Origin of the sequence: Acinetobacter sp. YH12041, from assembly GCF_013419975.1 — a bacterium.
In the GTDB taxonomy this organism is placed as follows: Bacteria; Pseudomonadota; Gammaproteobacteria; order Pseudomonadales; family Moraxellaceae; genus Acinetobacter.
Genome location: NZ_VOZC01000012.1, coordinates 1 through 57,671, shown reverse-complemented (window position 1 = coordinate 57,671; position 57,671 = coordinate 1). Strand labels below are relative to the sequence as shown.

Below are 57,671 nucleotides of genomic sequence, written 5' to 3'. Positions count from 1 at the left end.
GCATCGTCTTGATTTCACGGTTTCAATTGGTGCGGCCATTCTGGAAAGCAGTGAAACGGATTTAATGGCGTTAATTAAACAGGCTGATATTGCCCTGTATCAGGCTAAAGCCAATGGTCGGAACCGGGTCGAGTGCTACGATCCTGAACTCGATCAGGGCTTGCTTGGAGAGCTTCAAAATTGGCAGGTTAAACCGACTTAAATGTCATTTGAAAGATAATAAAAAAGAGCGCCGAAGCGATTTTAAAAATGATTCGAAGATTACCTTCTTTAAAAAAAATTTGTCAATTTTATAAATATAAAAGCCCTTAAACTGGAAATATTTGAATAAAATACCGTTAATAACTAATTAATGAAATTCTAGAAAATATCTATGTTAATTAAATATATGAGTGCAGAACACCTAGCCTTTTTAGATAATAGTTTGTTCCGTATTACTCAACCTCAATACTTAAATGATCCTCCAGGTGAAGCAAGATTTGCACCATTTTATAATCACTTTTCAGAGGCTGACTTTGAATACGCTCGAAAGAAGTATCAAACCTCTTGGCTAAATGATGGCAGCATTCCTGATAATAACTTCTTGCTTAATAATTTTCTTTTACCTACAGGGATGAGATATACAGTCGAATTGTTTCCTTCTTTAAAAGGCTTTACAGACTATGAAACAACAGACGAAATTGAACGATTTCAAGCAATTCAACTAATTGAAATAATAAATAATTGTTTGTTAGAGCATATGAACCAAATGATTGGGATTTTTTCATTAAGTGACTCTTTAACCAATCATGATATGTGGATTAAATATGGTCAACATGGTAAGGGTATAGCTTTAGAATTTGATAAACAGCACCAATTTTTTAAAAAATATCCTACTAGAAAAGTCATTTATTCCAATGAAAAACGAGCTTCAATTACTTATTATGAAGGTTGTATTCGTATAAATGGCATTAGATTAAAAGATAAATATGAATCAGCTTTAGATGTACAGGATCACCTTCTTAATGAAATTAATCTAAGTGATCTTATAACAAGGTTATTTTTTACTAAAAACTTAAAATGGTCGACTGAAAATGAACATCGTATTATTTTCGACTTACAACAATACGATCAAAGAAAGGAAAACATTTTTCTAAAAAAAATTCCTTTCGAAGCATTTAAAACATTAACATTCGGCTGGGATACACCTGAATCAATAATAAAAGAAATCTTCCAAAAGATTAAAAATAATCCTGCATTAAATCATCTGAGAATTCAAAAAGTACGTTATGGACAATTAGAAAATTATGACAATTTAGAAGTAGTAGATATATAAAAAGGACGCTTTCGCGTCCTTTTTATTTGAAAGGTTTAGTAAAAACTAAACTGCCTCGAACATAGTTCTTGGCATAATTTAGGCAAGAAGCGTTGCTTCTTGAAACCCCTAAATTACTCCCATTCAATTGTTGCTGGTGGCTTAGATGAAACGTCATACACCACACGAGAAACTTCAGCAATTTCGTTCATGATACGTGTAGAAATACGGTCTACCAAATCATATGGCAGATGTGCAAAACGCGCTGTCATAAAGTCGATGGTTTCAACTGCACGAAGTGCAATTACCCATGCATAACGACGGCCATCACCGACTACACCCACAGATTTCACTGGTTGGAATACGGCAAAAGCTTGAGCAGTTTTGTCGTACCAGCCGCTTGCACGAAGTTCTTGCATGAAGATGTCATCAGCAAGACGAAGAATATCTGCATATTCTTTTTTTACTTCACCTAAGATACGAACACCAAGGCCTGGACCTGGGAACGGATGACGGTAGATCATGCTGTGTGGCAAGCCTAGAGTCGTACCCAATTTACGTACTTCATCTTTAAACAGGTCACGCAATGGTTCAACCAGGTCAAATGCCAAGTCTTCTGGCAAGCCACCTACGTTGTGATGCGACTTGATGACATGTGCCTTACCTTGTTTGCTGGCAGCAGATTCAATCACATCTGGATAAATCGTACCTTGTGCAAGGAAGGTTACGCCATCGAGCTTACGCGCTTCTTCAGCAAAGACTTCGATGAATTCACGACCAATAATTTTACGTTTTTTCTCTGGATCAACTTCACCAGCCAATGCAGAAAGGAAACGGTCTTCAGCATCAGCACGGATCACGCGGATCCCCATGTTGTCTGCAAACATCTGCATTACTTGATCGCCTTCGTTCAAACGAAGCAGACCGTTGTCTACAAATACACAAGTCAACTGATCGCCAATTGCTTTGTGCAGAAGTGCCGCTACAACCGATGAATCGACACCACCTGAAAGACCTAACAATACTTTTTCATTGCCAATCTGTGCACGAAGCTGTTCTACACGCAGGTCAATAATATGTTCTGGTGTCCACAGACCACGACAACCACAAATCTGGTGTACGAAGTTAGACAGTAATTCTGCACCTTTCGAAGTATGTGTCACTTCAGGGTGGAACTGGATTCCATAGAAACGGCGAGTTTCATCAGACACCATAGCAATCGGGCAGCTTGGTGTGCTTGCAGTCACCTGGAAGCCTTCTGGAATACGTGCAACCTTGTCACCATGACTCATCCAGACATGCAGCTGGTTTTCACGGTCTTGCAGCTGACCAATCAGCTGGTCACGTACCACGATATCCACTTCTGCATAACCGAATTCATGTACACTACCTGGCTCAACTTTACCGCCAAGCTGTTCACACATGGTTTGCAAGCCATAACAGATACCCAGTACAGGTACACCTAACTCAAATACCACTTGCGGCGCACGCGGGCTGCCTTCCAGGTGAACACTTTCAGGTCCACCAGACAAGATGATACCGTTTGGATTAAATGCGCGAATGTCTTCTTCAGACATGTCATAGGCATACATTTCAGAATATACACCAGCTTCACGGACACGACGTGCGATGAGCTGACTATATTGAGAACCGAAATCCAGAATCAGGATACGATCTTCAGTAATTTGAGTATTGGTAGTCATGACAAACAACTATGAAAGGCAAACGAAAGATAAGCGCCGTATTCTAGCATTTTTATTAGGCTTAAGCACACTATTCCCATCCGCATAATAATTAAGCAGTTTATTTTTTTAAATAGAATAAAGCTTTTGATTCAGCAGGAGAGCTTTCCCTTCTCTCCACGGAATTCAGCGTATTTACGATATTACGATATTTGGATTTCAATCATTTCAAGATCGGCCAGTTAAGTTGCTATTGAAAGTTTATTTCACCTGTCTCTATCACGGTCTTCATTTGATATGGTTTAGGGTTAGATATGGGAGCCACCTTTTGATTTTTATTTTAATGACGTATTCATGCTAAGCTTGTTTTTCGCAGGAACTCACCGCTAGTTTGTAAGATAAATTTTTAATTCACCCATCAGGGATGAGCGGGCAATTATTTTCCTGTTCGGTACTGACTTTCATGCCGCAGACTGTTACGATTTGATCACCTTTTCGCTTGTTTTTTTCCCTATGGAACTGCTTGATTTTATCCTCCACGTTGATGATCACCTGCTCGAATTCATTACCAATTACGGCATCTGGATTTATGGCATTCTTTTCCTGATTATTTTTGTTGAAACGGGACTGGTGGTGATGCCGTTCCTGCCGGGAGACAGTCTGCTATTTGCATCAGGTGCGCTTGCGGCTTCAACGGGTGCTATGGATCCATGGGTACTGATTCCGCTACTGTTCACTGCGGCAGTGCTGGGCGACACCCTGAATTATCATATTGGTAAATATATTGGGCCACGTGTATTTGAGATTGAATCACGTTTTATTAATAAAAAGCATCTGCTTGCTACCCAGCAGTTCTTTGTGAAACACGGTGGTAAAACCATTATTTTTGCCCGTTTCATTCCTTTCGCACGTACCTTTGCACCTTTTGTTGCCGGTGCGGGAAGTATGAATTACAAATATTTCCTGACTTACAATATGATCGGTGGCTTTCTCTGGATCAGTTCGTTTGTGATCCTGGGTTATCTATTCGGCAATATGCCAATTGTCAAAGATAATTTCACTCATCTGATTTTTGGCATCATTATTTTAAGTGTTATGCCAGGTGTGATTGGCTTTATTCAGCAGAAACTTAAGAAAAATAAAATCGCCTGAAAGCCTAGAAGTGTTGAGTGAACATTTACTCCAGCCAATTGATCAGCAAAGGCACCAGACAAAGCAGTAAAAACAGAGCCGACCCTTTATAAATCAGGTCGGCTTTTCTTTTTGCCGACTCTCCCGCCAGAATCGCTTGTCCAAAGATCATCCAGAACAACGCAACCAGCAAGGCAATCCCAGTAAAAATGGCAAAGACCAGAACAAAGTTACTCGGACTTTCCCAAGTAGACAGCGGTAAGATTCCGGTTGCCAGAAGCGCTGCTTTGGGATTTTTCAGGGTTCCCTTAAACATCTGCCAGGGACGGATCTGAGGATGACTCTGATTATATTGTTCCAGTTGCCGAGCCTTGAATAAATGGAAGGTCATCCAGCCCACACCGATTGCACTCAGCACATGCACCAGTTCCTGAAAACTGGGCCAGATCGGTGAAAACAGATGAACCAGCAAAGCCCACCCATTGATCGCATATAAATACCCCACCAGAATGACGGGAATATACAGACTGGTTTTAGCTGTTCCCTGCTGATAGGCAGAACTGGCCACCAATGCATTGGCAGGTCCAGGGATCATCAGCACTGCTATTGTTGCAAAAACAAAGAGCCAGTTTTCAATCATGGTGGTTAAACATATCAGACAAGGTGATTACCTTAACCAATCTCGTGTTCTGATCACAAGACGAGATCTTTCAAAATTTTATGCGCATCGGTCATTTTTCTGGTGAATACTGTGAACTCTATCACTTGACCAATCATTTTTAAGATAGAAAAAATGCCGACCTAAAGTCAGCATTTTTTTGATGTTTAGAGGGCTATTTATTGGTATTTTGACGGACAATAATTGGGCAAGCTTTAAATTTTGCAGCTTGTACAATAGCTTCCTGTTCACCCAGTAGACGTGCCGTTTCAGTACGTTTGGTATTGGAAGACTGTCCCATATTCACTGATACACTCGGACCAATGCCCCATCCGCCGCGGCTGCCCCAGCCACCACCGACGCCTACCCCTACGCCGACACCTGTACGTTTAGGCGGCTCAACACCATTATCAAGATATTGCTGAATACGATTGTATTCACCCTGAAGCTGCTGACAGTTGAGGGTCTGATAATGGGTGGGTGAAACATAGGTCGGTTTGACCGTCGTTGCACAGGCACTCAGCAAGCTAAGTATGCTGATTGCCAGGCTTATTTTCACAAGTTTCATAGTTAACTCGATCTTAATGCTGCTCTATCTCATTGAACAATGATTGATAGGCCTGAGTCAATTTATGATCAGTTGCCAAGTGAATTAATGGCTGATTTTTTTGATGCGACTCTTTCATCAGCACCGAGGGCGGCAACATGCTGTTCAGCACCGGAAGACCTTCATCTATCAGTTGCTGTACCACTTCGCGTGGCAGTTTTGCCTGAGCCTGAAACTGGTTGACCACGATGCCTTCAATTTCCAGACGTTCATTATGATCATCCTGAGTTTCGATGACATTCTCAATCAAGGTTTGTAAGGCCCGTTTAGAAAACACATCACAGTCAAATGGAATCAGAACACGGTCTGCAGCAATCAGTGCTGAAAGCGTAAAGAAATTAAATGCCGGCGGAGTATCGATAAATACCCGGTCATAATGCTCAGAAAGCGGCTGCAAGGCATCGCGCAGCTTATAAATTTTGTGCTTGGATTCCAGTGCATGGGCCAAGGTGCCCAAACTCGGACTTGCCGGAATGACATCCAGATTTTTAAAAGGTGATTGATGCAGATAACTTTCCAACCCTTTGGCCCGGGTCTTGAGAATGGAGCCAATCGCATTACCAATCAAGCTTTTGCTCTGCTGATTCCCCAATACATCTTCAAAATAGTTTTCAATATTCGGCTCCAGCGCCGGCTTGTCACTCGAATAAGTTGCATCATCTCCTAGTAAATACTGGCTGGAGTTTGCCTGCGGATCAAGATCGATTAACAGGGTTTTAAGCCCTTGATGCGCACTGATTGCAGCCAGATTGACTGCAATACTTGACTTCCCCACCCCACCTTTCTGGTTAAATACCACACGAGTATGCATAAACACCCCTCTTTATTTTTCTAATGATCAGTATGTTTTAGTTCATTGACTGATGAATAATTTAGCCAAAATTCGGCTTGATCATGACCAATACCATAATCGCAATAAGTGAAACCACAGCAATAAATAAGCCAGCACGGCGTTGTACCAACAGGATTGAATCATCTTTTTTATAGGCTTTGCCCAGGGATGAAATCAGCACCAGAAATAAAATGATTTTGGCATAAAACCAAGGCTGTACATCAAAATTCTTTAAAAACAGGGCAATAATCCCAGTTAAGGCAATCACGCTAATCACCAGGTGCTGCAAAGCGACCAGAAATACACGTGCTTTCGGATTCGGCTGATTGCCCTGTGTACCCATAAACAGGGTAAGAGCACGCGCAAGAATGGCCACAATGGCCAGTCCTGCCGCAGACATATGAATAATCTTGACTAAAAGCTGGGTATCCATAAAGTCCTCTTAGTTTTTTGGTGCATGTGCACATTCCGGACTAGACGTATCCTGTCCTGTCCACTCTTCAGGCAAGAAAGCATGAATTGCCAAGGCATGAATTTTATCTTTAGACAGCAAATCACCTGCCGCAGCATAGACCTTTTGATGGCGTTGCACCGCACGTAAACCGGCAAAAGCTTCACTGACAATCACCGCCTTAAAATGCGATTCCTTACCCGGAAAATATCCACCATGACCTGAAGATTCATTCACGACTTCCAGATAGGTAGGTGACAATTGTGCCAAACGGTCTTTCAGTTGTTGTTCTAAGCTCATGGCCTGACTCCGATTCAAGATATGGGTCCAGTATACCCTGTTCTATCCGCTATTTCGGTGCAAGAAATGTCTGCAATTATTTGATTGTGCCGAGATTTCATTAAATTTTGCATAAATTTTGTCTAATTGTCTGGAAGCACAGAGAATATTGCTTTTATTTTATGCAATCGACACAAGATTTTTCATAAAGTTATTGACCCTGTTTTTGCATGCTGTATTATACACGGCATGCGGGAATAGCTCAGTTGGTAGAGCACAACCTTGCCAAGGTTGGGGTCGCGAGTTCGAGTCTCGTTTCCCGCTCCAAATTCTTTTTTGTTCATTTTTTAAAGTAAAAAATTGATCGACCCTGCGGGAATAGCTCAGTTGGTAGAGCACAACCTTGCCAAGGTTGGGGTCGCGAGTTCGAGTCTCGTTTCCCGCTCCAGATTCTAAAAGCCTCAGTTGAATGACTGGGGCTTTTTTATTGTTGTTTTATTCAATATTTTACTTCATAAGAAATTTTTATACTTAAAAAAGTAAGTTTACAAAAGTGCTCTTTCAAAACTGTGAACAAAAAACCGTGTAGATGATGCTCCAGAGTATCAATCATACAAGATAAAAAAAACTCCAAAACAAAAGATAGTATTAGCTACTACTAAGTGGCTTATGTTAAACAAGATCAGCTTGCCTAGATCCTAAATATTGATGCCGCGGAGCCTGTTAATAATTTCTGTCATTGCTTCTTAATAAAAAAGCAACTAATATGCTTCTTATACCACCAAAAAGCAATAAATATGTCTACACTAAATAAGTCTTTACTACAGCAAATCAAAAAAAGACGAACCCAATTGGGCTTAAAGCAAGTTGATATGCAATCCCGTACAGGCATTTCAAGACAGCAGTACCAAAAACTGGAAAGTCAGGGCAACCCTCGATTAGAGACCTTAGAAATTATAGCGGCAGGATTAAATGCTCAACTGATGCTCATCCCTGATGATAAGGTTCATTTGATTAGACAATTATTGAATGATGAAATTAAAGTCACTATTGAAGATCAGGATGACTTAATGACTAACCCATGGAAGGGTCTTCTCGGAGGAGAGGAACCATGAATACTGTTGCCGTCCTGAAATTAACATTACATCACGCTGTCGTTGGATACTTGGCAGGATTTCAGAGCGGAAAAAATATTCTGGTTTTTACAGATTCTTTCCGCTCTGATCAGCAACGCCCAACCTTGAGCCTGCTGACTTCCCCCTTGTATCCTCAAGTGGATAAGATTTTAGAAAAGACCTATGTTACACATCAGCGTTTACATCCCTTGCTATCAAACTTGCTACCAGAAGGTGCATTACGCGAACTGATTGCACAAAGCCTCAAAGTACATATAGACAATGAATTTCAGTTATTGGCAGCTTTAGGTCATGATTTACCTGGAGCACTCATTGCGACTCCATTAGATCCAGAAGAAATTCCAGATGAAATAAAATTCAAACTGCAGATCTCTAATCCAGATCAGATCTTAAAGCAAGAGATTCGAACAGATAATAAGTTTTCCTTGGCCGGCGTCCAAATGAAGTTTTCCATGAAAGCCAAAGATGGGCGTTTTACACTAGTCCAGGCAACGGAATCGTCTCTACTCGGGGACTGGATTATCAAAACTCCTTCTTCCAGACATGCTTTTGTTCCGCTAAATGAATATTCTATGATGAGCCTTGCCAAAATGGTCGGAATAGATGTCCCTGAGATTCGCTTGGTGGATATGGCACTCTTACAAAACCTTCCACCATTAAATTTACCCCAAGAGCAATATGCTTTTGCAATCAAAAGATTTGATAGACAGAGTACTGCTGATACTACAGAGCTTATTCACATCGAAGACTTTGCTCAGATCTTCGGTGCATATCCACAGCAGAAATACAGCACCACAAATTATGAGCAGATAGGAAAGATCATTTATCAATTTTCAGATAACAAAATTTTTGATATTCAGCAATTTGCCAGCCGTTTACTCGTCAATATTTTACTCGCCAATGGAGATGCACACTTAAAGAACTGGAGTATGATTTATCACGATAAAACAACGCCAAGATTATCCCCTGCATACGATATATTGATGACAAGTGTATATATTGAAAATGAGCGTCATTTCGCCTTAAATCTTGCCAAAAATAAAGATTGGTATTTAGCTGAGATGAAACACTTTGAACAATGGGCTGAAAAAGTCGGTGTTCCATGGCGTGTTATTGAAAAACAACTTCACGCGATCATGGACAAAGCACGGTCGGTATGGCCAGTGCTATTACTAGACTTACCTATGATTTCTGTTCATAAAGAAAAATTAAGAGAACATTGGAAAAAATTGCATCCAGACTTTCAGATACTTACAGATGATTAGGGTAATCTGAAACCAAACTAAAATTTCTCAAACAAGTTCATCACGTCATTTTCCGTCAGTTTCGCTTCGCCTTCATGATCTGTACTTAGAATAGAGTGTGCCAGTTCTGCTTTATTTTGCTGTAAGGCAAGAATTTTTTCTTCTATGCTTTTATTAGTAATCAGCTTATACACAAATACCGGCTTGTCCTGTCCAATCCGCCATGCACGATCTGAAGCTTGATCTTCAGCAGCAGGGTTCCACCATGGATCATAGTGAATGACCGTATCTGCGGCAGTTAGATTCAGACCAACCCCTCCTGCTTTCAGACTGATTAAAAATACCGGCACTTGTCCAGACTGAAATGCTGTAATGACTTCATCTCGCTTTTTGGTCTTTCCAGTCAGCTTCACATAGCCAATTTCTGCGTGATGGAGCTGTTGTTCAATCAGTTCCAACATTGAGGTAAACTGAGAGAAGATAAGAATTTTTCGCCCCTCTTCCACCATTGGAACGACCATATCCATCAACTGTTCAAGTTTGGCAGAGTTTGCCTGCCCAATTTTCACTGAATCCAGCTTTAGTAAGCTAGGATGGCAGCACACCTGACGTAGCTTCAGTAAGGCATCTAAAATTTGAATTTGACTACGTTTAAAGCCTTTTTCTGCCACAATTTTCTGAATGCTTGCCTGCATCGTGGCACGAACAGCCTCATATAACTTGGATTGCTGGTCATTCATATCAATATTGACTTCAATCGTGGTTTTTTCAGGCAATTCCTTGGCAACGTCAGTTTTCAAACGACGTAAAATAAAGGGTTTAATGCGGTTTACCAACTTTTGCCTTAACTGCTGATCACCGCGTTTTTCAATCGGATGACGGTACTTTTTATTAAAAATTTCTTGTGAATATAAAAATCCTGGCATCAGGAAATAAAATAGTGCCCACAGCTCACCCAAATGATTTTCCATAGGTGTACCAGTTAGACATAGACGATGTCGCGCTGTTAATTGCCGTACTACCTGTGCAGCTTTGGCACGCGGATTTTTGATATTCTGCGCCTCATCCAAAATGAGTTGATGATATTCATATTGCTTTAGTTGCTCTTCATCTCTCGCCAGAAGCGGATATGTGGTTAACACAATATCATAGTGCGGAATCTGCTCAAAATACTGATGGCGATCGGGCCCCTGTAGCAGCAATACCTTGAGCTCAGGGGTAAATTTCTCCGCTTCTTTGAACCAGTTATGCATCAGCGATGTGGGTGCAACAATTAAGGCGGGTCTGTCCTGCAAATGACCAGCCTGCTTTTCCATGAGTAAGTGGGCTAAAGTTTGTGCTGTTTTACCCAAACCCATATCATCCGCCAGAATCCCGCCATGCTGGGTTTCCCTTAAAAACTGTAACCAGCCTAGGCCCTGCTGCTGGTATGGACGTAATTCCCCCTGAAAACCTTGTGGTGTCGGCAGTTGTTGCTGATAGCCTTGTTTGAATTTCTGCGCAAATTGCTGCAGGCGATTACTGACCTGCCATACCATCCCCAGATGATGCTGTAATTCTAATAGTTGACTCGCATCATAGCGATCTATGCTACGCTCTTCTTGCTGTAAAATGCTCTGCAGATGCAACAATACCGGCTTAATGTCCTTTGCGGATAAAGCCAAATCTGGTTGATCCGCTGCAGTTTTCAGGGTGAAAATGTGACTGTCATTCAGATGACCAAAAATCCGTGGATCAAGTAAATCAGGCTGTTCTTTCACCAAAGCCACAAGTGCATCGAGTAAATCATAGCTATTGCCTGCACTGTCCTGAACGGTCGCCCCGATATTGAACCAGTCTTGTTGGCTTTCAGATTCAGTGATGGAAATATTTAAATTTTCAACATATTGCAGCTTAAATGGGCTGTGTTCCAGATGCTCTATCTGCCATCCAATCAATTCAATTTGATTGATGGGCATCAGCTGTTTGATCCAGTCTCCATAGAACGCAAAAACCATAGAATCAAGACGTTGTTTATCCAGTTTTAATTGCTGGTAATAATTAAGATCTTTTACCCACTTCAGTGATTCGACCAACAGCTGTAAACGCTGGATTGACTGTTGTTCCTGAACTAAGTCCCGAAGCTGTCGCACCATTTTGCCATGCTGCTCACCAATAAAACTGTCACCTGATGTACCTGCTTTTATTCGTCCGCCTACATAGGAGAATTCAATTTCGGCACAAACAGACTCTTCCCATTTCCAATCAAATTTATCTAAAACACCGAAGCGTAAAATTGGCTGGGGACTACCCTCAAGGACATCAATATGCTGAATAGACTCGGGCCGAGGCAGATTTTTCACGTCTGAATATTGATGAGTCAGTTGCTCAAACTCTGGCAAGAGCATAGATGGAAGATCAGGCATCTGTAAAAAATGGTACAGAAGATTTGCCGTATATTCACCATATAACTGGCCCACCGTGTTCTGTTGAATATTCACATAACATGGTGGATGGCTCGCGAGAATCTGAATATGTGGATTTGATTTCAAATCGAGTCGAATATCACCATTGACCAATTCAATGTTTAAATGCTCTGTCTGTTTGTTTACACCTTGTTGCCAGATCAGTTCGATGTGATAGCCTTGTTCTGACCATTGAAGTGCAGTATGGCTCTTTTTTTGCCAGTACACATCGCCACTTTGAATAAAAGATTTGAAATGCTCCAATAAAATTCTGGAGATATCAAGATTGCTTTGATAAAAGCGTTCGTCACTGTTTATTTTGGCATAATAATAAATCTGGTTAAATAATTGTCGTTTTTGTTCAGGTAAAGTCAGATGCTTTCTGGTGATATTTTCATATTGGGTATAATAACTTTCCCCCGCAATTGAGCCGTTTTTATTGCGTCTGGCCTTCTGAACATCAACTGTCAATTTCTTTAAGCTGACAGACTGATCTAGCAGGTAAATTAAATAATTGTTTGTTTTGACAGATTGCTCTGGTTCAGTCTGTTGTAAATACCGTTTAAAATCATTCAACCAGCGCTGCGCCTGATCATCCCCCCGTTGGCGTTTTGTGATTCCCTGCGGGGATTGAGAGTCAGCATAACGCTGCTGAAATTCCTGGCGATATTCCTGAAAGAATAACCGCGCTAAAGCAGCAGCATGTTTACAGTTATATCCAACCGGACAAGTGCAGTCGTCATCGATTAAACGGTCTTTTTGGGGATTATAGGTAATTGCGGTATCGTAATAATCTGTCCCTTCAATTTGGGCATACATCGTAACCCCGTCTTTGTCCTCAAAGAACTCAATCGTTTCCCTATCAATGTGTTTAGCATAGCTCAGGCTGCGCTGAAGAGTTGCAGTACTAAAGCGAGATAGAAAATTGATCAATGAGGACATAATTACCAGAAACCAAAAATGTTTATACAATTATAACGGACAAAGCTGTCATTTCAGAACAGTAGTACTCGCCAACGTATCAAAAGGAAATAAATCCATGCTCAAAAAAACTTAATGTTTACTACAATAGATGGGGTGAATATTGGCTCGATTTGTAAGGTTGCAATCCGATTCAGCAATATCGCTCATGACCTATTACCTGGACAAATTCAAGCAGAGACTCTCCAACTGATCCAAAATAGGATTGAGCATAATATTCATTTATTGCACTAAATAGCTTTCACAAAGCTTCTATGAAGGGCTTATTCTAACCGTTGTTTTATTACGGCATAAGCTACACCAGTCACCACACTTCCAATCGCAATCGCCAATAAATATTTTAATGGATAATTCATCGCATTCGGAATGATCAGTACCATTACACCGCCATGAGGAGTGACTAGTTCACATTTAAATAATGCAACCAAAGCCCCAGTTACAGCACCACCTGCGATCGCGCATGGAAGCACTCGAATCGGGTCTTTGGCAGCAAACGGAATAGCCCCTTCCGAGATGAAACATAGGCCCAGAACTACAGCAGCCTTCCCTGCATCTTGCTCAGGTTTGGCAAATTTATGCTTTGCCAGAAAAGTTGCAATTGCCATACCCAATGGCGGTACCATACCCGCAGCCATGGTAATCGCCATCGGTCCGTATGTTTGTGACGTAAGTAAGCCCACCGTAAAGGCATAAGCCGCTTTGTTTATTGGGCCCCCAACATCAATACACATCATACTCCCAAGGATAACCCCCATGATCATGGCATTGGTCGTCCCCATATTGGCAAGGAAGTGTGTGAGTAATTCAAACAATTGTGCAACAGGCTGTCCAACCACATAAATCATGATTAAACCAACAGCTAAACTGGCCAATAGTGGAATAATCAATATTGGTTTTAATGCTTCTAGGCTACTTGGGAGTTTAAGCTGTTTCGATAAAAATAACGCAATATAACCTGCAATAAAACCTGCAACTAATCCACCGAGAAAGCCTGCCTCTAATTGTGTGGCAAGTAAACCGCCAATCAAACCTGGAGTTAAACCCGGACGATCCGCAATAGAATAAGCAATGTAACCTGCCAGCATAGGTACCATAAGAGTAAATGCTGCAGCACCTATTTGCTTTAAGGATGCGGCAAAGCTTCCTTCAACAGGATTGAGGCCAAACATAAACGAGATGGCAATGATCAAACCGCCCGCCACCACCATCGGCAGCATGAAAGACACCCCTGTTAAAAGGTGTTTATAAATTCCTGTTTTTTCTTTGTTTTCATTTCCTGTCTTAGTGGCTATTTGCTTACCCGTTTCAAGCACTTTGGCCTCAGCAATTGCATTTGCAAAAGTCTTATCCGTTTGCTTAAGGGCAAATCCTGTACTGCAGCGATATACACGTTTGCCTACAAAGCGATCTGTATTGACCTCAATATCCGTTGCTAAGATCACCACATCTGCTTTGGCAATACTTTCTGCCGATAAAATATTTTTAGCCCCAACCGATCCTTGGGTTTCAACATCAATCTGATAACCGTGCTTTACTGCACCTTGTTGTAAGGCTTCGGCCGCCATAAACGTATGCGCAACACCAGTTGGACATGCTGTAATGGCGACAAACCGTGTAACCCCTACATTTCAGTAAGTTTATTTCGCTACGGTTTGGACTATGTTCAAATGGCTATTCTACGTTTGATTGGTTTTGGAAAAAAAGAAGAATTTAAGAAAGTGCTAGCAATTTTAAGAAAGAAAAAGCCTGATAGGACAAGGATCCTATGAAATTTGTCGTGTACAGAGGTAATTTTTATGAAATCTAAAATCATGAGAAAAAGATAGAAAAGCACTTAGTCAGTTTCGGAGTATTATTTAAAACGTGGAGATGTTTTTCCTATGTTGATTAGTCAATTTATTTACGAATGAGGTATAAAGTTTTATCTAATTTTTCTTTTTATCCAATTTAAAATTAGGTGCGTACACGGCCTCAACTTTCAATAAAGTATAAAAGGTGTTTGTGTAGGCAATACCCTTACTTTTGATAAGCCAAAAGAAAGCAAAAGCCTTTGTTACCCATACATAACATCCCTATTATGATGGATAACGTGTGGCATCCCTGCCACACTCGTGTATCCAAACGTTGCTTAAATTAAACTATGTAATAGTGGCGACATAAAGGTGCTCTTATCGCTATATATTAAAAACTTAGTGGAACACTGTTTCTAAAGCTTTTAAACCCACTTTGGGATCAAGTAGACCGTTGTAAATTTCAGGGATTTCACGTTCCACCCCAAAAAATTCATAAATGGCAAGCATCGCCCCACGAACTGAATATTCCACAGTAAAGACCACGTCATCTTCAATTTCCACAAACTGTCCAAGGAAAGCAAAGTTTTGTGAGCCTTGTGGAATTACCTGTGGACGATCCCCCGGTTTACGGCAGGCGAATAGGGCAGAGGCGTATGGCATCATGGCGGTAGTAACATCAGTCGTTGCCAAAACATGATCTAAAATGTCGTCAAAACCGAGCTGTTTAATCAGTTCTGTTAGGATTTCTTGCCCCGTGGCTTCGGACATTGGTTTTTTGATGTAATCGCCTATATGGTCAATTTGGAAACCGTAGCCCCATAAGGTATATAAACCTTCAGGTAAGTCGGCAAAGTGTGGCTGTGCAGGAACCACGATGGATAAATGCCAACCCGACTCATACCAAGTCATGAGTGCGCCTGTGCCTGGTTCATTGCCTGTATAGTCAATAATACGTTTAAGTAGCACGTCATCTTTCATGGTCAGAGTGAAAGACTCCCACTTATGTTCATCGACATTGCCATAAAAAGTCATTGGACGGCCAAAGTCTGGGGCTTTTTGTGCCAGCGTTTCCCAAAGCGTCCAGCCATGATCTTCTCGATGACGAATAAGGGCAGGCACGTCATGATTACCGCCATAACGTGAGTCTGCTGTAATAGAGCCTAAAGTGAAAATAGCTAAATCATTGGCTTTCAGATTAATTTGCTCTGAGCCTTCAGGCAATTGTACATATAGGCGTGAAGCGTAGCGTTCTTGAGTTTCAGCATTGGTAATGAAGTCTGCATCTGTGACATAGTGTCCAAAACGCACATCGACGCCTTGTGCGACTAACCAACGCTGTAGGGGCAGAATCATCGAGTCATATTGGTTGTACTTGGTACGTTTCACACCCGCTAAGGTATGAATGCGTGGCAATTCTTGAATAAAACGCAAGAAATAGCGTCTTAACTCTGCTGCACTGTGCCATTTTTGAAAAGCGAAAGTCGTGCGCCACATGCGCCAGAAATTGGTTTCAAAAAAGGTTTCATCAAAAAACTCATCAATGCGGCGACTGCCAATTTTTTCTTCTTTTGAAGCTAATAGGCGCAGCATCTGTGCACGATGTAGCGTATTCAGACCAAGCTTTGCTGCATCCGCAATGACATGTTCGGCATCAATCAACCGTGCATTGGCGTGGGTTTTCACTTTTTCATTAAACTCACGACATTCTTCACGCACCGAAATGTCTGGATTTTCCAAAGATGGAATACTGGAAAATAAGTCCCATAGGCACAAATAAGTTTCATCGGTCAGCATTCGCCCACCACGTGTTACCCAAGCTTGCGCGGCATGCGGTGTATGTCCACCATCCATCGAACCACCTGAAATATCGAGTTCTTCTAAAATATGGATATTTTTGGCAGGGACTTTGGCATCACGGATTGCAAATGCAGCAGCAGCCATACCTGCGATACCACCACCAATAATCCAAAGATGGGACTGTTGCGCGTCTAATGGGGTGCGCTTCTTATTTTGCATGGTTCACCTTTAATTATGATGTTAAAAATTATGAAGTAAAAAAATTGGTTTAGAAAAACCTTAAAAATAGTATGTCTTTTTATATATGAGAAATGTATGAAATGGGAAGCAATCCCCTCATTATATTTTGTAATCAAAAATAGACGTATGATGGCTATTTTTAATACACATTTGTCTTTTTATTAAAATTGAATATGATCTAAATAATTGATGTTAATGTTTATTGTTGAGTAATTGCTCTATTGTTGTTTTCACTATGCCGTATGCTAAATTTCTTTAAAAATAGGCTTTTTATTTATCATTAAAAAATATTTTTGTACACGACAAAAAAAGATAACTCATTGAAATAATGGCATAATACTTGTTTTCTGACGACGAATATGATGACACATTTCAATGAGTTACATCTCATCTTAAACAAATATCTAAAGTGGAACAAGTCACATGCAAAATGTTTTACACTGATTATGCTTGCATTAATTGTAAAACAGACATGTAATCTTTCTTCTGCATCTAAAGCCTTACCCATCAAGTGCTTACCACAATCATTTTATCGACGTATACAACAACGCTTCTTTGCAGATCAGTATTTCGATTATCGTCAAATTTCTCAGTTAATTTTCAATATATTTTCATTCGATAAAGTCCAATTAACTTTGGATAGAACTAATTGGAAATGGGGAAAACGAGATATTAATATCTTGATCTTAGCCATCGTCTATCGTGGAATAGCGATACCTATTGTTTGGACATTGCTCAATAAACGTGGAAATTCAGATACAAAAGAGCGTATTGCTTTGATTCAACGCTTTATCTCCATTTTTGGTAAAGATCGTATTGTGAATGTGTTTACAGACAGAGAATTTATCGGTGAGAAATGGTTTATATGGTTAATTGAAAATGACATTAACTTCTGTATACGTGTTAAAAAAACTTTATTGTGACCAATCACTTAGCCAAGAATCATAAAATTAGTGATTTATTTCATCATCTTCAAGTTGGTCAAACTGAATGTCGTAAACGACGTATTTGGGTTGGTCGAGTGAAACTGTATATTAGTGCGCTACAATTAGAAGATGGAGAGCTTTTACTTGTTGTTTCTCCTATGTTTAATGCTTCTGCTATTCGTGATTATGCATTACGCTGGGAAATCGAAACGTTATTTAGTTGTCTCAAAGGACGTGGATTCAATCTTGAAAATACTCGTTTAACAGACCCTAGACGAGTCAAGAAATTGATAGCAGTGCTAGCTATCGGTTTCTGTTGGTGCTATTTAACAGGTGAATGGCAACATGATCGGAAAAAAGCGATAAAAATAAAGAAGCATGGACGACTTTCAGTAAGTTTATTTCGCTACGGTTTGGACTATGTTCAAATGGCTATTCTACGTTTGATTGGTTTTGGAAAAAAAGAAGAATTTAAGAAAGTGCTAGCAATTTTAAGAAAGAAAAAGCCTGATAGGACAAGGATCCTATGAAATTTGTCGTGTACAGAGATCTGTGTTATAGCGTTTTAAAACATCAGACTGCCTATCAAAGAGATTATTTATTAGCCGAATAATCTCAAAACCTGATTGACTACCAAGACGGTATCTCAGGTCGCTGACTTCACATATATTAAAACTCATTCAGATTGGGTCTAAACCACATTTATTATTGATGTTTTTTCATGTGCAATTGTTGGCTGGAAAGTATCAACACGTAAGAATACAGATATGGTGCTTGATGCGCTGAGTTATGTATCGTCTTTTGAGCTTGAAGCAATGTACGATTATAAGATTAACCCGTTAGGTCAGGTGGCCTAACTTAAATAAAAAAGTCTCCGACAAACCCGGTACGGTTCAGTTTTTGCATAGACCCAAGTGTTAAATCATCATTACGATTCTTGCGTACCACACCATGGACACGTGAAAAAGTAGAAAGCTTATATTTGTACGTCTTACGCCAAAAGGCCAAACAGAAACCGTAGCCTCAGGCAACACCCCTCTCATCATAAAATTATACCAGTCAGTAAAACACTCTTAGATTAAGCATATGAATGTTGGTTATTATTGTTGATTATCACAATAAATTAGTGACCAAAAATCAAAGTACCCTACCCCACCTTAAATTACGTCACACAAAATTAAAACTCTATATAACTGTTATATATAGAGTTTATTAACATACCAATTATGTAATTTAGTGTATTTTATGTCGGTGACTCTTGCCAAGGTTGGGGTCGCGAGTTCGAGTCTCGTTTCCCGCTCCAGATTCAAAAAGCCTCAGTTGAATGACTGGGGCTTTTTTTATTGTCGTTCTCAATGACTAAATATTCTGCCTAACCCTGCTTTTTTCTCAAATTAAGAAAATTTTCTTTAAATCTTGAATCTCTAGAACTCTGGTTCGATTTATCTTTTTAGGGAACTCCTGCTAAAAGGATTGCACTTCATACAGGTTTAAGCATCTAATTCATCCAAGCAATTAATGATAAAAAACCATAAAAAAAGCCCATTTGAGGGGAAATGGGCTTTTGTAAACATCAATATTAACGCTCTAATATGACAATCTGGTTAAATTTCATATCTATAGATTAAAATTTTTTGAGATCTCATTAGATTCCTAATAGCTGCTTACACCACGGAATTGAAATATCCCGAGTTAAAGGGGCTAAAGGCAGGTCTGGATGATTAAGATCAACCCATTGCATTTCCGCAAGTTCAGCCTGAACCTGAGGCTGACTTTTTAATTTAACCTGATACAAATAACTGACCAGCGAATGATTCAATTCGTTCGCAGCCACGGTTTCATATTTACCAATATAAGACAGTATTTCCATCTCACAGCCTGTCTCTTCCAGAACTTCCCTAGAAAGTGCAGCTTCAGGCAATTCATTGGGTTCCAGCTTTCCGCCCACATGCATAAAGAAATCGGTATCTTTTTTACGAACCAACAAAATCTGATTCTGTTCATTCAGAATGATAGCCGCAGCAATCGTAATCACTTTATTACTCATACCGATTCTACTGCCTTTACACTTTTATTCCATTTCGGTTCTGGTGCATGATAATGCTCCACAGCATCCAATACTTCCTCAATTGAACTTGAGGAGATCAAGGCATCGGTAAAACGTGACTGGGTAAATCCAGCCTCAGTCGTTTTCATCAAGAAATTCAGCAATTCATCATAAAATCCATGGATATTTAAAAATGCACAAGGCTTCTGATGAAGGCCCAACTGCCCCCAGGTCAACTGCTCAAAAATTTCTTCTAAAGTCCCCACCCCGCCCGGCAAAGCAATAAATGCATCCGCCAGATCAGACATTTTTGTCTTACGTTCATGCATATTTTTCACCACATGCAGCTCTGTTAACAGCGGATGGGCCAATTCTGCATCGACCAGATTTTGTGGAATTACTCCAATGACTGTTCCACCAGCATGTAATGCACTATCAGCCACAACACCCATCAGTCCAGCTCGGCCGCCACCATAAACCAGCGTGATTCCCCGTTTCGCAATAGACTCACCCAAAGCTTGGGCCTGCTCTTTAAAATTTTCGCTATTCCCCATAGCTGAACCACAAAAGACTGCAATAGATTTCATTTTTTATCCCCTCATCGATCAACATATTCTAACTGCATTAAAATAAAAAAATTGTCTTAAAAACAAGCAAAATAGCCATAATCGGCTAATTTATCGAAGCGCATGATTCAGAATAAATTCTCACTTCTACAGAAAAATACGGATAATTTTCAGTCAGACTTGTACGCATTGACTTACATCGATTCCGGTTCTTTACGGCTATCCCAAATAGTGGAATTTTCCTATGATACTTACATCAGGAACAGGAAGTTCCATATAACAATGACAATAGATAAGCACAAGGATTGTAAGGTACGACAGGAGTTATACCGAGCTAACCAATACGAAAAACCCCGGCAGGATGCCGGGGTTTTTTATTAATTTTTATTTAGTTAATCAGGCTGCCAATGACCTGAAATTTTATATTTGACTATTCTCTGAATGGTACTACTGATCTCGAATGGGTAAGACAGCAGGATTTGACAAATGCAAGCCAATCCACAAGGATAAGTGAATAAAAATAATCATGAGTAGAACAATATGTCCCATCCGCTTTCCAGCCTTGAATATCAACCTGATATTCTGGGTGAAGGTTATGAACAGGCCACTTTAGAATTCCCGCCAGATACTGAAGGCACAGTAGTTGCCACACTGATCCGCAAAAAGGCAGACCAACCGACCTCTAAAGCTGTCCTCTATATTCACGGCTTTATTGATTATTTTTTCCAGACTGAAATGGCAGAGCGTTTTAATCAGCAAGGTTTTGATTTTTATGCACTGGATTTACGTAAATACGGCCGATCCTATCTGTCCCATCAGAAACTTTATAATGTCTATCATCTTTCAGAATATGATGCAGAAATCAGCCAGGCTCTTGAAATTATTGGACAGGAAGGCCATGACACGGTTTTACTCAGTGGCCATTCTACCGGCGGATTAATTACTACTTTGTATGCAGCACATCATCCAGATCATCCCTTAATTAAAGGCTTATGGCTCAATAGTCCTTTTTATGACTTTAATATGACGCCTTTTGAGAAAAAGTTTCTGGTGCCTAAATTGAGCCGTCTGGGAAAACGTTTTCCGGAAATGCTATTTCCTAGCCGCTTAAATCGTCATTATGTGCCTAGTCTGCATATTAGCTATCAGGGGGAATGGCATTTTGATCTGGAATGGAAAAAACCTAGCTATCACTGGGTGCGTCTGAGTTTTGTACATGCCATTCACGAAGCACAAAAAGAAATTCATCAGGGTGTACGTTTAAATATTCCGACTTTGCTGATGCATGCCCACAAAACCACTTATCCCCTACGTTTTAACCGTAATGCTCAAACCAGTGATGTGATTCTTCAGGTACGCGACATGATTGAACATGCGCAGAAAATCCAGGGCGATGTGCAACTCTGTTCGATTCAAAATGGGATACATGATCTGGTTCTTTCAGAAAAACCAGTCCGTGAGCAGGTCTATCAGCAGCTATTTCAATGGCTGGAAAATAAAGCCCTATAAGCCAGATGAATAAGATAGGTAGCAAGCTCTGCCTGTCTTATTTTTCAATAATTTTATTTACCTATTTTTCCTGGATATGAAATAAAAATATCAAGCTGATCAGTAATGCTTTTTACATATTAAAATCATGTCATTATAAAAATAAAATATTGAAATTTATAAAAATAATAAATTCCATTTTTATCCAAATGTTGTCTTTTGTAGCAAGCTTGTAAGTATTTATCCTGTGATTTTTTTCCCTCTCTATAGTAGAGCTGAGATGTTGAATCTGAGGGCTTTTGCAGGGCAGAAGTGGTTCGGCATTCATCAATAATAATCATATCAAGGAATAGAATTATGCGTTATGCAGATCCCAATACTGACGGTTCAAAAGTGCAATTTAAATCCCAATACGAAAACTTCATTGGCGGAAAATGGGTCCCACCCGTCAAAGGTGAATATTTTGATAATGTCTCCCCCGTAGATGGAAAAGCCTTTACCAAAGTTCCACGCTCATCAGTGGAAGATATTGAACTGGCGCTGGATGCGGCTCATGCCGCCAAACAGCAATGGAATAACAGCTCCCCTACTACCCGTTCCAATATTTTATTAAAAATTGCCGATCGTCTTGAAGAAAATCTTGAGTTACTAGCAGTTGCAGAGACTTGGGATAATGGCAAGCCGATCCGAGAAACCCTGGCAGCGGATATTCCTTTAGCCATTGATCATTTCCGTTATTTTGCCGGCTGCATTCGCGCCCAGGAAGGCGGCATCTCGGAAATTGATGAAGACACTATTGCCTACCATTTTCATGAGCCATTGGGTGTCGTGGGTCAGATTATCCCGTGGAACTTCCCGATTCTGATGGCAGCCTGGAAACTAGCCCCAGCTCTCGCAGCCGGAAACTGTATTGTGCTGAAACCCGCTGAACAGACACCGGTGAGTATTTTGGTGCTGGTTGAGTTAATCCAAGATCTGTTGCCTGAAGGCGTATTAAACATCGTGAATGGCTACGGTGTTGAAGTCGGCCGTCCACTGGCGACTAATCCGCGTATTGCCAAAATTGCCTTTACGGGTTCAACGGCAGTGGGTCAGTTGATTATGCAGTATGCGACTGAAAATATTATTCCTGTGACTTTAGAACTTGGAGGTAAATCACCAAACTTGTTCTTTGCCGACATCATGGATCAGAAAGATGATTTTCTGGAAAAAGCTCTAGAAGGCTTTACCATGTTTGCTTTAAACCAGGGTGAAATCTGTACCTGCCCTTCACGTGCGCTGGTTCAGGAAAGTATTGCCGACCAATTCCTGGAACTCGCAGTAGAGCGAGTGAAAAAGATCAAGACTGGTCATCCCCTGGATACCGAGACCATGATCGGGGCTCAGGCTTCACAGGAACAGCAGGACAAGATTCTCGGCTGTATTGCAACAGGTCGTGAAGAAGGTGCAGAAATCTTGTTAGGCGGCAATGAACGTCAGGAAGTAGGACAAGGTTTTTATATCGAGCCAACAATTTTTAAAGGTTCCAATGACATGCGAACCTTTCAGGAGGAAATTTTTGGACCGGTATTGGCAGTGACGACTTTTAAAGACTTCGATGAAGCCATCAAAATTGCCAATGATACGATTTATGGACTCGGTGCCGGTGTCTGGTCACGTTCAGCACATACCTCTTACCGCGCTGGTCGTGCGATTCAGGCCGGTCGGGTCTGGACCAACTGCTATCACATCTACCCGGCTCATGCAGCCTTTGGGGGATATAAAAAATCCGGGATTGGCCGTGAAAACCATCGCATGATGCTGGATCATTATCAGCAAACCAAAAACCTGTTAGTGAGTTATTCAACCAAACCAGCAGGTTTCTTCTAAACTGATCTGAATTCGGGTGGACTTCGGTCCGCCTGATTCATTTATTATTTCAAACAGAATTTTAAACTGATTGGTAAAAAATTTATAAAGGGAAGAATGAGGAGGTATACGTATTTTTAAGGACTATATTAAACTAATACATAAAACTGCATAAAAAATAAGAGATTATTTTTAGTTATGTTGATTTTAAATAAGTTTGTCATTTTTTATGCTTTCTGATCGTTTAAAAATCCAGCATAAAGCCTGTGCTTTCATTTAAAGTCGACTTTTCATGCTACGCAAGACTGTGTATAACAATGAACCCCTGAGGGAAAGCAATAAGCATAGGCAAAATTGCTTAAAAAGCGTTAGACTATGCAGTAATAATGTCATGATTCGGTCTGGTATAGATCAAAAAAGAAGGTGAAGGTTGATGCCGCTCAATACAGTTGAAGAGCTTGTAGCAGATATCCGTGCAGGAAAAATGGTTATCCTGATGGATGACGAAGACCGTGAGAATGAAGGCGATCTGGTGATTGCTGCGACCCACGTGCGTCCTGAAGACATCAACTTTATGATCACCCATGCGCGTGGTCTGGTTTGCCTGACTTTAAGCAAAGAACGTTGCCAGCAGTTAAATCTACCCTTGATGGTGGATGCCAACGGCGCTCAGCACGGAACCAACTTCACCCTTTCAATTGAAGCAGCCAACGGCATTACTACTGGTATTTCTGCAGCTGAACGTGCGCACACCATTCAAACAGCGGTGGCTGCACATGCCAAACCAAGTGACATCGTACAACCTGGTCATATCTTCCCATTGATGGCACAGCCAGGTGGCGTATTGCACCGTGCTGGTCATACCGAAGCCGGTTGTGACTTGTCTCGTCTTGCGGGTCTTGAGCCAGCTTCTGTGATCTGCGAGATCATTAAAGAAGACGGCACCATGGCACGTCGTCCAGATCTAGAAATCTTTGCGGAAAAGCATGGTCTGAAAATTGGTACCATTGCTGATCTGATCCATTACCGTATGACCAATGAACAAACGGTTGAGCGTATCGATCAGCAAAGTATTGATACTGAATACGGCAGCTTTGACCTGTACCGCTATCGTGAACTGGGTAATCCGGATATCCATCTGGCCTTGGTCAAAGGTGAGCCTAAAGAGGGCGTGACCACAGTGCGTGTACATGGTTTTAACCCGACCCGCGACTTGCTCAAACTGAACAAGCAGGATGGCGAACCAGCTTGGAACCTGGACCGTGCACTAAAAGAAATTTCCAAGAGTGAACGCGGTGTTCTGGTCTGGATTGGCCAGCGCCATTTACAGGACTTAGGCCCTGCCTTAGATGCACTTACAGCACCCAAAAATGTAAAATCTAATGCTGCCCTGTCTCAGCAGTATCAGACCATTGGGGTCGGCGCACAAATTTTACGTGACCTCGGCGTGGAAAAAATGAAGCTGCTCAGCTCTCCATTACGTTTCAATGCCCTGTCCGGCTTTAACTTAGAAGTGGTGGAATACATCACCGCACAACAAACATCAGAGAAATAATCGAGGTTCCTATGGCAGTTCGCCGTATTGAAGGTATGTTGCATCTCGCGAACGAAGACCGTTATGCGATTTTAGTTGGTCGTTTTAATAGCTTTGTTGTTGAACATCTGTTAGAAGGTGCCATTGATACATTGAAACGCCATGGCGTATCAGAGGATAATATCACTGTTGTTCATGCACCTGGTGCTTGGGAACTTCCTGTAGTTGCGAAAAAACTGGCAGCTTCAGATCGTTTCGATGCCATCATCGCGCTGGGCGCTGTGATTCGTGGCAGCACGCCTCACTTCGATTTTGTAGCTGGTGAATGTGCCAAAGGTCTGGGCGTAGTTGGCTTGGACACTGGCTTACCAGTGATTAATGGTGTATTGACTACGGATAGTATCGAACAGGCGATTGAACGCTCGGGTACAAAAGCAGGTAATAAAGGTAGTGAAGCTGCCTTGACTGCTATTGAAATGGTTAACTTGTTAAAGGCTATTTAACGCTATGTCGCAAACACTTCAAGCAACTTATGCAGCAAAACGTAAAGCACGTCGCTTTGCTGTACAAGGAATTTATGAATGGCAGATGAGCCACAATCCGGTGCATGAGATTGAAGCACGTACTCGTGTGGACAATGCCATGCACAAAGTGGATCTCAGCTATTATCATGAATTGTTGACTCAAGTGGTTGCCAATCATGAAGCATTGGATGCTTTGCTTATCCCTGTGCTGGATCGTGAACTTTCTGCACTTGATGGTGTAGAACTCGCTACACTTCGCCTAGGCGCCTATGAACTCAAAGAACATCTTGAGATTCCATACCGCGTGGTTCTGGATGAAGCAATTGAGTTAGCTAAACACTTTGGCGGTGCAGACAGCCATAAATACATCAATGGTGTATTGGACCGTTTAGCAACAACTTTACGTGCAGCAGAAAAACAGCAAGCCAACTAATCTAGTCGAATTGTTGTATGGCTGAGTTTTCGATTATCGATACCTATTTCAATCGTCAGAATAAAAATTCTGTCGATTTAGGCATTGGCGATGACTCAGCCTTGCTCACCCCTCCTCCACAGCAACAACTGGTCATCTGTGCCGACACCCTCGTTGCTGGACGTCATTTTCCTTTAGACACCGATCCTCATGCGATTGGCTGGAAGTCTGTCGCTGTTAATCTTTCTGATATTGCAGCCATGGGCGCGACCCCGCATAGTATTTTACTCGCCTTGAGCCTACCCCAAATTGATCATGACTGGTTAAAAGCCTTTAGTCAGGGTCTCTATGATTGTTGCGATCAATTTGGTGTGAGCTTAATCGGTGGTGATACCACCCAAAGCCCTCATTTGACCTTATCTGTGACTGCCCTAGGTTGGGTAAATACAGGTCAAGCTGTACCACGTTCAGGTGCCAAGCCGGGCGATCTGATCTGTGTCAGTGGTACGGTGGGTGATGCCGCTTTTGCTTTAAATCATCTCGGCCACCCATTACAGAAACGTTTGGATTATCCAACCCCACGCTGTCAACTCGGTATTGCTTTAAAAAGTTTGGCCAATAGCATGATTGATGTTTCAGACGGTCTGGCACAAGACTTAGGACATATTCTTAAGGCATCAGGTGTAGGTGCAAAGCTAGCGCTTGAAAAATTGCCGCTCAGCCCTGCCCTGCAGGCATTAAATGATGAACAGCGTTGGCAATACGCCCTCGCGGGTGGTGATGACTACGAGTTATGCTTTACAATAAACCCGCAAAATTATGAAAAATTATTGCAAAAACAGCTGGATGTTTCGATTAGTATAATTGGCTCCATTCAGCAGCAACACGGTTTAACTTTTGAAAAAGATGGCGTAGATCATTCACTTCAATTTAACGGATATCAACATTTTGCATAAATCTGCGATCAATTTTAAAAGCATGTCATGGACCAACCGGCTCATTGTCTTTAGTGGGGTAGGATTTGGTTCTGGTCTGGCGCCTAAAGCCCCCGGAACTTTTGGTTCAGCTTTTGCACTTTTATTTGTACCCATCTGGCTCTACTTAGGTTTTGTAAATAGTCTTTTTGCCATTGTCATCATGTCCCTGGTTGGCATATATATCTGTGGCCAAACTGCCAAAGTCATGGGTGTGCATGATGATGGACGTATTGTCTGGGATGAGTTTGCAGGACAATCCATCACCTTTTTGCCACTGATCTATTTAGGTCAGATGAACTGGTTATGGCTACTCATTGGCTTTGCCCTGTTCCGATTATTTGATGTCTGGAAACCTTGGCCGATTCGAGTCATTGACCGTCAGGTTGGGGGTGGTTTTGGCATCATGCTGGATGACATTATCGCTGGCCTCTGGGCAGCACTTTGTATTTGGATTTATTTTTACTTCACGATGGCTTAAGCCATATCTAGGATTAGAACATGTCTACGACTGTGATTATTCTTGCTGCAGGTAAAGGAACCCGTATGCGTTCCAACTTACCGAAAGTATTACAACCGCTTGCAGGACGACCTTTACTCGGCCATGTGGTCGACACAGCAAAAAAACTCAATGCAGACAATATTATTACCATTTATGGTCATGGCGGTGAGCAGGTTCAGTCCGCATTTGCAGACCAGAATATCCAGTGGGTAGAACAGGCTGAACAGCTTGGTACCGGTCATGCCGTACAAATGACACTACCTGTTTTGCCTAAAGATGGTATTTCACTAATCCTGTCGGGTGATGTCCCTTGTATTAGCCAGCAGACACTTCAGAATCTGCTTGATGCTACTCAAGAGCAAGGTATTGGCCTGGTGACATTAACGCTTGCAGATGCCAGTGGTTATGGTCGTATCGTACGTAAAGATGGTCAGATTCAAGCCATTGTTGAACATAAAGATGCTTCTGAAGAACAGCGTCAAATTAAAGAAATTAATACCGGTATTTATGCGGTCAGTAATGCCAAGTTACATGAATGGCTTCCACGTTTAAGCAATGACAATGCACAAGGTGAATATTACCTGACGGATATCGTGGCAATGGCACTGGCAGATGGTATGAGTGTTGCATCTGTAGAACCTGAGCTGGCTTTTGAAGTGGAAGGCGTCAATGACCGTGTACAACTGGCTGCTTTAGAGCGTCAGTTCCAGGCTTATCAGGCAAAACAGCTGATGCAGCAAGGTGTACATCTGATTGACCCAAGCCGTTTTGACTTACGTGGTCAACTCACTGTTGGTAAAGATGTGCGGATCGATATCAATGTCATTATCGAAGGTAATTGCGAACTCGGTGATAATGTTGAAATTGGTGCAGGCTGCGTAATTAAAAATACCAAGATTGCTGCAGGCACTAAAGTTCAGCCATATAGCATCTTTGATCATGCAATTGTGGGTGAACAAGCACAGATTGGTCCATTTGCACGCTTGCGTCCAGGGGCAAAACTGGCAGCGGAAGTTCATATTGGCAACTTTGTTGAAGTGAAAAATTCCAGTATTGGTCTAGGTTCCAAAGCGAATCACTTCACTTACTTAGGTGATGCTGAAGTCGGTAGCGGTTCCAATATTGGTGCAGGAACAATTACCTGCAACTATGACGGCGCTAACAAATTTAAGACCATCATTGGGGATCATGCTTTTATTGGTTCTAACAGCTCTCTGGTTGCACCGGTCCAGATCGGTAATGGCGCGACAGTGGGAGCGGGTTCAACGATTACCCGTGATGTGGCAGAGAACAGTTTAGCGGTAGAACGTTCCAAGCAATTTGCCAAAGAAAACTATCAGCGTCCGCAAAAAATCAAGAAATAAGAGGAAGTTAGTATGTGTGGTATCGTCGGTGGCATCGCGGAACGTAATATCAGCAATATCTTAATTGAAGGCCTAAAACGTCTTGAATACCGTGGCTATGACTCTGCGGGTCTGGCCTTAATCAATAATAGCCAGGTGCTCCGTGAACGTCGTGTGGGTAAAGTCGCGAACCTTGAACAAGCTGTGAATGAATCACAGATTAATGGTTCATTAGGCATCGCGCATACACGCTGGGCAACTCATGGTAAACCGACTGAAAACAATGCTCATCCCCATATTTCGGGTAATGTTGCTGTGGTTCATAACGGGATTATTGAAAACTACCAGGAGCTGAAAGATGATCTTGAAGCTTTAGGCTATGTATTCACTTCACAAACTGATACTGAAGTGGTTGCCCATCTGGTTAACGATGCACTGAAATCTACCCCTAGCCTGCTTGAAGCAGTACGTCAGGTCGTACCACAGCTGAAAGGTGCTTATGCGCTCGGGATCGTACATACAGATCATCCAGATGAATTGATTACTGTTCGTGAAGGTTCACCACTGGTCATCGGTGTAGGTATTGGCGAGAACTTTATCAGTTCTGACCAGTTGGCTTTATTACCAATCACGAATCGCTTTATCTATCTTGAAGAAGGTGATATTGCACGTCTGACCCGTACTACCATTGAAGTATTTGTGGATGGTCAACTGGTAGATCGCCCAGTGAAAGAACTGGATGCCACCGTGAGCAATGCCTCTAAGGGTGAATATAAGCACTATATGCTCAAAGAAATCTATGAGCAACCTGAAGCGCTAAAACAGACCATTTCACAAGCCTTGAATGGCAATACCTTGCGTGAAGATTTTCTGGTAAATGCTGAACAGGATTTTTCAACAATCCAGCAAATCCAGATTATTGCCTGTGGTACCAGTTACCATGCCGGCATGATTGCCAAATACTGGTTTGAACAGCTGATTGATCTGCCTTGTCAGGTCGAGATTGCCAGTGAATTCCGCTACCGTACGCCAGTGATTGTCAATAATACACTCTATGTGTGTATTTCTCAGTCAGGTGAAACAGCCGATACCTTAGCTGCTCTGCGTGATACCCAAAAACGTGCTACATCAAAAGGTGTAAATATTACGACGATGACGATTTGTAATGTTGCAACTTCTTCAATGGTACGTGAAACAGATTACAGCCTGCTGACTTTAGCGGGTCCTGAAATTGGTGTGGCTTCGACCAAAGCCTTTACCACCCAGCTCGCAGCTTTGATGTTACTGGTACTGAAAATCGGTACAGTGAAAAATGCCATTTCAGCTGAACAGATGACTGAGATCACGACTGGACTATGGCATATGCCTAAGGTACTGCTAGATACTTTAAGTCATGATGATGAAATTCTGCGTCTCTCTGAACTCTTTGTAGAGAAACAGCATTGTCTGTTCCTAGGCCGTGGTACACACTTCCCGATCGCACTGGAAGGTGCACTAAAGTTGAAAGAAATTTCTTATATTCATGCAGAAGGTTATGCGGCGGGTGAGCTGAAGCACGGTCCATTGGCTTTAGTAGATAATGATATGCCAGTAGTAATTCTGGCACCGCAAGATGACATGCTGGATAAACTGAAATCCAATATGGAAGAAGTTCAGGCACGTGGTGGTGAGCTCTTTGTTTTTGCTGATGAAAATAGCGGTATTAAAGCCAAAGAACGCCAGTATGTCGTGCATATTCCTGAAGTAAACGCTGTTTTAGCGCCAATTGTTTATTGTATTCCAGTACAGCTACTGTCTTACCATGTGGCAGTCCTGCGTGGTACTGATGTTGACCAGCCACGTAATCTGGCAAAATCAGTAACAGTTGAATAACTCATAAAATTAGCCTGTTATATGAGGATATTGACTACTCTCATATAACAGGTTAACTATATATTTCTTAAATTCTGAATAAATATTTTAATCTTTAATATCCATATAGAATTTGATTTAAATGAATTCTTAACTGTCCTATTTAAAGGGACTTCAATAAATTTATTTACATAGTATCCAATAAAAATACAGATCACATATAAAAATAAAGCAAAATTAAGATTCTGAAAAAAGTAATAGCTTATATATAACTTTGTTCCTATAACCAGTATGAATGGGTGACTCAGATAAATAGAATAAGACGTGTTTCCTAATCTATCTAAAATATTTATAAATTTATGATAATGGTTTTTAAAAAAGCTTTCTAAACCAATCACACCAACCACACATAAAAAGGCTGGCACTCCTCTGTCCAAAGCACGACCAAATCCGGTTTCAAACACATTAAATATATTCTGAAAGAAAATAAATGCAGTTCCCAATAGAATCAGAATAATATTCAGCATAAAGTTTAAATTGCATTCTATATAAATGAGATATGCACAAATACCCAAGGCATACTCTAAAAGAATCACATTAAAAAAGAATACTTTATCTAAATTTAATACCAATATTCCTACAGCAGGTAAAAAAGTCAATACTGCTATTAATGCAATATAATTTATCTTATTTCTAAAAAAATAGAGAGATAAAGCAAAAATAATATAGAAATAAACATCATAGCTTAGGGTCCAGCCATTTTGAACAAGGAACTTATGCTCCCCTGGAATTAATAAATAAGAAGCTATAATATTGGTATATCCACCACTCATATTAACGAGTTCAGGGTTATATAAAAAAATACAAAGAGCCACAGTGGTAAAGAACCAATACAGAGGCAATATTCTTTGCATACGGCCTTTTAAAAATTTTATAGGGGTTATATTCTTTTTAGCTGTCGTTAAACAGATAATAAACCCGGACATTACGAAGAAAATATCAACACCTTGCCCTCTAAATCGATACCATTCTAAGGACAGGATATTATACTGATGAACTTTATTTTCTATATGGCTGAGCAAGACAAAACTTGCAGCAATAAATCTCAATATATTAATTGAATATAATTTATTATTAGACATATTTTTCGTCCTTATAATTTTTCTAATACAATACTTTATTTTTCAAATGAAACATTATTTTAATATTATGTAACCAGCTGAATGGTAAAAATCTTTATTTGGGTTAGAATATATTTTTCAATTGTACTCTTAAATAATAAATTATGAAAAAACTTTCTTGTTTCAAAGCTTATGATATTCGCGGCAAGTTAGGTACCGAATTAAATGAAGATATCGCCTACCGCATTGGTCGTGCCTATGGACAGATTTATCAACCCAAAACCGTTGTAGTTGGCTGTGATGTACGCCTGACTAGTGAAGATTTAAAACAGGCGACCATTCGTGGTTTAAATGATGCAGGTGTCGACGTCCTCGATCTGGGTATGACCGGCACTGAAGAAGTTTACTTTGGTACATTTCATCTGGAGGTTCAGGGTGGCATTGAAATTACTGCCAGTCATAACCCGATGGATTATAATGGAATGAAACTGGTCCGTGAAAATGCCCGTCCAATTAGCGCAGATACCGGCCTTAAAGACATTCAGGCACTGGCTGAAAATAATGAATTCGCTGAAGTTACAAGTAAGGGTACGACAGAAAAATATAATATCCTGCCTGAATTTGTCGAGCACCTGATGAGTTATATTGATCCAGCAAAAATCCGACCAATGAAGCTGGTGGTGAATGCAGGTAATGGTGCAGCGGGTCACGTGATTGATGCAATTGAGATTAAATTTAAAGAACTCAATATTCCAGTCGAATTTATTAAGATTCATCATGAGGCGGATGGTAATTTCCCGAATGGTATTCCTAACCCGATTCTGATTGAAAATCGCGCCAGTACACGTGATGCGGTGATTCAACATTCAGCTGACATGGGTATTGCTTGGGACGGAGATTTTGACCGTTGCTTCCTGTTTGATGAAAAAGGGCAGTTTATTGAAGGCTATTATATTGTCGGTCTACTGGCACAGGCCTTCTTGCTAAAACAGGCTGGCGAAAAAATCGTGCATGATCCACGTCTGGTCTGGAATACTTTTGATGTTGTCGAACAATATCAAGGAACAGCAATTCAATCTAAATCAGGACATGCTTTTATCAAGGATGTCATGCGTGAGCACAACGCAGCCTATGGTGGTGAAATGAGTGCTCATCACTATTTCCGTGATTTTGCTTATTGTGATAGTGGCATGATTCCATGGCTGCTTGCCATCGCGGTTTTATCTGAAACCGGAAAATCACTATCTTCCCTAGTTGAAGAGATGATTGCCAAATTTCCTTGTTCGGGTGAAATCAACTTTAAAGTCGCAGATACTCAGGCGACGATCCAAAAAATCTTTGATCATTATGCCGACCAGCAACCAGAAATCGATCAGACAGATGGCGTTAGCCTGAACTTTGGGGCGTGGCGCTTTAATGTTCGTGCTTCCAATACTGAACCTTTACTACGCTTAAATATTGAAAGCCGTCGTGACCAGAACCCTCGTCCAATGCAGGCTTATGTAGATGAGCTCACCCAGTTAATTCAGGGATAATTTTAACTATTAGAAAAATCTTAAAAAGTCCCTTCAGATTAGACGAACTGTCCATTTTGAATGGGGCTTTTTATTATGAATATTGAAAATATTGTTTGAGCAGATTTATATCGATATTTGCCTTCACTTTTCTGGCAAATAACATACCTGATTGTTTCATCTTATCAAAATCAGACTCATCTAGAATTTTGGGATAATCTGGTCCTGACATCCAATCGATATATCTTAATCCCCCTTCCGATACTTGTTCCTCATCTTCCGGATGGTAAATTCTTTCCTGAAAATATGAATTCTGAATAATGGTGTGAAAATATACTTCATCGGCACACAGTGATTTTCTAAAGGCCAAATCATAGTCTTTATTATTTTTTATAAAATCCAAAATATATTGAACCGCCTGATAGCTTAATATAAACCATAAAGATCCTTTATATAGTTTTGGCAATCTTTCTATATTTTGAGTATAGAAACCAAGCCTATGTAAAAGAATAATTAGTTTGCATTTAATTTTCTCTGAAATTGATTTTTCTTTAATAAAAAAGAAATCTGGATATAAATATTTAATCCGGTTTCTTGGATCTGCTTGAAGTTCATAACCGATATATTCCTGATTACTGCTTAAAAGATATTTTTCTATACTTTCAATAGACATTAATGGAATATCATCACCGGACAATAAAGAAAAATAATTATATTCAAATTGATTGGCATAATTTAAAAGTTTTAGAGTGGCCTCAATTTGAGTATAGCCACCCCAATACACATCCACTCTTTCTACCAAAAATTCTATTTGTGAGCTGCTTGGTAACGATTTTTTTATATGATCAAGATCTGATTTTTTATCTACATGAATTAAAATTTTACTATGAGGACTTTTAATCAGCTCATTTACAAGATAAACAAGTGGATTAGTCAATTGATGACACATAATCCCATAAATAAAATTCATATTTTATTATCCATATCCATGGGGATTCTGCTTTTGCCAGTTCCAACTATCAGCTAGCATATCCTCGAGAGTATAAGCTGCCGTCCATCCAAGTTCCTCTGTCGCACGGCGGCTATCTGCATAGAAGCTGGCCAAATCACCAGCTCGCCTTGGTGCATATTCAAATGCAATATTTATTCCATTTACTTGCTCAAAGGTATTCTTGATTGCCAGTACTGAAATAGGCTTTCCTGTACCGATATTCCAGGCACGACAACCCGTTTGTTGCAAACGATTCTGAATCGCCAATACATGTGCTTTGGCCAGATCGACAACATGAATGAAATCCCGCTCACATGTCCCATCTTCAGTCGGATAATCATGACCAAAGATTGACAACTTTTCACGTCGCCCTACCGCCACCTGTGTGACAAATGGCATCAGATTATTCGGGATACCTTGTGGATCTTCTCCGATCTGGCCACTTTTATGTGCACCTACCGGATTAAAATAGCGCAATAAGGCAATCGACCACTGTGGATTGGCTTGAGCGGTCTTCTCCAATAATTGTTCAACCACCATTTTGGTGTAGCCATAGTTATTGGTGGGCATGCCTAAGGGCATATCTTCCTGATAAGGTGAAGGGTTGAGCTCCCCATAGACAGTGGCTGAAGAACTGAAGACCAGACAGAAGACTCCAGCACGCTCCATGGCCTGTACCAGGCTAATTGAACCGGAAATATTATTTTCAAAATATTTAAGAGGGATTTGCTGGCTCTCACCAACTGCTTTTAAGCCAGCAAAATGAATCACCGCATCAATGGTATTTTCCTGGAATATTCGGTCTAGGATCTGACTGTTCCGAATATCACCTTCTACAAATTTCAGGCTTTTTTGAGCCAACCGCTGGACACGATTTAAAGACTCAACCGAGCTATTAGATAAATTATCCAATACTACGACGTCATGCCCCGTATTTAATAGTTCCAAGCAGGTATGTGAACCAATATACCCTGCTCCACCCGTCACTAAAATTTTAGCCATGTCTTTCCTGTTATAATTTTAATCAAGCTGTCAGGATTTTAATCAAACCCTGGGTTGAACCATCTAAACCGCTAATATCAGTTTGCTCACCATTCAGTATAGGCAATAACTGATTGGCAATTTCCTTACCTTTTTCTACGCCCCATTGGTCAAATGGATTAATATTCCAAAGCACCGACTGCACAAAAACTTTATGCTCATACAAGGCAATCAGCATTCCCAGACTATAAGGATTTAATTCCTGTAATAAAATAGTGCTGCTCGGCTGATTACCCTCATATTGTTTATAGGCTGGCAAGCCCTGCAATTCAGTCTGATCCAAAGCATCATTACCAAATGCCAATAAACGTGATTGTGCCAAACAGTTAGATAAAGCCAGATGATGCTGTTCAATCAGAGCATCAGCATTATCGACGTAGGTATATTGTTGACTATTATAACGCTTCACTGGGGCGATAAAATCACAACTAACCGCTTGGGTGCCTTGATGTAACAACTGGTAAAAGGCATGTTGAGCGTTTGGCCCAACTTCACCCCAAATAATCGGGCAAGTGTCGAGCTGTACTTTTTCACCGTTGCGCTGGATGGATTTACCATTAGACTCCATTTCCAGTTGCTGCAAATAAGATGCAAAATATTTCAGACGTCCATCATAAGGCAAGATCGCATGGGTCTGAATATCCAGAAAATTCGTATTCCAGGCACCCAGTAAGCCCATTAATACTGGGATATTCTGTTCCAGAGGCTTGTACTGGAAATGCTGATCTACAGCATAAGCACCGGCAAGCAGTTGTTTAAAACCGTCCACTCCAATACTGAGTGCAATCGGCAAACCAATACACGACCAGAGAGAATAACGCCCACCGACCCACTCCCATAACAACAGCTGATTTTCGGGTGCAATTCCCCAGGCTGTCATTTTTTCAGGTTTAGTGGATACCCCAATAAAATGATGCTTCACGATAGAAGGATGCTGGCCTAAAGATTTTTCCAGCCATAAACGCACTGTTTGAGCATTGGATAAGGTATCAATCGTTCCAAATGACTTGGAAGAAATAATGAAAAGCGTTGTTTCCGGGCGTAGCTGGTGTAGCAGTTCAGACAGCTGACTACCATCCATCGTCGAAACAAAATGTACATTCAGTGGCTTGGCAGATTGATATTTGAAATCCGAGAGCGCATGACTAACCATTAACGGCCCTAAGTCAGATCCCCCTACCCCGATATTCACTACATCCTGAATGACTTCACCGGTAGCGCCACGGCGTTGTCCGGCATGAATCTGCTCGACCAAAGCATACATACGGTCTAGCTGAGCATGAACTTCAGCTGCCAGTTCTTCATGCTGCTGGTCCTCTTTCGGCAAACGTAAGGCCCAGTGCATGGCTGCACGTTGTTCAGTATAGTTAATCGTCTGAGTCGAAAATAAAGACCCGATCCAAGATCTTAGATTTTGTGTCTCTGCCCACTCAATCAAATGCTGCACAGCATCATGATTGACTCTATGTTTGCTATAGTCAAAAACTACCTCCTCAAATTGTACCGAGTATTGGTTAAACCGTTCAGGATCTGCTGCAAAGAGTTGGCGTAAATGGATCGATTTCAATTGTTCTTTTACAGAATTCAGCTTTTTATAAGCATTATTGGTATTCTGGTCTGATTTAAGCTGGTCTAACATCAACGTCCCACCCCAATATAGTTAAAACCGCGTGACTTGATATAAGCAGGGTCATAGAGATTACGTCCATCCAGAATCAAAGGATGCTGCATCAACTTGCTGAGATAAGCATAATCCGGGCTACCATACTGTTTCCAGGCCGTGATTAAACACAACGCATCTGCATCTTCTACAGCCTGATACTGGTCTTCACATAAAATTAAATCGCTACGTTGACCATAAATCTGTTCAATATTGGTCAAAGCCTGTGGATCGTGCAGTTTCACTGTTGCACCTTGCGCCCACAATGCTGCCAACATGGCATGTACCGGAGATTGCTGGATACTTGGGGTATTTTCTTTAAATGCAGCTCCCCAGATGGCGACTGTTTTTCCTTGCAGGTCTCCACGGAAATAATTCCATAGCTTACGGAATAACAACTCTTTCTGTTGCTCATTGATATCCCACACCTGTTCCAGTAACTGGTTTTTTACCCCAGAGTCCGCCACGGCGTGAGTCAGCGTCCGGATATCATGAGAAAAGTTTTCTCCACCAAAGCCCACACCTGGAAATAAATAAGCTGAACCAATACGATTATCTGCCGCCATACCCTGACGGACCTGTTCAATATCAATTCCCAGTTTTTCAGCGACACTTGCCAGATCATTCATATAACTGATCCGGGTAGCCAACATGCCGGAAATACTCAGCTTGGTAAATTCTGCATCCAGAATAGGCATAAACAGATATTGCTGGGCACGAGGGAACAAGGGACGTAACAACTCTCTAACCTTGAGCTGTACATCAGGTTGATCGCAACCCACAATCAGTTGAGTGGCTTGAACGAAACTGCGAATAGCATTTCCTTCCTGAATAATATCTGGAAGATAGACCCAGTCATCATTCGGTAAAAGTTGCTGGAATCGCGCTGTACCATGCAAACCAAAGGTGGATGCATTAATCATCAGTTTAGGGTGCGCAAAGCAGGCATGATGGATGGTATTTAACATCTGAAATGCCAGCTGCTCTTCTGTCGCATTAAAACTAAAGAAAAAGACATCCTGATTAAAATTCAGATGCTGAAAATCACAACAGTTTAAAAAACCGGATTCTTCCTGTTTTTGTAATAATAGTTGTAAGGATTCATCCTGAAAGTAAGTTCGAGCAGGCTCACCTGTATTGAAGCTATTACACCATACGACCTGATGGCCACATTCAGCCAATAGAGCTGAAATAACCCCTGAGAATAAGGTTTTTCCTAATACTGCGACTTTCATAATATCCCTTTTTTATTATAAGGCGAGTTCCTGAATCAATGCTTTAAACTCTGCACCGAGTTTAGGATGATCTACGCCATAATGTAATACAGCCTTAAGATAACCAAGCTTGCTACCACAATCAAAGGTTTGACCTTTCATCCGATAAGCTTCGACCACCTCTGTTTTCTGTAATAGTGCAATCGCATCAGTCAACTGGATTTCATTGCCTGCCCCTTTCGGTGTCTGCTCCAGTAAATGCATAATCTTTGCAGGAAGGATATAACGACCTACCACAGATAAATTCGACGGTGCAGTACCAATCGCCGGCTTTTCCACAATCCCTTGCATCACCGTGCTTTCACCTTCCGCAGGCGAAGCAGGCACATCCACAATCCCATATTGATCAACCAAATGATCAGGAACTGCTTCAACCATGATTTGTGATGCACGAGACTGTTCATAACGTTGAATCATGCGAGACAGGTCATTTTGAGTATCTTGATCCTTAACCAGAACATCCGGTAACAGGACAGCAAAGTCATTATCACCAATGACAGCTTTAGCACAAAGTACCGCATGACCAAGGCCTAAAGGTTGTGGCTGACGTACGCTAATCACACTAACATGTGGGGGTAAAATTTCAGTAACTTCTTTAAGCAAATCGGTTTTATTTTTTTGCTCAAGTGTAGTTTCAAGTTCAAAATTACGATCAAAGTAATTTTCAATCGATGCTTTGGAAGAATGCGTCACCAAAATAATTTGCTCAATTCCAGCCGCAATCGCCTCTTTTACCACATATTCAATGGCCGGACGATCAACTACCGTCACCATTTCTTTGGGAATGGATTTGCTGGCTGGTAAAAAACGTGTACCAAGTCCTGCAACAGGGAGAATTGCCTTTTTAATCATGTTATTCAACCTAATTATTTCCAAATTTAATTTACTTTAATTTCCTGGCCACGCTGATAACCATCGACATAATGTTCAAGCTGCATTAACGCCCAGTCCACATCACGCTGAGTCGCTGTCAGCACATGCATACGATTAAATACTTCCAGAATCTCAGCTAAAGGATAATGCTTTTCTACTGATCTTAAAATTCGCTTATGTGAAGTAATCTCTGTATTTTCCTGGTCAATTAATAACTCTTCATATAGTTTTTCGCCTGGACGTAGTCCTGTGTATTGGATTTCGATGTCACCATCAGGATTTTGGTTATCTTTCACCTTTAAGCCACTCAGTGAAATCATTTGACGAGCCAGATCCTGGATTCTTACCGGTTCACCCATATCGAGCAGGAATACATCTCCACCTGTGCCTAAAGCTCCTGCCTGGATTACTAACTGCGAAGCTTCAGGAATCGTCATAAAGAAACGTGTCACTTCAGGATCAGTGACGGTGATAGGCCCACCTTTAGCTATCTGCTGTTTAAATAATGGAACAACTGAACCCGATGAACCCAAGACATTCCCGAAACGTACAATACTAATTTGGGTTTGATTCTGTGCTTCCGCCATAGCCTGACAATAAAGCTCTGCCATACGTTTGGTCGCACCCATGACATTGGTCGGACGTACCGCTTTGTCAGTCGAAATCAGTACAAAGGTTTCGACGCCTTTTTTCACTGCAGCATTAACACTAAAGGCAGTCCCTATAGCATTATTTTTTAAGCCAGCCAATGGATTACATTCTACTAAAGGAACATGTTTATAAGCAGCAGCATGATAGACAGTTTGAACACCATATTGCTCAATGACCCGTTCCAGTTTACTTTCATCCACTACCGAACCTAGAATTGGAATAATTTCACAGTTGGCACTAAGACGTAACTCTTTATCGATGCTATATAAAGCAAACTCTGTCAGCTCATAGATAATAAGTTTTACCGGTTGATTTTTAATAATTTGACGACATAGCTCTGAGCCAATGGAGCCTCCTGCTCCTGTAACCATCACGACTTTATCTTTGATATTTTTTTCTAGTAGCTCTGCGACAGGGGGAACTGGATCACGCCCTAATAGGTCAATAATATCAACTTCCTGAATATCAGAAACTCGAATTTCACCATTGACCAGTTTAGTCAGCCCTGGAATTTCAGTAATTTTTAAATGTGCAGGTTCTAAGAATTTTACGATCTCGCTTTTGCGGATACGTCCCACTGAAGGAAGTGCAATCAGAATTTCATCAATGCGAAGTTTGGTAAAAGATTTTAATGCAGTTTCTGGTGCATAAACTTGAATTCCTCCAATATTCTGACCGCTCAATGAAGGATTATCATCAATAAACATGACTGGTAAATGTTCATTAGAACGATTTAAAGTTGCTGCAACCTGCTGTCCCGCATAACCTGCACCGTAAATCGCAATCCGTTTTTTCGATACTCCTGCATATAGATATGAACGGACAATAAAGCGGATCAATCCCCGACTAAACCAGACCCAGGCAAACATCATGAAGCCAAACATCAAAGGAATAGAAGTAGGAATGAATGCATGTGTGGCATACGCAAGCAGATACAAACCGATGACTGCCAGAACAGTGGCCAGCCCTAATTTAACAATAAAAAATTCATTAAAAGTACGAACAATAAAACGATAAACACCACAAACAAATAAAGCCAATACGGCAATGGCACTAACCCAAACTGTACCAAAAGGAATATTGGGAACGACTTCTGCACCCAGATCGAATTGACGAATGGCATAGCAAAGCCAGATCAGGACGGGAAATATGCAGAAGTCCAAAATAACTAAAAATGTCTGTTTAGCCGCACGTGGAGATTCAACTAAAGGTAGAATGATAGATTTCACTTGCTGTGTCTTCTCAATAATTATTTATAAATTTTTACCCCATATTAAATATTAGAGAGAATTGAGGTAAAAACTTGGATAAATGTTTAAAGTGTACCTATAAAGATACACTTTACATGATTGAATCCTAGAGAATTATATGCGACTAATCACCTGCTGAATAACATCTTTAGTTGTTTGAATATTATTTTCTGTTAACGTTGGATGCACGAGGAACATTAGACTGGTTTCACCCAGTTTTTGAGCATTCTTTAAACGTTCTTTTGGACGCCAAGGCGTATCATCAAAAGCATGCTCCAAGTAGACTTCTGAACAAGACCCACTAAAGCATGGTACACTTTCGGCATTAATTTCATTCATGATTCGGTCACGTGACCAGCCTTCTGGTAAAGCATCAGTATTGACTTGTACATAGCATTTATAGGCAGCATGTACATAATCATCTGATGGACGATGAACTGTAAAATATGGGCTATCTGCAAATGCAGCATAAATTTTTTCCATATTTGCATTACGCTGTGCTGTCCATTCGGACATCTTCTTCAATTGAATCCGTCCAATCACAGCCTGCATTTCCATCATGCGCCAGTTGGTACCAAAAGAGTCATGTAACCAGCGGAATCCCGGTGGATGCTGTTTGTTATATATACTGTCAAAGTTTTTACCATGATCTTTATAAGACCACATTTTTTTCCATAAGTTTTCATCATTGGTAGTGACCATTCCTCCTTCACCACCCGTGGTCATAATTTTATCCTGACAGAATGACCAGGCACCAATATGACCGATTGAACCTGCAGATTTTCCTTTGTACTTAGCACCATGGGCTTGGGCGCAATCCTCAATCACATACAGGCCTTTATCGGAAGCCAGCTGCATGATTGGATCCATATCACACATCCAGCCAGCGAGATGCACACAAATAATCGCTTTGGTATTAGGCGTTAAAACTGCTTCAATCGTACGACGTGAGATATTTTGCGAGTCCATTTCCACATCGGCAAAAATCGGATTTGCTCCCGCGGTCACAATGGAACTGGCTGAAGCCAGAAAAGTACGTGAAGTCACAATCACATCATCACCCGCACCGATTCCCAAGGCTTTCAAGGCTACATCCAAAGCCACGGTACCATTCGCCAATGCTACTGCATATTGTGTGCCAGCAAATTGAGCAAATTCTTTTTCAAATTCACGGCATTCCTGTCCAGTCCAGTAATTAACTTTATTGGACAATAAAACCTGGGAGACAGCATCAGCTTCTTCTTGCGTAAAGCTTGGCCATGGTTCAAATGCAGTGTTTAACATGATACTTCCTAATTTTCAAAACTTTAAAAACTTATTTTTTCTCTAAAATGCGTGCTGGATTGCCAACTACTGTCACACCCGGTGGAACGCTCTTGGTGACCACAGCCCCCATGCCCACCACTGCCCCTTTGCCAATCACTAAAGGCTTGTCAGGTGTACCCTGTTTAATCACGGCACCTGTACCAATATAGGCGTGATCTTCGATATGAATATTGCCGTTGCATTTCACCCCGGGAGCAAAGGTGACATAATCACCGATGACACAGTCATGAGCGACATAGCTATAAATATTGGCATGAAAGAATTTTCCAATTTTGATATTGGATGTCAGACAAGTGAAAGGACAAAGTAAACTTCCTTCACCAATATGCACTTCATCTAGAATAACTGTATTGCCTGCATGAACATCTAGATGCTGAATGTGGTCTTCATTTAAACGCTGAACCAGTTTTTCACGAACTTGACTATTTGCGATAGCAATCGTCACAGCCTTATGTGTATTCGGTTTAGTAAGAAAATCCTGATAACTTAAAACAGCATAGTCATTTAAACTATTGCCGGCTTGGCCATCATCGATAAAAACAAAGCTATCTTTGGCTAAGGTTGGAAATTGCTGGCGAACCAATGGCATAACTTCTTTACCAAAACCACTTGCACCATAAATACCAATATATAAAGCTGTCATCATGTTTCATCCTTGTTTTGTGAGCCAGTAAAGCGTGTCATAGTGGCTTCGCCTTCGGCACTGATATCATCTTTTGCTAAAACTTTATGTACGGTTTTAAACATGATTTTAAAGTCGAGCCAAATGGACTGATTTTCCACATACCAGGTATCCAGCTTGAATTTTTCTTCCCAGCCAATTGCATTGCGGCCATTGACCTGCGCGTGACCGGTCATGCCCGGTCTTACATCATGGCGTTTGGCCTGTTCAGGGCTGTAAAGCGGCAGGTATTCCATCAGTAATGGACGTGGACCAACAATACTCATATCGCCTTTAATCACGTTCCACAATTCCGGCATTTCATCTAGACTGGTAGAGCGCAGCATCTGACCAAAAGCCGTTAGACGTTCACTGTCCGGCAATGGATTGCCTTGGGCATCCACAGCATCTTTCATAGTGCGAAATTTGATCATTTCAAAAGGCTTACCATGTAAACCTGGGCGTACTTGACGAAATATTACAGGTGAACCTAGATTTTTTTTTACTTTATAGGCGACAAAGGCATATAAAGGCGAGAGAATAATTAATGCAGCTCCTGCAAGAATAATATCGAGTAATCGTTTAATCACGGTCTAGCCCATTGTTGACAGTTTCTTGATAAAAATTCAGATAATTCATCCAAACTCTTTCTTGTTCAAAATTTTGCACTGCCCAATCTCTAGATTTAGAAAATTTTTCCTTAAAGAAGATAGGATCTTTAACCGCTTTTTCTATTTCAGCCGCAATGCTCTGTATATCTTTAAAAACAAATCTTAAGCCAGTTACTCCGTGATTTACACTGTCTTTTACACCCGTTACATCATAGGCAAAAGTAGGTACATTACAACTCGCTGCTTCTAAAGCGACATTACCAAATCCTTCACGATGGCTTAAAAATACATGTAAATCGGCCTGTTGGAAATATTCAATAGGATCCGTTGTATGTTGAATATGATTTAAAAATTTATATTTTTGCAACAAATCATCAACTATCTTTTGTGACTGCATATCCTCTACCTTTCCAAGCAAGGTAAAATTAATAGGTAATGTAGCTATTAACGATAATAAGTGTTTTAACTCATTAATACCTTTATCTTCACAAATACGTCCTACCATAATAATATTAAATTTATTTTGAGAACCTTGTGAAACTAGAGGAAAAAACTTTTTAGTATCTACGCCATTAGATGAACCACAACCTAAAAGAACAGATTTTCTTTTCGAAATAATTTTTTCTTGTACGTAGATATTTCTTAAAGAATCTGAAATAAAAATTGCTTTATGAGAAATAGCAAGGTTCAACTTATCTAATAAACTAAAGAAAGCTCTTTTCTTTCCTGTGTAATTTTCATAAACACGACCTCTTACTAAAGCTATTCTATTTTTTTGAAAACTAAAAAAGCTAGCTAAGCCGCCTAATAGAAGTGCTTTAGGTGTGGAGTAAATAATTAGGTCAAATCTATGCGTAGCTAAATATTTCCAGAGCAACAATAGACATTTAATATCTTGAACTATATTAGGCTTTCTAAGTAAAGGCATAGTAATAACACGACCCACATTACGAGCACGCAGTATTTCTATTTGTTTCTCATCACCACCACAAATTAGCGTGATATCGAATTTTTGATCTTTAGAAAGATACTCTAGTTGTCCTTTACATAAAGCATTAAAAGAAATTGCATCTGTTATAATCATACATAGTTTGATATTTTTCGTCATATTATCCATATACAATCTCAGCAGCTTTTCTCCAAAAATCGGAACGCTTTTTATTCAGTTTAACCGAATCATAATCTAATGCGCTATGATAGTTACGTCCACCTGCTTCAAACCTTAGTGTATCAGAATTTGAAAAATCAGAAATTTTTTTAGCTAAAGCTAAATAATCATCTTTACTTATTAAATCTCTTTCACTTAGTAATTCTGGAATTCCACCTACATTAGTTGCTATACATGGTAGCCCCACACTCATCGCTTCTATTAAGGCTCTTGGCAGTCCTTCAGTACGACTAGGTTGAATATAAATATCCAAATCTTTTAGCCAATTTAATACTTCTTTACCGCCTGATAATGAGCCATCAAAATATACTAAATCACTAATATGGAGTTTTTCTGCTAAATTTATATATTTTTCTTTTAGACTCCCAGAGCCTAAAATATGAAAATTCACTATAATATTTTTCTCTTTCAAGTCTTTTATTGCTTTAAAAGCTGTATCTATACCTTTATATTCATTATTAAATGATCCTATCATCCCAACCTTTATAATTTTATTATGTTTCAATTTATAATTATCTAGATTAAATTCTAATTTTGGAATATCTACTTCCACATTTGAAGCAAATGATTGCATATTAGTAGTAGGATATTTGTTTTGCAAATCATATTTTGTTACATATATAACACCATCTGCTTTCTTTACAAAAAAAATATTTAATATATTAAATATGCCAACAAGAAACCTAAAAAAATAACTTATTTTAGTTTTTGACATTAAAAGAGATTCTTTTGGGTCACCAACAAACTCTATAAAATATTTTTTCCGATAGAATAAATTAATTAACAATGCAAAAACACCCAAAAAACTGGGCAACCTTATAATTAATGCATCTGATTTTTTAACCTCTCTCATGATCATTAAAACATTTTTAAATAAATATCTTGTAAATATAGAAGAAAAATCAATTCCAAAGACAAACTTAAAACAAATATTAGTATTGGTTATTTCGTTTAAATGATCACAATTTTTAACTTTTATTACCCTTGAAATAACATTAATATTGCAATTAAAACTGTTATAACGTGAAAAAACTGAGTTACTAAACTTACCCTCAGAATAATAAACACCATTTTGATCCAAAAACTTGTGATCATGAATAAAAAGAATGTAAGGTAAATTCATAAATAAACTTAAGCTCAAAAAATTAATATGCGGATTTACGTTTATGCTCTTGACAAACCAAAAAAACTACAAACAAAATCAGTAAAGTTCCCCGAGAAGCAAAGTGCAGCTCTTTAAAATTAATTAATAAAATCATTAAAATAATAATAGTGAAAATATTTTTCATATTAGGGTTCAAAACTTTTCTAAAACTAGATTTAGATAAGTATAATAAATATATTAACCAACCATACAGCAAAAACAATCCAACAAAACCAATAGCATGAATTACACGAATATAACCAACATCAGAATATATAATATTAGGAAAAACTCTACCAAAATAACCATCTCCAAATATCAAATTATCTGAAGGTAAAAACCACATTTTCTTCAATGTATTGAAAGTTCCATTTTCCTCGTAGATACCTTGAGAAGCCCATAAAAAATATTCAGTTTCCATAATCTTGGAATAATTATAGATACCTATGACAAATAAAAGAAAGCCAGATAGAATATAAGAAAAAATATACTTAAAATTTAAAATATTTTTTAAAAGATTAAAAAATACATAAATTAAAATAAAATAAAGCCCCGTACGCCCCATAAGTGCAGCAGCTACTGCTATGGTACTCATTAAAAAAATGAATACTGGTGGTCTAGAACTCTTAGGTAATGCTAAACCCATTAAAAAAACTATAGCAAATGTAAAAGATGCTGTGGCACCACCACCCAAGCTTATATCAAAAATTCTGTGCTCAGTTTCAACCCAATTCAATTGTTTTTCATAATTAAGAACATTTGATAAGAATATTTGAAAAGGTTTATAGAAAAATGCGATTATCACACATATAGCATTTAAGAAAGTTGCATATAATATATGCCTCAATATAACAAAATTATCAGAATCATAGATTTTATTATACCAATATACCAAAAATGAGGCAGATAAAAAGTATAATATTGTCTTGATAATCAAATCTAATAAAGTAAACTCCACTAGACCTACATATAAATAATGTACACAAGACATAAAAAGCAAAAATACTAATGATATTAATATTTTTTTAGAACCATATATTCTTCCATTGATAAACATTTGAACTATATATAAGGTAAAAATGCTTAGATTAAAAAAAAGCATTAAATCTAGAATATTTAATCTTGGACCATACAATGCATTGAATAGTAAAAAAAATAAAATAAATTTCAACATATTGATAGACCAACTAAGCTTTATAGATAGAAAAATTAGTTTTTTTCACTCAAACATAACAAGATATTTTTTGCTCTAGCTTTATATGTATAAGATGTAATAAAGTCTTGATAGGCATTCAAGCCTAAACGCAACCTTAAATCCTTATTTATATATAATTTTTCTAATTCTATTTTCCATGCATTAACATCTTTATAATCCACTAGAATAGCATTTCTATTATTTACTAAAACCTCTTTAAGAATATCAAGATCTGATGATATGATTGCTTTACCTGATGCCATATACTCGAATAATTTCATAGGAGATGTATATTTTCCAATATTATCACCATTTGCCACTATTACATTTGGCTGATTAGGCAATAATGCTATATCAAAATTATTTAATGCATCTGGTATCTCAGAATAAAGAATCTTTCCCTTTAATTCAAGATTTGACGGTGGGATACCTAAATATTCGATCTCTTTCTGTCCATACTCCACTCCATAAAATAAAAATTTTATATTTGGACAAGATGTCGCTAATGGAAATATGATTTCTGCGCCCTTACCTTTATATGCACTTCCTATATAACCTACTACAGGCTTATCACTAATTTGATCTTTTGGTGAAAATTTTGTTTCATCTGCTGCATCTGGTGCAACTATGAATATATTATCATAATTGTAATTAATATCTAAATTAGAAATTATATCAAACTTTAAAGCCGAACTTATGACAACAATATTTTTTAATAAACCGTTAGAAATAAATATTTCTACTTGTTTAAGTTGCGAAATACTAGGAAGAGAATGTATTTCCCATACACAATTTAAACCTTTTTTACAGGCTTCAAACATTACTATATATTGTCTTGCATAAACTAAAGCATGTTCTTTTATTGAAAATTTTAATGCTTTTTCAACAAAATCTTTCCCTGTTCTACTGAACTGAAAAATTTTTTTTTGCTGAAAACAGTTATCATTGATTCCATAAAATTTATCTAAACTCTTACTCCATGTCATTTTTCTCCAAGGTTTTAATGGAGTTATTAGTGTATATTGACATGAATTTGCCATAGCTTTACTAAACATGGCCAAATGAATACTTTCTGCAGAAGTATATGGAAAAGCAGCTAGGGTAATAAGATGCACTTTCATATTTATTATCTCAATATCCTTTTTACTAATTCAAGTAGACCGATCTTAGAAAGAAAAATCTTTAAGTTTTTCTTAAATTTGCGCTTATATTTTTCTTTAGCTATGAATAATTTCCCGTATATAAAATTAATATCTATAGATGAACTATCATCTAAAGCATGCTCAATCATTTCAATATCAGCTTTATCTTTAAAATCCTGAGTTAAACTATAGCGCTCCGCCTTATAGCTATAAAGAACGTCTATACTTAAAAACTTTACATCATTATACCAAAAGTGATAAATTGGATTATAAATAATTAGCATATTGCTCAAACCAATTAGATCGAACTTAAAATTATCAACATCAAATATTTTGTTTTCACCAATATTACAAGTGCAATTACTATCTATCAATAAATCTATATCCCTCGACTCTCTTAAGCCAAAAAGTTCTAAAGTCATACTCCCAACAATACAGAATGATTCAGGTAATATTTTCATTTCCTTCAATTCCTGTTGGAGAATTTTTAATTTATTGTCTTTATTGATAGATTTTAAAAAAATTTCATTTTTCAGAAAAGTATGAAAATTTTTATTTAGTAATGATCGCCATATCATAGCTGAGTCGTTTTCATAATCACTTATATGTATACAATGTTTTCCAATTCCAATCTGTTCCCTGATTTTTTCTTTCATTTCGATAATATTATCCTGTATTTCAAAGATAATCATATCCAATTGATTACTTTTTTCTCCCCAACAAAAAGAAGCTTTATTGGCTGCCCCTTCATAATTATTATAAGCACTACCCAGCCATTTTTCTCCCTGATAAACTTGACGAATTAAACCAGCTCCTTCTTTTACATTTAAATCATATGATTCATGTAAATATATTTTGCTAATATTATTTTTGAAGACTTCAAGTGCTTTATTTTTAGCTACAGGCCAGATAATAGCTGTATGTATATTAGATTTATATCGCTGAAGTGCCTCCACTGAAGAAAGCATTAATCCCCAAGAAACTAATCTTTTTTTAAAAAAATTAAAATCATAGTTAGATGGAATCACATCTAATTTTACGCAAACTACATCAATACCTAATTTGATTGCACAGGCAACTCTATGAGAGCCATTTAGGATAGACCCATCTTTAGCTATGGGTATTACTGAATCTGTATCGTCAAAGCCATAATCTTTCATCTTTGTATAAATTAATTCAAATTCATTTAAAAAAGTATCAAGATCTTTTTTATTAGGTTTTTCAGGCTCTGAATACTCACCCAAACCAAAGGCTTCAATATGTGAGGAATAAATTTCTTTAGCGAATTCTAGATTTCTCTCCTTCATATCCAGATATGATAGTTTAAAACATATATCAAATCTATTTGGAGTGATTAATTCTTTAGCATTAATCTTAAAAACTATTGAATCTTTATTTAAGTGTTTGACTAGGCGTTTTTCAATCAGACCCTTATTAGCTATATCGCTCAAATTAACCATTTAACTCTACACTCCAAAAGCTGTAGGCTTTATACCGATATGCTTTCTTACTATTAACCATAAACACAAATTCCATGTAATTGCTCCTAATGCGGCACCAATAGCTGCACCAGAAACACCATATATTGGAATTAAGATAAATCCTGAAATAATATTAACAGATAAACCTACTAACAATCCCTTAATACTTTCTTTTTCTTTACCACACATATTTAATAAGATACCTGTTGAACCACAAGCTGCATTTATGATTTGCCCGAAGCACAATATCAACAATGGCTCATAAGCTAATAGGTAATTTTCTCCAAAAAAGTATGATAAAAAAAATTTCCCGTAGAAATAAAATATAAAACTAATAAGCAAAGCAATAGTGCAACTTATTCTACTCGAAAATATAGTTATTCTTTGTAGCTGTTGTAGATCGCCTTTTTGCCATAAAACTGAAAATTTTGGTGCTAATATCGACCTTAAAATCTGCTGCCCTACAATTACGAAAACTCCTATTTGGGCAGCAATTTTATATATCGCAATACTCTCAAATGAAGATAATAGTCCTAGTAGCAAAATATCGACTTGTTGACTTATTATATAAATCCCAGAAACTAATGCCAAAGGAAGTGCACTCAAAGTCCATTCCTTATATTTCCCCTGCTCATTAATTTCCGTTATATTATCCATGCATGGCATTTTTTTCTTTAATAAAAATAAACCACATATCATTGCTGTCAATAAAGAAATCAAATATAAAAGTATAGCTGTATTTATACTCACATAATCCACCACCAAAAGATAGCAAAATACAAGCATTAACATTAAAATAATCGGCCTCACTATATTATCTATAATTTGACCCAGTAAAACATGATTTAAGCCTATTATTATTGAAGACCTAATGGAATTTACAGCCATTACTGGTATACATATTATTAAAAAAAATAATAAACTAACGTTTTCTTTAAGAATCACATCTTTCTTATATACAAATATAAATATAAGAAATATCATAATGGAAAAAGAACTAGTTATTAAAATAGTTTTCTTAATCCATTTAAATAATAAATTTAATTCCTCTAATTTATTTGTACTAGAAATTCTTGCAACCTCCCTTACAACAACTTCTGGAACCCCCATTACTGCTGGTATTGTCAAAATTGTTAACATTGAAAGGATAAATGCATAAGTGCCAAAATCTTTTACCTGCAAAACTTTTGACAATAGAATAGTTGTAATTAAACCTGCTCCAATATTAAAAAACTTAATATTAGCACTTATGGAGAATAACCTTATCAGATTCATTTTTTTCACGAATTAAATTTCTACATTTTATTATTTATTTTCTAAAATTGATATACCAAGGCATTGCTAAATCAATTCCTTGTGAAATAACAAAATTAGGATTATAACTAAGCAGATTTTTAATTTTTTCAATACTTGCTTGCGAATGTCTTACATCCCCAGCTCTAAAGTCACGATAAACAGGTTGTTTTGAATAGCTCACACCATTAGCATTTAATGACGCTTTAATGGCATTAAATAAATCATTTAAAGTTGTACGATCACCTACAGCCACATTATACACTTGGTTTTTAGCTTCATCAGATGCAGTTGCCGCTAAAATATTGGCTTGAACCGTATTTTCAATAAAACAGAAATCTCGGCTGGTTTCACCATCGCCATTAATAAATACATCATCGCCCGCAATCATGGCTGCTGTCCATTTTGGGATCACTGCTGCATATGCACCATTGGGATCTTGACGTTGACCAAAGACATTAAAATAACGCAAACCGATCGTTTTAAATTGATACGTACGGGCAAAAACATCAGCGTATAGTTCATTCACATATTTGGTGACTGCATACGGTGATAATGGATTTCCGATATTTTCTTCTACCTTTGGTAAGGCTGGGTGGTCACCATAAGTTGAACTACTGGCTGCGTATGTAAAGCTTGATACCTCAGCATCTCGTGCTGCTGTCAACATGTTCAAGAAACCACTGATATTAGTTGCATTGGTTGTAATTGGATCAGCAATAGAGCGTGGAACAGAACCAAGCGCTGCTTGATGCAGCACATAGTCCACACCTTGGCAGGCTTTTTGGCAATCGGCAAACTCTCGAATATCACCTTGAGTGAAGTTAAATCGAGCCCATTGCTCAGGTGTAACCAAAGACTGAACTTCATCTAAATTATGCTGATGACCAGTGGCAAAGTTATCTAGTCCCACCACATTTTGATTAAGTTTTAATAGAGTTTCTAAAAGGTTAGAGCCAATAAAGCCTGCAACTCCTGTGACTAACCAAGTTTTAGGATTTTGCTTTAATTGCTTACATACAGTTTGATATTGGCTCATGCTTATAGTCCCTAGAAATTACAGACGAATGTCAGATTCTGATTGATCTAATACATATTTTAAATCATATAAAATATGCTCTGGCTTGCCTAAAGCGCGAATCTCAGTAGCACCCATAGTTTTGAATTGATCATGTGCTACAGCCAAAATGACAGCATCATACTGACCTTGTTCTAATTGCTGAACTGGAGTGATGTTATATTCATGCTGTGCTTCAGCTACATCTACCCAAGGATCATAAACATCAGCTTGGATATGGTATTCTTGCAGTTCATGCACAATATCAATAATTTTCGTATTACGAATATCTGGGCAGTTCTCTTTAAAACTCAAACCAAGCACCAAAACTTTAGCACCCTCTACCTGAATTTTTTTCTTAATCATTGCTTTCACAAGCTGAGTGACAACATAAGCACCCATCGCATCATTTAAACGACGACCCGCTAAAATAATTTCAGGATGATAGCCAATTGCTTGTGCTTTATGCGTTAAATAATACGGGTCAACACCAATACAGTGACCACCCACTAGACCTGGGCGGAAAGGTAAGAAATTCCACTTGGTACCTGCAGCTTGTAATACTGCTTCAGTATCAATTCCCATCTTATTAAAAATTACTGCCAACTCATTAATTAAAGCAATATTGACATCACGTTGGGTATTTTCAATGACTTTTGCAGCTTCAGCTACTTTAATACTGGTTGCTTTATGCGTACCTGCTTCAATAATCAAATTATATACTTGATCAACGAACTCAGCGACTTCAGGAGTTGAGCCTGAGGTGATTTTTAGAATATTAGTCACACGGTGAAGCTTATCACCTGGGTTAATTCGCTCTGGACTATAACCTGCAAAAAAATCCTGATTAAATTTCAGATCAGATACCTGTTCTAAAACAGGAATACAAGTTTCCTCAGTTGCACCAGGATACACTGTGGACTCATATACAACCACATCACCTTTTTTGAGTACTTTACCAATACTTGTTGATGCTTTTACTAATGGTGTTAAATCAGGCTGTTTAAATTCATCAATTGGTGTGGGAACAGTGACAATAAAAAAATTACAATTTTTTAAATCTTCTAAATTAGCAGAATAGCTTAAATGAATAGCTTGTTTGAGTTCTTCTGGAGATACTTCTAATGTATGATCTTGCCCACCTTTTAGTTCATCAATCCGTTTTTTGTGAATATCAAACCCTACAACTGGTAAGTTTTTTCCAAATTCTACTGCAAGTGGCAAACCTACATAACCTAAACCAATCACCGCAATTTTTAAATCTGCAATAGATAGCATGTCAACGCCTTATTTATACTGTGCTTATAGAGATTAAATCTTCCGGCACGAATAGTATCAGAAAACAATAAAATTTCTATTATGATTTGTGCTCAAATAACTTAAAATATAAAGTAATGTATATTTTTTGTAAAAATTTGGTATTTTATTTAATACAATTATTATCTGTTATAAACCTAATTTTTCCCTTTAAAAAAACTGGTAATAAGTTACAAATTGTTATGTATATAACCAGTAACTTCGGTAGAATAACTTCAATTTAAATGAATCTAAAAATTAATATTTAGGAAAGCCTGTGCGACACTTTCAATTAGCTGTTTTATTGGCATGTGGTATCACCACTACAGGGTGTGCAATCACCTCTGGTCTACAAACAAATGACTTACCTAGTGAGGGTGTTTACCAAACTGATCTCGGTACTACAGTAAATGTCATTAAGCTAGATCAAGAATCAATTATGGCTGCTCAGCCTGCTGTACATAATATTCAACAAGAATATGCTCATCTTTTTAGTACATCACACCGCAGCTACCAGTTGAGTCCGGGTGATATTTTATCTATCTATTTATGGGCTTATCCAGAACTTACCTCTGCAAGTAATATTACGAGTGACCAGTCTGCACAAGCGAATGGCTTCCAGATCGATTCAGATGGCTATATTCATTTTCCAATTATTGGACGCTATCAAGCTTCAGGAAAATCAGTAGCTCAGGTCAATCGTGAATTACGTAGCCAGTTATCACGTTACTTAAAGACTCCGGATGTCATCGTTCGGGTATTATCATATCAAGGTAAAAGATATTCGGTTCAGGGCAATGTTGTAAAAGGTGGCCAGTTTTATCTCAACGACCAACCTGTGAGCGTTTATACAGCATTAGGAATGGCAGGTGGTATCAATCCTCAACAAGGTGATAATACATCTATTACATTAGTCCGTCAGGGACGTTCCTATAGTTTGAATACCTTAGAATTAGAAAAAGCCGGATTCTCTCTACATAATTTATTAATACAGCCTAATGACACCCTATATGTCAATAATCGTGAGAATCAAAAAATTTACGTTATGGGTGAGTCAGGTAAAAACCAGTCACTACCTATAAGGGATCAAGGCATGAGTCTTAGCGATGTAATTGGGGAAAGCTTGGGATTAAATCCACTTTCTGCTAGTCGCAGCAAAATCTATGTAGTACGTAGTAATATCAATTCTCCAATGACAGAAATATATCATATGGATCTCAGTAATATTGGGGACTTTGGCCTAGCAAATCAGTTTAAAATGCGTAGCAATGATATTGTTTATGTAGATGCTTCAGGTCTTGCACGCTGGCAACGTGTAGTTAACCAGGTTATTCCTTTCTCAAATGCATTGTATAATTTAGATCGTTTGGGGAACTAATGAAAATTAACAATATTTTAGTGGTCTGTATTGGTAATATTTGTCGTAGCCCAATGGCAGAATATTTTTTAAAACAGGAATATCCTCATTTAAATATTGAATCTGCAGGTATTTCTGGTTTAATTGGTCATGCAGCTGATGAAAAAGCGAGTCTGTGTATGCAACGCTTTGGAATTGATATGAGTCCTCATGTTGCAAAAAAACTAAATGCAGAACTCATTAAAAAAGCCGACCTAATATTAGTTATGAGCCAAAATCAGCAAAAGCATATAGAACAAACCTGGCCTTTTGCTAAAGGTAAAACCTTTAGACTGGGGCATTGGCAAAGTAAAAATATTGCCGATCCTTATCAGCATGATCAAACAGTCTTTGATGAAACTTGTAGATTGATTCAAGACTGCATTACTGACTGGAAAAAATATATTTAAGTTTTTTAATATTTTCACTTTTTGATATTTAAATTATGAGCCAAACTGCCAATACCGAAGATACTATTGATCTGAAGGAATTATTTTTTTCCTTAATTGCTCAATGGAAACTGATCACGATCTGTATATTATTGAGTTTAATTGCAGCTTTATTATATCTAAGGATCACTCCAGATACCTATAACGTAGATGCCCTGGTACAAGTAGAAGATAATAAAGGTGCATCAGCAGCTTTATTAGGTGACCTTTCTAATATGATTGAGCAAAAATCTCCGGCTCAAGCTGAAATCGAGATTTTAAAATCACGTCTTGTGCTTGGTTCAGTAATTAACCAGTTAAACTTAGACCTTGTAATTTCTGGTACTGAAGATTCGATCTGGAATCGATTATTAAAAAATCATAATTATGATATCCAATATACGACAAAATCAGTACTCTTCAAAGATAATCAACAGAGCTTTGATGTAAGACAGTTTAATATTCCAAACTATTATAAAAACAAAAATCTGTTATTAAGTTTCGATCATAATAAATATAATTTAACTGATGCAGCAACAAATGACATTATATTTACTGCTCCTTTAAACCAAACCAGTCAAATTCAATCAAGATATGGTCTTTGGAAAGTCGCCATTTATAGCAAAGATCCCTTAGATTCTACTTATAATATTAAAAAGCTGACTTTACCTGCAGCAGTGCAACGCATACTTAATAATTATTCAGTGGCTGAAAAAGGTAAAATGACGGGTGTACTTGGATTAAATTATCAGGGCCAAGATAAACAGCATATTACTCAAGTATTGAATGCCATCTTAACAGCCTATAGCCAGCAAAATATTGAACGTCGTTCAGCTGAATCTGCCCAAACATTGAAGTTTCTAGATGAACAACTCCCTGAGTTGAGCCAACAGCTAGATCAGGTAGAACGTGAATTTAACCAGTTCCGTCAACAATATAATACTGTGGACTTAACTAAAGAATCAGAACTGTATTTGACTCAAAGTATTGCTCTAGAAACACAAAAAGCTGAACTTGAACTTAAAGTTGCTGAAGCTTCTGCACGTTATACTGAAGAACATCCAGTAATGGAACAAATGAATGCTCAACTCGGTGCAATTAATAGTAAAATTGCAGCATTGAGTAATACTTTAAAGCAGCTTCCTGATTTACAACGTCGTTACTTACAACTTTATCGTGAGGTTGAAGTTAAACAACAGTTATATACCGGATTACTTAATACTTATCAACAACTTCGCATCGCTAAAGCCGGTGAAATTGGTAATGTACGTATTGTTGATACTGCCGTAGAACCAATTGAACCGATTAAACCAAAGAAATTACAAATTATAATTTTATCTATTTTCTTAGGCGGTTTTTTAGGAACATTACTTGCTTTATTGCGCAATATGATGCGTTCAGGAATCAAGGATTCAGCACAAATTGAAAGAGAGTTAGATCTGCCTGTATATGCAACAGTTCCTCGATCTCCTCTCCAAGAAAGTCGCGTCAATTTACTGAAAAAGAAAAAGAGCATCCCTATTCTTGCGGTTAAAGATAGTAGTGATATTGCAATTGAAAGCTTACGCAGTATGCGTACTGCAATCCATTTTGCTTTGAGCAATGCCAAAAATAATATTATTGCACTTTCAGGTCCAGCTCCTGAAATTGGTAAGTCATTTATTACTACCAATTTAGCGACTATTTTGGCTCAAGGCGGAAGTCGCGTATTAGTGATTGATGGTGATTTACGTCGTGGTTATTTAAATAAATATTTTAATAAAGAAGTACAACCAGGTTTATCCGAACTATTAAATCATCAAAATAGCTATGAAGATGTAGTTCAAAACTCACAGGTTGATAACTTGTTCTTTGTTACTCGAGGTAAAAGTCCAGTAAATCCATCTGAATTACTCAGTACAGATAAGTTCAAAGTTTTTCTCGAGCAAGCTTCAGCTAGTTTTGATTACGTATTGATTGATACTCCGCCGATATTAGCCGTAACTGATGGTATCATCATTGCACAATATGCTGGTGTGAATCTATTAATTGCACGTCATGGTAAAACACAAATTAAAGAGCTTGAAATTACTGTCACTCGTTTTGAACAGGCTAATGTGAAAGTTAATGGTGTTATTCTTAATGATGTACAAAAAGGGCCAGGTAATGGTTATGGGTACGGATATAACTATGCGTATGCTTATAAGGCTTCAAAAGATGGTGATTAAGATAAATTTAATTTATAGCAATTAAATTTACTTAAAATATAAGGATAAATTAATTGCTATTATAAAGCTTCAAACTAAGTTAGAGTAATCAAATTAGTTTGAAGCTTTTTTATATTTATCTCACTATGAAATTAGTTATAGTCTTATAATAACTGATAAAATTAAAAATAGTATTTAATATAACCCGAATCCTGCTTAAGCCGATGACTTCATAATTTGAATTGTTGGCTTATTTTTATGGATCAGTTGATATGCACACAAGGACGCGTAAATCCCTCCTAGAAATCCATGAACACTACGTGCTTTG

The 57,671-nt window shown here is 38.6% G+C and carries 47 protein-coding genes, 2 tRNA genes and 6 pseudogenes (1 of these 55 running past the window's edge); 25 read left to right on the top strand and 30 right to left on the bottom strand.

Going from position 1 to position 57,671, the window contains the following annotated elements:
• Both FTU00_RS10695 and FTU00_RS10690 read left to right on the top strand, forming a co-directional pair.
• Positions 1-202: the end of a GGDEF domain-containing protein gene (locus tag FTU00_RS10695; RefSeq protein ID WP_180179697.1), read on the top strand. 1,022 nt of this gene lie to the left of the window's left edge; only the last 202 of its 1,224 coding nucleotides appear in the window; its start codon lies off the left edge, out of view; its stop codon occupies positions 200-202.
• Between the two features lie 186 nt (positions 203-388).
• Positions 389-1,315, top strand: a complete 927-nt coding sequence (locus tag FTU00_RS10690) for a DUF2971 domain-containing protein (protein ID WP_159124120.1) — start codon at positions 389-391, stop codon at positions 1,313-1,315.
• Between the two features lie 113 nt (positions 1,316-1,428).
• On the opposite strand, the gene guaA is transcribed toward FTU00_RS10690, so the two are convergent.
• Positions 1,429-2,997, bottom strand: a complete 1,569-nt coding sequence (gene guaA, locus FTU00_RS10685) for a glutamine-hydrolyzing GMP synthase (RefSeq protein WP_180011589.1) — start codon at positions 2,995-2,997, stop codon at positions 1,429-1,431.
• Between the two features lie 492 nt (positions 2,998-3,489).
• Between guaA and FTU00_RS10680 the strand changes: the two genes are divergently transcribed.
• Entirely contained in the window at positions 3,490-4,128 is a 639-nt protein-coding gene (locus tag FTU00_RS10680) for a DedA family protein (protein ID WP_034704672.1), read from the top strand.
• A 25-nt stretch (positions 4,129-4,153) separates the two neighbouring features.
• On the opposite strand, the gene FTU00_RS10675 is transcribed toward FTU00_RS10680, so the two are convergent.
• From FTU00_RS10675 to FTU00_RS10655, 5 genes are all read right to left on the bottom strand, one after another.
• Positions 4,154-4,747: a hypothetical protein gene (locus tag FTU00_RS10675; protein WP_005233326.1), complete on the bottom strand. Its 594-nt coding sequence runs from the start codon at positions 4,745-4,747 to the stop codon at positions 4,154-4,156.
• 193 nt (positions 4,748-4,940) lie between these two features.
• Positions 4,941-5,333 carry a hypothetical protein gene (locus tag FTU00_RS10670; protein ID WP_108675631.1) on the bottom strand — a complete coding sequence of 131 codons (393 nt, stop codon included), beginning with the start codon at positions 5,331-5,333 and terminating at the stop codon, positions 4,941-4,943.
• Positions 5,334-5,346: 13 nt separating this feature from the next.
• Positions 5,347-6,183 carry a ParA family protein gene (locus tag FTU00_RS10665; protein WP_180179696.1) on the bottom strand — a complete coding sequence of 279 codons (837 nt, stop codon included), beginning with the start codon at positions 6,181-6,183 and terminating at the stop codon, positions 5,347-5,349.
• 61 nt (positions 6,184-6,244) lie between these two features.
• Entirely contained in the window at positions 6,245-6,637 is a 393-nt protein-coding gene (locus tag FTU00_RS10660; protein WP_180179695.1) for a SirB2 family protein, read from the bottom strand.
• 9 nt (positions 6,638-6,646) lie between these two features.
• The gene (locus FTU00_RS10655; protein WP_004780643.1) at positions 6,647-6,955 is read right to left on the bottom strand and encodes a BolA family transcriptional regulator; all 309 of its coding nucleotides are present in this window, start codon (positions 6,953-6,955) and stop codon (positions 6,647-6,649) included.
• A gap of 230 nt (positions 6,956-7,185) precedes the next feature.
• Here FTU00_RS10655 and FTU00_RS10650 point away from each other — a divergent pair.
• From FTU00_RS10650 to FTU00_RS10635, 4 genes are all read left to right on the top strand, one after another.
• A tRNA-Gly gene (locus FTU00_RS10650) sits at positions 7,186-7,261 on the top strand.
• A 45-nt stretch (positions 7,262-7,306) separates the two neighbouring features.
• Positions 7,307-7,382: transfer RNA gene (locus FTU00_RS10645), tRNA-Gly, on the top strand.
• Positions 7,383-7,731: 349 nt separating this feature from the next.
• Positions 7,732-8,049: a helix-turn-helix domain-containing protein gene (locus FTU00_RS10640; RefSeq protein ID WP_180002657.1), complete on the top strand. Its 318-nt coding sequence runs from the start codon at positions 7,732-7,734 to the stop codon at positions 8,047-8,049.
• Complete coding sequence (locus FTU00_RS10635) at positions 8,046-9,335, top strand: type II toxin-antitoxin system HipA family toxin (RefSeq protein WP_180002656.1); 1,290 nt, start codon at positions 8,046-8,048, stop codon at positions 9,333-9,335. The genes FTU00_RS10640 and FTU00_RS10635 overlap by 4 nt, the downstream gene beginning before the upstream one ends.
• A 17-nt stretch (positions 9,336-9,352) precedes the next feature.
• Here the strand turns inward: FTU00_RS10635 and FTU00_RS10630 are convergent, their stop codons facing one another.
• Positions 9,353-12,700: a DEAD/DEAH box helicase gene (locus FTU00_RS10630; RefSeq protein WP_180179694.1), complete on the bottom strand. Its 3,348-nt coding sequence runs from the start codon at positions 12,698-12,700 to the stop codon at positions 9,353-9,355.
• A gap of 141 nt (positions 12,701-12,841) precedes the next feature.
• On the opposite strand from FTU00_RS10630, the pseudogene FTU00_RS15690 reads away from it, so the two are divergent.
• A pseudogene (locus tag FTU00_RS15690) lies at positions 12,842-12,973 on the top strand (serine/threonine-protein kinase HipA); the annotation flags it as partial.
• Positions 12,974-13,002: 29 nt separating this feature from the next.
• Here FTU00_RS15690 and FTU00_RS10625 read toward each other — a convergent pair.
• Positions 13,003-14,352, bottom strand: a pseudogene (locus FTU00_RS10625) (fructose-specific PTS transporter subunit EIIC); the annotation flags it as partial.
• A gap of 12 nt (positions 14,353-14,364) precedes the next feature.
• Between FTU00_RS10625 and FTU00_RS10620 the strand changes: the two are divergent.
• Positions 14,365-14,508 (top strand): annotated as a pseudogene (locus FTU00_RS10620) (IS4 family transposase); the annotation flags it as partial.
• A 420-nt stretch (positions 14,509-14,928) separates the two neighbouring features.
• Here the strand turns inward: FTU00_RS10620 and FTU00_RS10615 are convergent.
• Positions 14,929-16,548 carry an oleate hydratase gene (locus FTU00_RS10615; protein WP_004883953.1) on the bottom strand — a complete coding sequence of 540 codons (1,620 nt, stop codon included), beginning with the start codon at positions 16,546-16,548 and terminating at the stop codon, positions 14,929-14,931.
• A gap of 383 nt (positions 16,549-16,931) precedes the next feature.
• On the opposite strand from FTU00_RS10615, the gene FTU00_RS10610 reads away from it, so the two are divergent.
• The 3 genes and pseudogenes from FTU00_RS10610 to FTU00_RS10600 form a co-directional block, all read left to right on the top strand.
• Positions 16,932-18,025, top strand: a protein-coding gene (locus FTU00_RS10610) for an IS4 family transposase (RefSeq protein ID WP_180179693.1) whose coding sequence is annotated in 2 segments (ribosomal slippage) — positions 16,932-17,475 and positions 17,475-18,025 — 1,095 coding nt in all. Because the reading frame shifts where the segments join, the coding sequence is not laid out codon by codon here.
• 120 nt (positions 18,026-18,145) lie between these two features.
• A pseudogene (locus FTU00_RS10605) lies at positions 18,146-18,280 on the top strand (IS3 family transposase); the annotation flags it as partial.
• A 113-nt stretch (positions 18,281-18,393) separates the two neighbouring features.
• Positions 18,394-18,516, top strand: a pseudogene (locus FTU00_RS10600) (VF530 family DNA-binding protein); the annotation flags it as partial.
• Positions 18,517-19,140: 624 nt separating this feature from the next.
• On the opposite strand, the gene FTU00_RS10595 reads toward FTU00_RS10600, so the two are convergent.
• On the bottom strand, positions 19,141-19,542 hold the full coding sequence (locus FTU00_RS10595) for an NUDIX domain-containing protein (protein WP_034170792.1): 402 nt from the start codon (positions 19,540-19,542) through the stop codon (positions 19,141-19,143).
• Complete coding sequence (locus tag FTU00_RS10590; protein ID WP_180131447.1) at positions 19,539-20,129, bottom strand: TIGR00730 family Rossman fold protein; 591 nt, start codon at positions 20,127-20,129, stop codon at positions 19,539-19,541. The genes FTU00_RS10595 and FTU00_RS10590 overlap by 4 nt, the downstream gene beginning before the upstream one ends.
• Positions 20,130-20,648: 519 nt before the next feature.
• Here FTU00_RS10590 and FTU00_RS10585 point away from each other — a divergent pair.
• The 9 genes from FTU00_RS10585 to glmS all read left to right on the top strand — a co-directional run bounded on the left by FTU00_RS10585 (position 20,649) and on the right by glmS (position 30,605).
• The gene (locus FTU00_RS10585; RefSeq protein WP_166135105.1) at positions 20,649-21,617 is read left to right on the top strand and encodes an alpha/beta hydrolase; all 969 of its coding nucleotides are present in this window, start codon (positions 20,649-20,651) and stop codon (positions 21,615-21,617) included.
• A gap of 336 nt (positions 21,618-21,953) precedes the next feature.
• A complete protein-coding gene (locus FTU00_RS10580) occupies positions 21,954-23,465 on the top strand; it encodes an aldehyde dehydrogenase family protein (protein ID WP_180011581.1) in 1,512 nt (503 codons plus the stop codon).
• A 412-nt stretch (positions 23,466-23,877) separates the two neighbouring features.
• Complete coding sequence (gene ribBA / locus FTU00_RS10575) at positions 23,878-24,999, top strand: bifunctional 3,4-dihydroxy-2-butanone-4-phosphate synthase/GTP cyclohydrolase II (protein WP_159123829.1); 1,122 nt, start codon at positions 23,878-23,880, stop codon at positions 24,997-24,999.
• An 11-nt stretch (positions 25,000-25,010) separates the two neighbouring features.
• Entirely contained in the window at positions 25,011-25,481 is a 471-nt protein-coding gene (ribE, locus tag FTU00_RS10570) for a 6,7-dimethyl-8-ribityllumazine synthase (RefSeq protein WP_004280926.1), read from the top strand.
• Positions 25,482-25,485: 4 nt separating this feature from the next.
• A complete protein-coding gene (gene nusB / locus FTU00_RS10565; protein WP_005233270.1) occupies positions 25,486-25,935 on the top strand; it encodes a transcription antitermination factor NusB in 450 nt (149 codons plus the stop codon).
• 17 nt (positions 25,936-25,952) lie between these two features.
• Complete coding sequence (thiL, locus tag FTU00_RS10560) at positions 25,953-26,870, top strand: thiamine-phosphate kinase (protein ID WP_180179692.1); 918 nt, start codon at positions 25,953-25,955, stop codon at positions 26,868-26,870.
• Positions 26,871-26,892: 22 nt separating this feature from the next.
• Positions 26,893-27,369 carry a phosphatidylglycerophosphatase A gene (locus FTU00_RS10555; RefSeq protein WP_180032255.1) on the top strand — a complete coding sequence of 159 codons (477 nt, stop codon included), beginning with the start codon at positions 26,893-26,895 and terminating at the stop codon, positions 27,367-27,369.
• Between the two features lie 20 nt (positions 27,370-27,389).
• Positions 27,390-28,754 (top strand): bifunctional UDP-N-acetylglucosamine diphosphorylase/glucosamine-1-phosphate N-acetyltransferase GlmU, encoded by a 1,365-nt coding sequence (glmU, locus tag FTU00_RS10550; protein ID WP_180104978.1) that lies wholly within the window; start codon positions 27,390-27,392, stop codon positions 28,752-28,754.
• Between the two features lie 12 nt (positions 28,755-28,766).
• Positions 28,767-30,605, top strand: a complete 1,839-nt coding sequence (gene glmS / locus FTU00_RS10545) for a glutamine--fructose-6-phosphate transaminase (isomerizing) (RefSeq protein ID WP_180179691.1) — start codon at positions 28,767-28,769, stop codon at positions 30,603-30,605.
• A gap of 56 nt (positions 30,606-30,661) precedes the next feature.
• On the opposite strand, the gene FTU00_RS10540 is transcribed toward glmS, so the two are convergent.
• The gene (locus tag FTU00_RS10540) at positions 30,662-31,726 is read right to left on the bottom strand and encodes an acyltransferase (RefSeq protein WP_180179690.1); all 1,065 of its coding nucleotides are present in this window, start codon (positions 31,724-31,726) and stop codon (positions 30,662-30,664) included.
• A 143-nt stretch (positions 31,727-31,869) separates the two neighbouring features.
• Here FTU00_RS10540 and FTU00_RS10535 point away from each other — a divergent pair, with 143 nt between their 5' ends.
• On the top strand, positions 31,870-33,240 hold the full coding sequence (locus FTU00_RS10535; RefSeq protein ID WP_180179689.1) for a phosphomannomutase CpsG: 1,371 nt from the start codon (positions 31,870-31,872) through the stop codon (positions 33,238-33,240).
• A gap of 73 nt (positions 33,241-33,313) precedes the next feature.
• Here FTU00_RS10535 and FTU00_RS10530 read toward each other — a convergent pair whose 3' ends face one another.
• From FTU00_RS10530 to tviB, 17 genes are all read right to left on the bottom strand, one after another.
• Complete coding sequence (locus FTU00_RS10530) at positions 33,314-34,189, bottom strand: beta-1,6-N-acetylglucosaminyltransferase (RefSeq protein ID WP_180179688.1); 876 nt, start codon at positions 34,187-34,189, stop codon at positions 33,314-33,316.
• 6 nt (positions 34,190-34,195) lie between these two features.
• A complete protein-coding gene (gene galE, locus FTU00_RS10525; RefSeq protein ID WP_180179687.1) occupies positions 34,196-35,212 on the bottom strand; it encodes a UDP-glucose 4-epimerase GalE in 1,017 nt (338 codons plus the stop codon).
• Positions 35,213-35,234: 22 nt separating this feature from the next.
• On the bottom strand, positions 35,235-36,890 hold the full coding sequence (pgi, locus tag FTU00_RS10520; RefSeq protein ID WP_180179686.1) for a glucose-6-phosphate isomerase: 1,656 nt from the start codon (positions 36,888-36,890) through the stop codon (positions 35,235-35,237).
• Positions 36,890-38,146 (bottom strand): nucleotide sugar dehydrogenase, encoded by a 1,257-nt coding sequence (locus FTU00_RS10515; RefSeq protein WP_180179685.1) that lies wholly within the window; start codon positions 38,144-38,146, stop codon positions 36,890-36,892. Before FTU00_RS10515 ends, pgi begins: the two co-directional genes overlap by 1 nt.
• A gap of 15 nt (positions 38,147-38,161) precedes the next feature.
• Positions 38,162-39,037 (bottom strand): UTP--glucose-1-phosphate uridylyltransferase GalU, encoded by an 876-nt coding sequence (gene galU, locus FTU00_RS10510; RefSeq protein WP_180179684.1) that lies wholly within the window; start codon positions 39,035-39,037, stop codon positions 38,162-38,164.
• 26 nt (positions 39,038-39,063) lie between these two features.
• Positions 39,064-40,938, bottom strand: a complete 1,875-nt coding sequence (locus FTU00_RS10505) for a nucleoside-diphosphate sugar epimerase/dehydratase (RefSeq protein WP_180179683.1) — start codon at positions 40,936-40,938, stop codon at positions 39,064-39,066.
• Positions 40,939-41,073: 135 nt separating this feature from the next.
• Positions 41,074-42,243, bottom strand: coding sequence for a DegT/DnrJ/EryC1/StrS aminotransferase family protein (locus FTU00_RS10500; protein WP_180179682.1), 1,170 nt, complete (start codon positions 42,241-42,243; stop codon positions 41,074-41,076).
• Positions 42,244-42,274: 31 nt separating this feature from the next.
• On the bottom strand, positions 42,275-42,928 hold the full coding sequence (locus tag FTU00_RS10495; protein ID WP_180179712.1) for an acetyltransferase: 654 nt from the start codon (positions 42,926-42,928) through the stop codon (positions 42,275-42,277).
• On the bottom strand, positions 42,928-43,536 hold the full coding sequence (locus tag FTU00_RS10490; RefSeq protein WP_180179681.1) for a sugar transferase: 609 nt from the start codon (positions 43,534-43,536) through the stop codon (positions 42,928-42,930). The genes FTU00_RS10495 and FTU00_RS10490 overlap by 1 nt, the downstream gene beginning before the upstream one ends.
• Entirely contained in the window at positions 43,529-44,674 is a 1,146-nt protein-coding gene (locus FTU00_RS10485) for a glycosyltransferase (RefSeq protein WP_180179680.1), read from the bottom strand. Before FTU00_RS10485 ends, FTU00_RS10490 begins: the two co-directional genes overlap by 8 nt.
• Positions 44,667-45,848: a glycosyltransferase gene (locus FTU00_RS10480; protein ID WP_180179679.1), complete on the bottom strand. Its 1,182-nt coding sequence runs from the start codon at positions 45,846-45,848 to the stop codon at positions 44,667-44,669. Before FTU00_RS10480 ends, FTU00_RS10485 begins: the two co-directional genes overlap by 8 nt.
• 22 nt (positions 45,849-45,870) lie before the next feature.
• On the bottom strand, positions 45,871-47,043 hold the full coding sequence (locus FTU00_RS10475; RefSeq protein WP_180179678.1) for a hypothetical protein: 1,173 nt from the start codon (positions 47,041-47,043) through the stop codon (positions 45,871-45,873).
• A gap of 35 nt (positions 47,044-47,078) precedes the next feature.
• The gene (locus FTU00_RS10470; protein WP_180179677.1) at positions 47,079-48,185 is read right to left on the bottom strand and encodes a glycosyltransferase; all 1,107 of its coding nucleotides are present in this window, start codon (positions 48,183-48,185) and stop codon (positions 47,079-47,081) included.
• A 5-nt stretch (positions 48,186-48,190) separates the two neighbouring features.
• Positions 48,191-49,666 (bottom strand): hypothetical protein, encoded by a 1,476-nt coding sequence (locus tag FTU00_RS10465; RefSeq protein ID WP_180179676.1) that lies wholly within the window; start codon positions 49,664-49,666, stop codon positions 48,191-48,193.
• 6 nt (positions 49,667-49,672) lie between these two features.
• Positions 49,673-50,962 (bottom strand): oligosaccharide flippase family protein, encoded by a 1,290-nt coding sequence (locus FTU00_RS10460; protein WP_257229807.1) that lies wholly within the window; start codon positions 50,960-50,962, stop codon positions 49,673-49,675.
• A gap of 34 nt (positions 50,963-50,996) precedes the next feature.
• Complete coding sequence (locus tag FTU00_RS10455; RefSeq protein WP_180179674.1) at positions 50,997-52,019, bottom strand: NAD-dependent epimerase/dehydratase family protein; 1,023 nt, start codon at positions 52,017-52,019, stop codon at positions 50,997-50,999.
• 18 nt (positions 52,020-52,037) lie between these two features.
• Positions 52,038-53,315: a Vi polysaccharide biosynthesis UDP-N-acetylglucosamine C-6 dehydrogenase TviB gene (gene tviB / locus FTU00_RS10450; RefSeq protein ID WP_180179673.1), complete on the bottom strand. Its 1,278-nt coding sequence runs from the start codon at positions 53,313-53,315 to the stop codon at positions 52,038-52,040.
• Between the two features lie 295 nt (positions 53,316-53,610).
• Between tviB and FTU00_RS10445 the strand changes: the two genes are divergently transcribed.
• Genes FTU00_RS10445 through FTU00_RS10435 form a run of 3 tightly spaced genes read left to right on the top strand, consistent with a single transcriptional unit; the run spans position 53,611 to position 57,364 of the window.
• Entirely contained in the window at positions 53,611-54,711 is a 1,101-nt protein-coding gene (locus FTU00_RS10445; protein WP_180179672.1) for a polysaccharide biosynthesis/export family protein, read from the top strand.
• Positions 54,711-55,139, top strand: a complete 429-nt coding sequence (locus tag FTU00_RS10440; RefSeq protein ID WP_034706709.1) for a low molecular weight protein-tyrosine-phosphatase — start codon at positions 54,711-54,713, stop codon at positions 55,137-55,139. Before FTU00_RS10445 ends, FTU00_RS10440 begins: the two co-directional genes overlap by 1 nt.
• Positions 55,140-55,174: 35 nt before the next feature.
• Positions 55,175-57,364 carry a polysaccharide biosynthesis tyrosine autokinase gene (locus FTU00_RS10435; RefSeq protein ID WP_180179671.1) on the top strand — a complete coding sequence of 730 codons (2,190 nt, stop codon included), beginning with the start codon at positions 55,175-55,177 and terminating at the stop codon, positions 57,362-57,364.
• A 195-nt stretch (positions 57,365-57,559) separates the two neighbouring features.
• On the opposite strand, the pseudogene FTU00_RS10430 reads toward FTU00_RS10435, so the two are convergent.
• A pseudogene (locus tag FTU00_RS10430) lies at positions 57,560-57,671 on the bottom strand (IS982 family transposase); the annotation flags it as partial.

Coding starts and splice junctions, on each gene's coding strand:
- FTU00_RS10690 (WP_159124120.1), top strand. CDS start 389: ATGAGTGCAGAACACCTAGCCTTTTTAGATAATAGTTTGTTCCGTATT.
- guaA (WP_180011589.1), bottom strand. CDS start 2,997: ATGACTACCAATACTCAAATTACTGAAGATCGTATCCTGATTCTGGAT.
- FTU00_RS10680 (WP_034704672.1), top strand. CDS start 3,490: ATGGAACTGCTTGATTTTATCCTCCACGTTGATGATCACCTGCTCGAA.
- FTU00_RS10675 (WP_005233326.1), bottom strand. CDS start 4,747: ATGATTGAAAACTGGCTCTTTGTTTTTGCAACAATAGCAGTGCTGATG.
- FTU00_RS10670 (WP_108675631.1), bottom strand. CDS start 5,333: ATGAAACTTGTGAAAATAAGCCTGGCAATCAGCATACTTAGCTTGCTG.
- FTU00_RS10665 (WP_180179696.1), bottom strand. CDS start 6,183: ATGCATACTCGTGTGGTATTTAACCAGAAAGGTGGGGTGGGGAAGTCA.
- FTU00_RS10660 (WP_180179695.1), bottom strand. CDS start 6,637: ATGGATACCCAGCTTTTAGTCAAGATTATTCATATGTCTGCGGCAGGA.
- FTU00_RS10655 (WP_004780643.1), bottom strand. CDS start 6,955: ATGAGCTTAGAACAACAACTGAAAGACCGTTTGGCACAATTGTCACCT.
- FTU00_RS10640 (WP_180002657.1), top strand. CDS start 7,732: ATGTCTACACTAAATAAGTCTTTACTACAGCAAATCAAAAAAAGACGA.
- FTU00_RS10635 (WP_180002656.1), top strand. CDS start 8,046: ATGAATACTGTTGCCGTCCTGAAATTAACATTACATCACGCTGTCGTT.
- FTU00_RS10630 (WP_180179694.1), bottom strand. CDS start 12,700: ATGTCCTCATTGATCAATTTTCTATCTCGCTTTAGTACTGCAACTCTT.
- FTU00_RS10615 (WP_004883953.1), bottom strand. CDS start 16,548: ATGCAAAATAAGAAGCGCACCCCATTAGACGCGCAACAGTCCCATCTT.
- FTU00_RS10595 (WP_034170792.1), bottom strand. CDS start 19,542: ATGAGTAATAAAGTGATTACGATTGCTGCGGCTATCATTCTGAATGAA.
- FTU00_RS10590 (WP_180131447.1), bottom strand. CDS start 20,129: ATGAAATCTATTGCAGTCTTTTGTGGTTCAGCTATGGGGAATAGCGAA.
- FTU00_RS10585 (WP_166135105.1), top strand. CDS start 20,649: ATGTCCCATCCGCTTTCCAGCCTTGAATATCAACCTGATATTCTGGGT.
- FTU00_RS10580 (WP_180011581.1), top strand. CDS start 21,954: ATGCGTTATGCAGATCCCAATACTGACGGTTCAAAAGTGCAATTTAAA.
- ribBA (WP_159123829.1), top strand. CDS start 23,878: ATGCCGCTCAATACAGTTGAAGAGCTTGTAGCAGATATCCGTGCAGGA.
- ribE (WP_004280926.1), top strand. CDS start 25,011: ATGGCAGTTCGCCGTATTGAAGGTATGTTGCATCTCGCGAACGAAGAC.
- nusB (WP_005233270.1), top strand. CDS start 25,486: ATGTCGCAAACACTTCAAGCAACTTATGCAGCAAAACGTAAAGCACGT.
- thiL (WP_180179692.1), top strand. CDS start 25,953: ATGGCTGAGTTTTCGATTATCGATACCTATTTCAATCGTCAGAATAAA.
- FTU00_RS10555 (WP_180032255.1), top strand. CDS start 26,893: ATGTCATGGACCAACCGGCTCATTGTCTTTAGTGGGGTAGGATTTGGT.
- glmU (WP_180104978.1), top strand. CDS start 27,390: ATGTCTACGACTGTGATTATTCTTGCTGCAGGTAAAGGAACCCGTATG.
- glmS (WP_180179691.1), top strand. CDS start 28,767: ATGTGTGGTATCGTCGGTGGCATCGCGGAACGTAATATCAGCAATATC.
- FTU00_RS10540 (WP_180179690.1), bottom strand. CDS start 31,726: ATGTCTAATAATAAATTATATTCAATTAATATATTGAGATTTATTGCT.
- FTU00_RS10535 (WP_180179689.1), top strand. CDS start 31,870: ATGAAAAAACTTTCTTGTTTCAAAGCTTATGATATTCGCGGCAAGTTA.
- FTU00_RS10530 (WP_180179688.1), bottom strand. CDS start 34,189: ATGAATTTTATTTATGGGATTATGTGTCATCAATTGACTAATCCACTT.
- galE (WP_180179687.1), bottom strand. CDS start 35,212: ATGGCTAAAATTTTAGTGACGGGTGGAGCAGGGTATATTGGTTCACAT.
- pgi (WP_180179686.1), bottom strand. CDS start 36,890: ATGTTAGACCAGCTTAAATCAGACCAGAATACCAATAATGCTTATAAA.
- FTU00_RS10515 (WP_180179685.1), bottom strand. CDS start 38,146: ATGAAAGTCGCAGTATTAGGAAAAACCTTATTCTCAGGGGTTATTTCA.
- galU (WP_180179684.1), bottom strand. CDS start 39,037: ATGATTAAAAAGGCAATTCTCCCTGTTGCAGGACTTGGTACACGTTTT.
- FTU00_RS10500 (WP_180179682.1), bottom strand. CDS start 42,243: ATGTTAAACACTGCATTTGAACCATGGCCAAGCTTTACGCAAGAAGAA.
- FTU00_RS10495 (WP_180179712.1), bottom strand. CDS start 42,928: ATGACAGCTTTATATATTGGTATTTATGGTGCAAGTGGTTTTGGTAAA.
- FTU00_RS10485 (WP_180179680.1), bottom strand. CDS start 44,674: ATGGATAATATGACGAAAAATATCAAACTATGTATGATTATAACAGAT.
- FTU00_RS10480 (WP_180179679.1), bottom strand. CDS start 45,848: ATGAATTTACCTTACATTCTTTTTATTCATGATCACAAGTTTTTGGAT.
- FTU00_RS10475 (WP_180179678.1), bottom strand. CDS start 47,043: ATGTTGAAATTTATTTTATTTTTTTTACTATTCAATGCATTGTATGGT.
- FTU00_RS10470 (WP_180179677.1), bottom strand. CDS start 48,185: ATGAAAGTGCATCTTATTACCCTAGCTGCTTTTCCATATACTTCTGCA.
- FTU00_RS10465 (WP_180179676.1), bottom strand. CDS start 49,666: ATGGTTAATTTGAGCGATATAGCTAATAAGGGTCTGATTGAAAAACGC.
- FTU00_RS10460 (WP_257229807.1), bottom strand. CDS start 50,962: ATGAATCTGATAAGGTTATTCTCCATAAGTGCTAATATTAAGTTTTTT.
- FTU00_RS10455 (WP_180179674.1), bottom strand. CDS start 52,019: ATGAGCCAATATCAAACTGTATGTAAGCAATTAAAGCAAAATCCTAAA.
- tviB (WP_180179673.1), bottom strand. CDS start 53,315: ATGCTATCTATTGCAGATTTAAAAATTGCGGTGATTGGTTTAGGTTAT.
- FTU00_RS10440 (WP_034706709.1), top strand. CDS start 54,711: ATGAAAATTAACAATATTTTAGTGGTCTGTATTGGTAATATTTGTCGT.
- FTU00_RS10435 (WP_180179671.1), top strand. CDS start 55,175: ATGAGCCAAACTGCCAATACCGAAGATACTATTGATCTGAAGGAATTA.